This window comes from Bradyrhizobium sp. CCGUVB1N3 (assembly GCF_024199925.1).
GTDB lineage: Bacteria > Pseudomonadota > Alphaproteobacteria > Rhizobiales > Xanthobacteraceae > Bradyrhizobium.
Window position 1 is genome coordinate 2,150,367 of record NZ_JANADR010000001.1, and the last position, 57,311, is coordinate 2,207,677.

The 57,311-nt window shown below is 63.5% G+C and carries 50 protein-coding genes and 1 tRNA gene (1 of these 51 only partly in view); 12 read left to right on the forward strand and 39 right to left on the reverse strand.

The annotated features are described in order from the left end of the window. The 3 genes in view from fusA to rpsL are tightly spaced (at most 34 nt apart) and all read right to left on the reverse strand, a layout consistent with a single transcriptional unit that may run on beyond the window. Positions 1-89, reverse strand: partial view of an elongation factor G gene (fusA, locus tag NLM33_RS10305; protein ID WP_254095942.1) — the 5' end (the start) only. The gene continues 1,984 nt to the left of window position 1, outside the view; 89 of the gene's 2,073 nt are visible here — the first part of the coding sequence; it begins with the start codon at positions 87-89; its stop codon lies off the left edge, out of view. 34 nt (positions 90-123) lie between these two features. Further along, on the reverse strand, positions 124-594 hold the full coding sequence (gene rpsG, locus NLM33_RS10310; RefSeq protein WP_254095943.1) for a 30S ribosomal protein S7: 471 nt from the start codon (positions 592-594) through the stop codon (positions 124-126). A gap of 15 nt (positions 595-609) precedes the next feature. After that, positions 610-981, reverse strand: coding sequence for a 30S ribosomal protein S12 (gene rpsL, locus NLM33_RS10315; RefSeq protein WP_007603006.1), 372 nt, complete (start codon positions 979-981; stop codon positions 610-612). Between the two features lie 642 nt (positions 982-1,623). On the opposite strand from rpsL, the gene NLM33_RS10320 reads away from it, so the two are divergent. Continuing rightward, positions 1,624-2,868: an FAD-dependent monooxygenase gene (locus tag NLM33_RS10320; RefSeq protein ID WP_254095944.1), complete on the forward strand. Its 1,245-nt coding sequence runs from the start codon at positions 1,624-1,626 to the stop codon at positions 2,866-2,868. Here the strand turns inward: NLM33_RS10320 and NLM33_RS10325 are convergent. The 12 genes from NLM33_RS10325 to NLM33_RS10380 form a co-directional block, all read right to left on the reverse strand. Then, positions 2,790-4,808: an ABC transporter ATP-binding protein gene (locus NLM33_RS10325; RefSeq protein WP_254095945.1), complete on the reverse strand. Its 2,019-nt coding sequence runs from the start codon at positions 4,806-4,808 to the stop codon at positions 2,790-2,792. The two genes, NLM33_RS10320 and NLM33_RS10325, sit on opposite strands and share 79 nt — an antisense overlap. 124 nt (positions 4,809-4,932) lie before the next feature. Then, complete coding sequence (locus tag NLM33_RS10330; protein ID WP_254095946.1) at positions 4,933-6,993, reverse strand: FAD-dependent oxidoreductase; 2,061 nt, start codon at positions 6,991-6,993, stop codon at positions 4,933-4,935. Between the two features lie 191 nt (positions 6,994-7,184). Beyond that, a complete protein-coding gene (gene rpoC, locus NLM33_RS10335; protein ID WP_254095947.1) occupies positions 7,185-11,381 on the reverse strand; it encodes a DNA-directed RNA polymerase subunit beta' in 4,197 nt (1,398 codons plus the stop codon). 129 nt (positions 11,382-11,510) lie between these two features. Next, positions 11,511-15,629 carry a DNA-directed RNA polymerase subunit beta gene (rpoB, locus tag NLM33_RS10340; RefSeq protein ID WP_254095948.1) on the reverse strand — a complete coding sequence of 1,373 codons (4,119 nt, stop codon included), beginning with the start codon at positions 15,627-15,629 and terminating at the stop codon, positions 11,511-11,513. A gap of 504 nt (positions 15,630-16,133) precedes the next feature. Beyond that, on the reverse strand, positions 16,134-16,511 hold the full coding sequence (rplL, locus tag NLM33_RS10345; RefSeq protein WP_061876888.1) for a 50S ribosomal protein L7/L12: 378 nt from the start codon (positions 16,509-16,511) through the stop codon (positions 16,134-16,136). Between the two features lie 54 nt (positions 16,512-16,565). Further along, positions 16,566-17,084: a 50S ribosomal protein L10 gene (gene rplJ / locus NLM33_RS10350; protein WP_254095949.1), complete on the reverse strand. Its 519-nt coding sequence runs from the start codon at positions 17,082-17,084 to the stop codon at positions 16,566-16,568. 581 nt (positions 17,085-17,665) lie between these two features. Beyond that, a complete protein-coding gene (locus tag NLM33_RS10355) occupies positions 17,666-18,619 on the reverse strand; it encodes a 2-hydroxyacid dehydrogenase (RefSeq protein WP_254095950.1) in 954 nt (317 codons plus the stop codon). A 93-nt stretch (positions 18,620-18,712) separates the two neighbouring features. Next, entirely contained in the window at positions 18,713-19,405 is a 693-nt protein-coding gene (gene rplA, locus NLM33_RS10360; protein ID WP_254095951.1) for a 50S ribosomal protein L1, read from the reverse strand. Between the two features lie 6 nt (positions 19,406-19,411). After that, positions 19,412-19,840 (reverse strand): 50S ribosomal protein L11, encoded by a 429-nt coding sequence (gene rplK, locus NLM33_RS10365; RefSeq protein ID WP_011088164.1) that lies wholly within the window; start codon positions 19,838-19,840, stop codon positions 19,412-19,414. A 133-nt stretch (positions 19,841-19,973) separates the two neighbouring features. Then, a complete protein-coding gene (gene nusG / locus NLM33_RS10370; RefSeq protein WP_254095952.1) occupies positions 19,974-20,531 on the reverse strand; it encodes a transcription termination/antitermination protein NusG in 558 nt (185 codons plus the stop codon). Further along, on the reverse strand, positions 20,531-20,722 hold the full coding sequence (secE, locus tag NLM33_RS10375; protein ID WP_027520978.1) for a preprotein translocase subunit SecE: 192 nt from the start codon (positions 20,720-20,722) through the stop codon (positions 20,531-20,533). Before secE ends, nusG begins: the two co-directional genes overlap by 1 nt. Before the next feature lie 346 nt (positions 20,723-21,068). Next, a tRNA-Trp gene (locus NLM33_RS10380) sits at positions 21,069-21,144 on the reverse strand. Between the two features lie 148 nt (positions 21,145-21,292). Between NLM33_RS10380 and NLM33_RS10385 the strand changes: the two genes are divergently transcribed. Beyond that, on the forward strand, positions 21,293-22,516 hold the full coding sequence (locus NLM33_RS10385; RefSeq protein WP_254095953.1) for a serine hydrolase: 1,224 nt from the start codon (positions 21,293-21,295) through the stop codon (positions 22,514-22,516). A 143-nt stretch (positions 22,517-22,659) separates the two neighbouring features. On the opposite strand, the gene NLM33_RS10390 is transcribed toward NLM33_RS10385, so the two are convergent. Beyond that, a complete protein-coding gene (locus tag NLM33_RS10390; RefSeq protein ID WP_254095954.1) occupies positions 22,660-23,427 on the reverse strand; it encodes an SDR family NAD(P)-dependent oxidoreductase in 768 nt (255 codons plus the stop codon). A gap of 67 nt (positions 23,428-23,494) precedes the next feature. After that, on the reverse strand, positions 23,495-24,193 hold the full coding sequence (locus NLM33_RS10395) for a histidine phosphatase family protein (protein ID WP_254095955.1): 699 nt from the start codon (positions 24,191-24,193) through the stop codon (positions 23,495-23,497). 137 nt (positions 24,194-24,330) lie between these two features. Between NLM33_RS10395 and NLM33_RS10400 the strand changes: the two genes are divergently transcribed. From NLM33_RS10400 to NLM33_RS10410, 3 genes are all read left to right on the forward strand, one after another. Then, positions 24,331-25,116 (forward strand): SDR family NAD(P)-dependent oxidoreductase, encoded by a 786-nt coding sequence (locus NLM33_RS10400; RefSeq protein WP_254095956.1) that lies wholly within the window; start codon positions 24,331-24,333, stop codon positions 25,114-25,116. A gap of 312 nt (positions 25,117-25,428) precedes the next feature. After that, positions 25,429-26,607, forward strand: a complete 1,179-nt coding sequence (argE, locus tag NLM33_RS10405) for an acetylornithine deacetylase (RefSeq protein WP_254095957.1) — start codon at positions 25,429-25,431, stop codon at positions 26,605-26,607. A gap of 451 nt (positions 26,608-27,058) precedes the next feature. Beyond that, a complete protein-coding gene (locus NLM33_RS10410) occupies positions 27,059-27,355 on the forward strand; it encodes a GIY-YIG nuclease family protein (protein WP_254095958.1) in 297 nt (98 codons plus the stop codon). A 114-nt stretch (positions 27,356-27,469) separates the two neighbouring features. Here NLM33_RS10410 and NLM33_RS10415 read toward each other — a convergent pair whose 3' ends face one another. Together NLM33_RS10415 and NLM33_RS10420 are read right to left on the reverse strand one after the other, a co-directional pair. Then, positions 27,470-28,528 carry a phosphotransferase family protein gene (locus NLM33_RS10415; RefSeq protein WP_254095959.1) on the reverse strand — a complete coding sequence of 353 codons (1,059 nt, stop codon included), beginning with the start codon at positions 28,526-28,528 and terminating at the stop codon, positions 27,470-27,472. Between the two features lie 98 nt (positions 28,529-28,626). Continuing rightward, a complete protein-coding gene (locus tag NLM33_RS10420; RefSeq protein WP_254095960.1) occupies positions 28,627-29,865 on the reverse strand; it encodes an acyl-CoA dehydrogenase family protein in 1,239 nt (412 codons plus the stop codon). 323 nt (positions 29,866-30,188) lie between these two features. Between NLM33_RS10420 and NLM33_RS10425 the strand changes: the two genes are divergently transcribed. Further along, positions 30,189-30,851 (forward strand): TetR/AcrR family transcriptional regulator, encoded by a 663-nt coding sequence (locus NLM33_RS10425; RefSeq protein WP_254095961.1) that lies wholly within the window; start codon positions 30,189-30,191, stop codon positions 30,849-30,851. A 7-nt stretch (positions 30,852-30,858) separates the two neighbouring features. Here NLM33_RS10425 and NLM33_RS10430 read toward each other — a convergent pair whose 3' ends face one another. The 3 genes from NLM33_RS10430 to NLM33_RS10440 form a co-directional block, all read right to left on the reverse strand. Then, positions 30,859-31,251: a RidA family protein gene (locus NLM33_RS10430; RefSeq protein WP_254095962.1), complete on the reverse strand. Its 393-nt coding sequence runs from the start codon at positions 31,249-31,251 to the stop codon at positions 30,859-30,861. 103 nt (positions 31,252-31,354) lie between these two features. Further along, on the reverse strand, positions 31,355-31,570 hold the full coding sequence (locus NLM33_RS10435) for a hypothetical protein (protein ID WP_254095963.1): 216 nt from the start codon (positions 31,568-31,570) through the stop codon (positions 31,355-31,357). 176 nt (positions 31,571-31,746) lie between these two features. Continuing rightward, the gene (locus tag NLM33_RS10440) at positions 31,747-34,215 is read right to left on the reverse strand and encodes an autotransporter domain-containing protein (protein ID WP_254095964.1); all 2,469 of its coding nucleotides are present in this window, start codon (positions 34,213-34,215) and stop codon (positions 31,747-31,749) included. A gap of 58 nt (positions 34,216-34,273) precedes the next feature. On the opposite strand from NLM33_RS10440, the gene NLM33_RS10445 reads away from it, so the two are divergent. Next, a complete protein-coding gene (locus NLM33_RS10445) occupies positions 34,274-34,621 on the forward strand; it encodes a hypothetical protein (protein WP_254095965.1) in 348 nt (115 codons plus the stop codon). A gap of 9 nt (positions 34,622-34,630) precedes the next feature. Here the strand turns inward: NLM33_RS10445 and NLM33_RS10450 are convergent, their stop codons facing one another. The 3 genes from NLM33_RS10450 to NLM33_RS10460 all read right to left on the reverse strand — a co-directional run bounded on the left by NLM33_RS10450 (position 34,631) and on the right by NLM33_RS10460 (position 38,099). Beyond that, positions 34,631-35,509: a 3-keto-5-aminohexanoate cleavage protein gene (locus tag NLM33_RS10450; RefSeq protein ID WP_254095966.1), complete on the reverse strand. Its 879-nt coding sequence runs from the start codon at positions 35,507-35,509 to the stop codon at positions 34,631-34,633. A 13-nt stretch (positions 35,510-35,522) separates the two neighbouring features. Continuing rightward, complete coding sequence (locus tag NLM33_RS10455) at positions 35,523-36,752, reverse strand: CaiB/BaiF CoA-transferase family protein (protein WP_254095967.1); 1,230 nt, start codon at positions 36,750-36,752, stop codon at positions 35,523-35,525. A 141-nt stretch (positions 36,753-36,893) separates the two neighbouring features. Further along, positions 36,894-38,099, reverse strand: a complete 1,206-nt coding sequence (locus NLM33_RS10460) for an MFS transporter (protein ID WP_254095968.1) — start codon at positions 38,097-38,099, stop codon at positions 36,894-36,896. A 187-nt stretch (positions 38,100-38,286) separates the two neighbouring features. Here NLM33_RS10460 and NLM33_RS10465 point away from each other — a divergent pair, with 187 nt between their 5' ends. Further along, on the forward strand, positions 38,287-39,531 hold the full coding sequence (locus NLM33_RS10465) for a hypothetical protein (protein ID WP_254095969.1): 1,245 nt from the start codon (positions 38,287-38,289) through the stop codon (positions 39,529-39,531). Positions 39,532-39,537: 6 nt separating this feature from the next. Here NLM33_RS10465 and NLM33_RS10470 read toward each other — a convergent pair whose 3' ends face one another. After that, positions 39,538-40,272: an NUDIX domain-containing protein gene (locus NLM33_RS10470; protein ID WP_254095970.1), complete on the reverse strand. Its 735-nt coding sequence runs from the start codon at positions 40,270-40,272 to the stop codon at positions 39,538-39,540. Between the two features lie 93 nt (positions 40,273-40,365). Here NLM33_RS10470 and NLM33_RS10475 point away from each other — a divergent pair, with 93 nt between their 5' ends. Further along, a complete protein-coding gene (locus NLM33_RS10475) occupies positions 40,366-41,412 on the forward strand; it encodes an SPFH domain-containing protein (protein ID WP_254095971.1) in 1,047 nt (348 codons plus the stop codon). Beyond that, on the forward strand, positions 41,396-42,331 hold the full coding sequence (locus NLM33_RS10480; RefSeq protein ID WP_254095972.1) for a sugar kinase: 936 nt from the start codon (positions 41,396-41,398) through the stop codon (positions 42,329-42,331). Before NLM33_RS10475 ends, NLM33_RS10480 begins: the two co-directional genes overlap by 17 nt. Position 42,332: 1 nt before the next feature. Here the strand turns inward: NLM33_RS10480 and NLM33_RS10485 are convergent, their stop codons facing one another. From NLM33_RS10485 to NLM33_RS10520, 8 genes are all read right to left on the reverse strand, one after another. Further along, positions 42,333-43,160 carry a 3-keto-5-aminohexanoate cleavage protein gene (locus NLM33_RS10485; RefSeq protein ID WP_254095973.1) on the reverse strand — a complete coding sequence of 276 codons (828 nt, stop codon included), beginning with the start codon at positions 43,158-43,160 and terminating at the stop codon, positions 42,333-42,335. A gap of 163 nt (positions 43,161-43,323) precedes the next feature. Next, on the reverse strand, positions 43,324-44,721 hold the full coding sequence (locus NLM33_RS10490) for an MFS transporter (protein WP_254095974.1): 1,398 nt from the start codon (positions 44,719-44,721) through the stop codon (positions 43,324-43,326). A gap of 414 nt (positions 44,722-45,135) precedes the next feature. Then, positions 45,136-45,597 carry a hypothetical protein gene (locus NLM33_RS10495; RefSeq protein WP_254095975.1) on the reverse strand — a complete coding sequence of 154 codons (462 nt, stop codon included), beginning with the start codon at positions 45,595-45,597 and terminating at the stop codon, positions 45,136-45,138. Then, positions 45,581-46,495, reverse strand: coding sequence for a DUF2950 domain-containing protein (locus NLM33_RS10500; protein WP_254095976.1), 915 nt, complete (start codon positions 46,493-46,495; stop codon positions 45,581-45,583). Before NLM33_RS10500 ends, NLM33_RS10495 begins: the two co-directional genes overlap by 17 nt. Further along, positions 46,492-48,177, reverse strand: coding sequence for a DUF3300 domain-containing protein (locus NLM33_RS10505; RefSeq protein ID WP_254095977.1), 1,686 nt, complete (start codon positions 48,175-48,177; stop codon positions 46,492-46,494). Before NLM33_RS10505 ends, NLM33_RS10500 begins: the two co-directional genes overlap by 4 nt. Positions 48,178-48,308: 131 nt before the next feature. Continuing rightward, positions 48,309-50,201, reverse strand: a complete 1,893-nt coding sequence (locus NLM33_RS10510) for a HAMP domain-containing sensor histidine kinase (protein ID WP_254095978.1) — start codon at positions 50,199-50,201, stop codon at positions 48,309-48,311. A 91-nt stretch (positions 50,202-50,292) separates the two neighbouring features. After that, positions 50,293-51,525 (reverse strand): HlyD family secretion protein, encoded by a 1,233-nt coding sequence (locus NLM33_RS10515; protein WP_254095979.1) that lies wholly within the window; start codon positions 51,523-51,525, stop codon positions 50,293-50,295. Beyond that, positions 51,518-51,952: a hypothetical protein gene (locus NLM33_RS10520; protein WP_254105723.1), complete on the reverse strand. Its 435-nt coding sequence runs from the start codon at positions 51,950-51,952 to the stop codon at positions 51,518-51,520. The genes NLM33_RS10515 and NLM33_RS10520 overlap by 8 nt, the downstream gene beginning before the upstream one ends. A gap of 181 nt (positions 51,953-52,133) precedes the next feature. Between NLM33_RS10520 and NLM33_RS10525 the strand changes: the two genes are divergently transcribed. Both NLM33_RS10525 and ppk2 read left to right on the forward strand, forming a co-directional pair. Next, a complete protein-coding gene (locus NLM33_RS10525) occupies positions 52,134-52,589 on the forward strand; it encodes a hypothetical protein (protein WP_254095980.1) in 456 nt (151 codons plus the stop codon). Positions 52,590-52,632: 43 nt separating this feature from the next. Then, positions 52,633-53,433 carry a polyphosphate kinase 2 gene (gene ppk2, locus NLM33_RS10530; RefSeq protein ID WP_254095981.1) on the forward strand — a complete coding sequence of 267 codons (801 nt, stop codon included), beginning with the start codon at positions 52,633-52,635 and terminating at the stop codon, positions 53,431-53,433. 41 nt (positions 53,434-53,474) lie between these two features. Here ppk2 and NLM33_RS10535 read toward each other — a convergent pair whose 3' ends face one another. From NLM33_RS10535 to NLM33_RS10555, 5 genes are all read right to left on the reverse strand, one after another. Next, positions 53,475-53,918, reverse strand: coding sequence for a hypothetical protein (locus NLM33_RS10535; protein WP_254095982.1), 444 nt, complete (start codon positions 53,916-53,918; stop codon positions 53,475-53,477). A 189-nt stretch (positions 53,919-54,107) separates the two neighbouring features. After that, positions 54,108-54,542, reverse strand: a complete 435-nt coding sequence (locus NLM33_RS10540) for a hypothetical protein (protein ID WP_254095983.1) — start codon at positions 54,540-54,542, stop codon at positions 54,108-54,110. Between the two features lie 180 nt (positions 54,543-54,722). Further along, a complete protein-coding gene (locus tag NLM33_RS10545; RefSeq protein ID WP_254095984.1) occupies positions 54,723-56,432 on the reverse strand; it encodes a SulP family inorganic anion transporter in 1,710 nt (569 codons plus the stop codon). Next, positions 56,429-56,611 (reverse strand): hypothetical protein, encoded by a 183-nt coding sequence (locus NLM33_RS10550; RefSeq protein WP_254095985.1) that lies wholly within the window; start codon positions 56,609-56,611, stop codon positions 56,429-56,431. The genes NLM33_RS10545 and NLM33_RS10550 overlap by 4 nt, the downstream gene beginning before the upstream one ends. Before the next feature lie 199 nt (positions 56,612-56,810). Then, on the reverse strand, positions 56,811-57,185 hold the full coding sequence (locus NLM33_RS10555; protein WP_254095986.1) for a response regulator transcription factor: 375 nt from the start codon (positions 57,183-57,185) through the stop codon (positions 56,811-56,813). Between the last annotated feature and the right edge of the window lie 126 nt (positions 57,186-57,311).

Sequence of the window (57,311 nt, forward strand, 5' to 3'; positions counted from 1 at the left end):
ATGCGCTCGGTCGTCGTGGTCTTGCCGGCGTCGATATGCGCCATGATACCGAAGTTACGGTAGTCCTCGATGGCATGTTGGCGGGGCATGGGTCGTTCCTTGCAAGTCCGTTAGGTGTCGCCGTTACCAGCGATAATGCGAGAAGGCGCGGTTGGCTTCCGCCATCCGATGAACGTCTTCACGCTTCTTGACGGCGTTCCCCCGGTTGTTCGATGCGTCCAGGAGCTCCGCGGAGAGCCGCTCGGTCATCGTCTTCTCGTTGCGCTCGCGCGCGGCCGAGATCAGCCAGCGGATGCCCAGCGCCTGACGGCGCACCGAGCGAACCTCGACCGGAACCTGGTAGGTCGCGCCGCCGACGCGGCGGGAGCGCACTTCGATCGTCGGCATGACGTTCTCAAGTGCCTGCTCGAACACGCCGAGCGGGTTCTGCTTGGTCTTGGTTTCGATGAGGCCGAGCGCACCGTAGACGATGCCTTCGGCGACCGACTTCTTGCCGGCGTACATCACCGAGTTCATGAACTTCGTGATCACGATGTTCCCGAACTTGGGATCCGGCAGAACTTCGCGCTTTTCCGCTGAGTGGCGACGAGACATGGAAGAGGTTCCCGCTTATTTCGGACGCTTCGCGCCGTACTTCGAACGACGCTGCTTACGGTTCTTGACGCCCTGGGTATCCAGCACGCCGCGGAGGATGTGGTAGCGCACGCCGGGCAAGTCCTTGACGCGACCGCCGCGGATCATGACCACCGAGTGCTCCTGGAGGTTATGGCCCTCACCAGGGATGTAGCCGATCACCTCGAAGCCGTTGGTCAGACGCACCTTGGCGACCTTACGAAGCGCCGAGTTCGGCTTCTTCGGCGTCGTGGTGTAGACGCGCGTGCACACGCCGCGCTTCTGCGGCGACTGCTGCAGCGCCGGCACCTTCTTGCGCGACTTCTGCACTTCACGCGGTTGTGCGATCAGCTGGTTGATCGTCGGCATCCTGGCCTTCACCCTTTTTCTGCCGCGGTCCCTTTCGGGCCCGCAAATTCTTCTTCCGGACTACCCGCCCGATGGGGCCGCCTGGCGCGGAACGATCCGCGCAAAGCGAAATTGCGCCAACCGCTCCATCAACGAGCGGAAAGCGCTTCGACGCCACAGAGGACCGCAGTCTTGGAGCCAATCGGCGTAGAGCCGACGGCCGCGTACCGAGGTCATGCATCCGAGTTTGATCTCAAGAGAACGAGCTCTAGAGAACTAAAATCGCACTGGCATTGCCTAGCTATGATCGACAGCGTTTGAGCGGCATTCGTCGAGGTTGGTGCCCGCCTTACGACCCCAAAAGGATCAGGCGGGTGGCCCGTTCCGACGTTGGCGATGCTCACCGCCTGTCGTTAAGTGACGCGCTTTCTATAAGTGGGAATCACCTGAGTCAAGGCGAAACCACAGCAAGCGAAGGGCTTCTCGCGCTTAAAGAATTAGCTTGTTCGGCGCCCTCGCCGCCTCCCTGATCTAGGTTCCCACATTCCGTTCCGCCAGCCCCAAGACCTATTTACATCCGGGTAAAATATACTTTTATGGCGTCCGCTAAGGTTTTCTTTCCTGTTCGTGCGGCAGGGTGCCGCGCCGGGCGGAGAAATACCCATGCGGTATACTGACATTGCGATCATCGGCGGGGGTATGGCCGGCTCCGCCGCCGCCGCGATGCTGGGTCGAGCCGGTATCCAGGCCCTCCTCATCGACCCCCATACCGACTATCCGCCGGACTTCCGGGTCGAAAAAATCAGCGGTGATGCCCAGCTCGAGCGCTTCTGGCGGACCGGAATCGCAGAATCAGTGCTGCGCCGCACGACGTTTTGCGGTGAGAACTGGATCGCGCGATTCGGCCACCTGCTCGACAAGGCGCCAAGCCGGCAGTTCGGCTTCCGCTACGAGGCCTTCGTCAACGCGATCCGCGCTGAAATCCCCGACGCGGTCGGGCGGGTCTGCGCCAAGGCCTTGTCGATCGCGACGAGCCCCGACCGGCAGAAGATCACGCTCTCCAATGACGAGGTCGTCTCCGCCCGCCTCGTCGTGCTCGCCAATGGATTGAACGTCGGACTGCGCCACCAGCTCGGTATCGAACGCGAGATCGTCAGCGCCTGTCATTCGATCTCGGTCGGATTCGACGTCGTGCCGGTCGGGCGCGCCGCGTTCGATTTTCCGGCGATGACGTATTTCTCGGAGCGGCCGAGCGACCGCATCCCCTACATCACGCTGTTTCCGATCGGCACGCGGATGCGGGCAAACCTGTTCGTCTACCGCGCCTTCGACGATCCCTGGCTGCGCAACTTGCGGCAGGCGCCGGTCGCGACCCTGAACGCCGCCCTGCCGCGTCTGTCCTGCATCACCGGGGCCCTCGACGTCGCGAGCGAGATCAAGATCCGCCCCGTCGATCTCTATGTGCACCGGGCCTGCCGCCAGGCGGGCATCGTGCTGGTCGGCGATGCCTTCGCGACCTCATGCCCTGTCGCCGGCACCGGCACCGACAAGGTGTTCACCGACGTCGAACGGCTCTGCGGGGTGCACATCCCGGCCTGGCTTGCGACCGAGGGTATGGACGAGGACAAGATCGCCGCCTTCTACGATGACCCGGTCAAGCGGGCCTGCGATGCCTGGTCGGCGGCCAAGGCATTCGACTTCCGTGAAGTGTCGCTGGCAACGAGCCCCTACTGGACGGCGCAGCGCTGGGCGCGCTTCGTGGCCTGGTTTGCCCAAGGTGCGGTCCGGCGGGTGGCGCGACGGGTTCGCCTCGAGCCGAACTTCCTCGGTCACTCCTCGTCGCCATCCTCCTCGTCGTCCTCCTCCTCATCATCATCACCGTCGTCGCTGTCGTCGTCATCGACCTGAGCCGCGCTGCGATGCGGCTGGTGGATCTGGTCGTCCCACAGCTTGCGATAGGTGCCGTTCTTGGCGAGCAGCTCGGCATGCGAGCCGCGCTCGATGGCGCGGCCGCCTGAAATCACGATGATCTCGTCCATCTCGACGACAGAGGTCAGACGGTGGGTCGACCAGATCATGGTGCGGCCCTTGGCGACCTTGAGCAGCGTGCGGTTGATCGCCGCTTCCGTGGTCTGGTCGAGCGCCGAGGTCGCTTCATCCAGGAGCAGCACGGAGGGGTTACGAATGATCGCGCGCGCGATCGCGAGGCGCTGGCGCTGGCCGCCCGACAGCGTATCGCCGCGCTCGCCGACCGGAGTGTCGTATTTCTGCGGCAGGCTCATGATGTAGCGGTGGATTTCGGCCTTCTTCGCCGCCTCGGCCACCTCCTCGTCGGTGGCGCCCTCCTTGCCGAGCCGGATGTTGTCGCGGATCGACATATTGAACAGCATGTTCTCCTGGAACACCACGGCCATGCTCTGGCGCAGCGAATCCAGCGTCACTTTCCGCACATCAACGCCGTCGATGGTGACGCGACCTTCGTCGGGGACGTAGAGGCGCAGGATCAAATTGAGCAGTGTGCTCTTGCCCGAGCCGCTGGGGCCGACGATCGCGATGCTCTTGCCAACGTTGAGCTTGAGGCTGAGGTTGTCCAGCACCGGCGTCTCGCTGCCTTCGTACTGGAAGGTGACATGGTCGAAAGTGATGTCGTTGGTGATGCGCGGCAGATCCGGCGCGCCGGGGCGATCGGCGCCCCGCGTCGGCTCGTCCAGCAGCTCCTGGATATGGCGCACGGCCGCAGCCGAGGAGATCGACACCGGGATGAAGTGCATCACATGGGCGATGTTGTAGGAGACCTCCCAGAACGCGCTCTCGAAGGTGACGAAGGTGCCGATGGTGATCTGCCCCTTGGTCGCAAGATACGCGCCGATTGCGAGCACCACGAGATGCAGGAGCAGGACCGAGATCGTGACCGTCCGCTCCACCATGGTCGACAGGAACGCGGCTGACGCGATCCGGCTGCGGGTCTCGTCGTTGCGGAAGGCGAAGAAGCCGAACATCTTGCGCTGCAGGCTGAACGCCTTGATCACGGCCTGTGCCGCCACGTTCTCCTGCACCATGCCGAGCAGCGCGCTCTCGTTGAGCTTCTGCTCGTAATTCGCCTGCACCGCCTTCGGGGTGAGGATGCGCGGTCCGATCAGCGTGATCGGAAACACCAGCAGCGCGACCACCGCGAGCTGCCAGTTCAAGAACAGCATCAGGATGATGCCGGCGATCAGCTCAAAGAACGGAAGCGCCGCGCTGTTGGCGAAGGTCTTGACCGATCCTTCGAAGGCCGAAAGATCGACGGAGAAGCGCGACAGGATCTCGCCCCGCTTGGTGCGGCCGAAATAGGCCGCCGGCAGATCCTGCACGTGATCGAACAGCCGCTTGCGCACGTCGGAGATGATGCAGGCCGCGAGCCGCGCGTCCCAGCGCTCGTACCAGACCGCGACGATCGAGGTGAAGATGCCGGCGACCGCGAGCACGCCGAGAATCTTGTAGAGCGCCTGGAAATCTTCTTCGCCGAGCGCGTCGTCGATCAGGAACTTCAGGCTGAGCGGCATGATGACGTTGAACAGCGTCTCGATCAGGACGCCGAACGAGACGAAGGCCATGATCCGCTTGTAGTTGGCGAGGTAGGGCTTGACGAAGCCCCAGATGGTTGCGAGCGCGCCGGCGGCTTCGCGCGCGGTGAAGACGACGAGATCCTCGTCCTCATCGTCATCATCGAGCTCCAGCTCGTCGTCCTCGTCCTCGTCGTCCTCTTCCAGGTCCGCCTTGGTGCCGGATGCGAGCTTGTCCTCGAGCTCGGTCGCTTCTTCCGCGGCGAGCTTCTGTTTGTCGGGCGAGAGGGGCCTGGATGCCATGAAACCAACCGATGCTGACGGCCGGCATGACCGCAGAAAATCAGGAAAACAGCGGAGAACCGCTATTGCACCGATTCTATGCGATCAGGATCAATTCGGCAAAGCAATTGGCGAATTCGCGAGGCTATTCGTCGTCCTCGTCCTCGATCTTGTCGAAGAAGGAATAGCGCAAGCTGTCGGCGTCGGCGTACCACTGCCCCGGCCCCTTGTTGGCGGCGAGCGTCGCCGCCCACAGCGCATCGGTGCAGTCGTTGCGGTGCATCGACAGGTCGAACCCGTTGCCGAAGAACAATTCCGACCATTCCCACCAGGTGCCGAGCTTCTTGACCCCGCGCAGGAGATCGTAGCGATCGATCAGGCCAGGCGCCATGTCGGAGGTGATCGAGCCGAACACCAGGCCCGTCTTGACCACGCGGTTCAATTCCCTGATGGCGCGGACGACCTGCTTCTCGGAGACGTGGCAGAGGCTGGTCTCGAACACGAAATCGAACGCGCCGTCCTTGAACGGCATGTCCGCGATCGATCCGAGCTTGTTGTACTTCCTCAGCGCCTTCGGCGTCCTGGCGTGGATGGTGCGGTTGTTCTCGATGCCGAAGGCGTCGATCCCACGCTCGCGCAGCGCGCCGACGAGCTCGCCGCTGGCAGAGCCCGCCACCAGCAGCTTGGCGCTCTTCACCTTGCCCCAGACGATGCCGATGAGCTTCATCAGATAGTCTGGGTCGGTGAACTGGCGCCACGCTTCGCCATAGGGACCCTGGCCACGGTAATTGTCGAAATAATCGCGGTCGATCTTGTCGGACAGCGGCGTCTCGCTCTGGCTGCGCGCGCGGCGCAGGCGCATCATCTCGGTCAGGATGATGTCGGTCGCGGCGTCCGAGGAGTCGAGCAGACCGTTCAGCGTCGAATCGAACAGATAGTCGCCGACCACAACGATGCCGGGATGCTCCTTCGGCTCCGGCCGGTGATTGGTCATGACGTCGCGCACGGGCAAGCCGCCCGGCAACGCGTTCACCGAAGACAGCCAGCGGTGAATCTTGCCTTCCATGAAATGTGCACGCGCGTCACCGAGCGCGGCCGGCAGCGATTTCAGCGCGGCGTCGATCAGCTCCTGGTCGGAGAGATTGGCAAAGGCCAGCGCATCCGAGCCCGGAATGAGCCAGTTCAACACGCCGTGCTTGCCAACGTCGTGGCGGGCGCCCTCGTTGTAGACGCAGCAGCCGCCGAAGGCTTCCGACATGAACCAGGCGCCGGGGATCTTGTCGCCCCAGAACGGTGTGTCGAACAGGATCGAGACGCGCAGGTAATGCGCGGGACGGTCGAAATACGAGACGTGCTTGACCATCGACTTGCGGAGCTGCTCGCCTTCCCAGCCGAGCGTGGCGAGCCAGGAATGCGGCAGGCAGACCAGCACGAGGTCGAAGTCGCGCGTCTCCGGTCCCTTGCCGTTCATCATCTTGAGCTGGTAGCGCCCGGTCGGCGCCTTGCCGACGGCAAGCACGCGATGATTGAGCTGGATGTCGGCGTTGACCTCCGACTGGATGCACTCGACGAGCTGCTCGTTGCCGTTCTGGATGGAATAGAGGCCGATATAGCCGTCGACATCCATCAGATAGTTCTTGAGCGCGTTGAGCCCATTGGTGTTGTGGCTCTCGGTCGCGATGTCGGAGCGCGCCATCACCTTGAAGAATCGCCTGGCGGTCGCATCATCGACCTCCTCGTCAAGCACCTGCTCGGCGGTCTTGAAGGCCCAGGGATGTTCGTTGTCGTGCGCGCCGACGCCCTCGTAGTATTCGATCGGCGACATCAGGTCGGAGCAGCGCTTGCGGAAAGCTTCGATGGCGGCCGCAGTCTTGGCGCCGTATCTGCGGCGCATGCCGGGCACGTCGTTCAGGAGCTCGCCGCCGAACTGGACCTGCTCGGCATCCATCGGAATGGTCTGAAGCCCGAAATGCTGGATCAGTTCCCGCAATGGATCGGGACCAGTCATCGAGTAATCGTAGATCTCGGCAACGCCCGCCTCGTACATCGCCGGCGCAGAATCGAATTTCCGCGTGACGATCTTGCCGCCGAGCCGATCGGAGGCCTCATAGATGGTGATGCGGCAGAGATCACCGAGTTTGCGCTTCAGATACCAGGCGCTCATCAGCCCGCCGGGGCCGCCGCCTACGATTGCGAGGTCAAGCATGTCAGTTCCGTGGTCTCCGGCCGCCCCCCGCGTCGGGACCACCGGTCTAAGCTCTCCTAACAGAAGCGCTTTTCAGGCTGAAGGAAAGATGAACAAACGACGTCCCTGCACCGCAGCAAGGGAACAAAGCAGCAAAAAGGCCGGCAAAAGCCGGCCCTTTCATTGTCATCAGTATTCGTACGGATGAACCATCATTCCGCAGGCGGCAACGCCACCGGCTCCGCTTCCGGCGCTGGCGAGACGATCGAGGTCTGCTTCTCGCGCTCGTCGAGGATCAGCTTGTCGCGCTTCATGGCGACTTCGCGGATCTTGGCCATGGAGGCGCCGGTGCCCGCCGGGATCAGCCGGCCGACGATGACGTTCTCCTTGAGGCCCTCGAGCGGGTCGACCTTGCCGTTGACCGCCGCCTCCGTGAGGACGCGGGTGGTCTCCTGGAACGAGGCCGCCGAGAAGAACGAGCGGGTCTGGAGGCTCGCCTTGGTGATGCCGAGCAGAACCGGCGTTCCCGTGGCGGGCTTCTTGCCCTCTTCCTTGGCCTTCTCGTTAAGCGCGTCGAACTCGATCTTGTCGACCTGCTCGCCGGAGATCATGTCGGTCTCGCCCTGGTCGGTGATTTCCACCTTCTGGAGCATCTGACGGACAATCACCTCGATGTGCTTGTCGTTGATGAGCACGCCCTGAAGCCGGTAGACCTCCTGGATCTCGTTGACCAGATAGGCCGCGAGCTCCTCAATGCCCTTGATCGCCAGGATGTCGTGCGGCGCCGGGTTGCCTTCCACGATAAAGTCGCCCTTTTCGACGACGTCGCCGTCCTGAAGATGGATGTGCTTGCCCTTCGGGATCAGGTACTCGCGCGCCTCCTCGGTCTTGTCCATCGGCTCGATCGAGATGCGACGCTTGTTCTTGTAGTCGCGGCCGAAGCGGATGGTACCCGCGATCTCGGCGATGATCGCAGCATCCTTCGGACGCCGTGCCTCGAACAGTTCCGCCACGCGCGGCAGACCGCCCGTGATGTCACGCGTCTTGGCGCTCTCGGTCGAGACACGGGCGAGGATGTCGCCCGACTGGACCTTGGAGCCGATGTCCACCGAGAGGATCGCGTCGACCGACAGCATGTAGCGGGCATCGCCACCGCGGGCGAGCTTGAGCACCTTGCCGTCCTTGCCCTTGATCACGATGGCCGGACGCAGGTCCGAGCCGCCGCGGGTCGAGCGCCAGTCGATGACCACGCGCTTGGCGATACCGGTGGATTCGTCGAGCGTTTCCGAGATCGACTGCCCCTCGACCAGATCCTCGAAGCCGATGGTGCCTTCCACCTCGGTGAGAACCGGACGGGTATAGGGGTCCCACTCGGCGATGCGCTGGCCGCGCTTGACCATGTCGCCCTCGTCGATGTGCAGGCGCGAACCGTACTGGATACGGTGCGTCGCACGCTCGGTGCCGTCGGCATCGACGATCGCCACCACCATGTTGCGGACCATCGCGACGAGGTGACCCTCGCTGTTGCGGGCGATGGCCTTGTTCCTGATCACGATCTTGCCGTCGAAGTTGGATTCGACGAAAGACTGCTCGTTGAGCTGCGCCGCACCGCCGATGTGGAAGGTACGCATGGTGAGCTGGGTGCCGGGCTCGCCGATCGACTGAGCCGCGATGACGCCAACCGCTTCGCCGTGGTTGACCGGCGTGCCGCGGGCGAGGTCGCGGCCGTAGCACTTGCCGCAGATGCCGTTGACGAGCTCGCAGGTCAACGCCGAGCGGATCTTCACCTCCTGGACGCCACCCTGCTGGATGGCTTCCAAGTGGCTCTCTTCCATCAGCGTGCCGCGCTTGATGATCACCTTGCCCGAGTTGTCGCGCACGTCTTCGCAGGCCGTGCGTCCGAGGATGCGCGAGCCGAGCGAGGCGACCACGGTGCCGGCATCGACGATGGCGCGCATCTTGATGCCGAGCTTGGTGCCGCAGTCGTCCTGCGTGATGATGCAATCCTGCGCGACGTCGACCAGACGGCGGGTCAGGTAACCGGAGTTTGCGGTCTTCAACGCGGTGTCCGCGAGGCCCTTACGGGCGCCGTGGGTCGAGTTGAAGTACTCGAGCACCGAGAGGCCTTCCTTGAAGTTCGAGATGATCGGCGTCTCGATGATCTCGCCCGAGGGCTTGGCCATCAGGCCGCGCATGCCGGCGAGCTGGCGCATCTGCGCCGGCGAACCACGCGCGCCGGAGTGCGCCATCATGTAGATCGAGTTGATGTCCGCATCCGCTCCGCTCGCCGTCTTCTTGGTCGCGGAAATCTCCTTCATCATCGCCTTGGCGATTTCTTCCGTCGCCTTCGACCAGGCGTCGACGACCTTGTTGTACTTCTCGCCATGGGTGATCAGGCCGTCATTGTACTGCTGCTCGAAATCCTTCGCTAGCGTACGGGTGGTGTCGACGATCTTCCACTTGCCGTGCGGCACGACCATGTCGTCCTTGCCGAACGAAATGCCGGCCTTGAACGCGTTGTAGAAGCCGAGCGCCATGATGCGGTCGCAGAAGATCACCGTCTCCTTCTGGCCGCAGTGGCGGTAGACTTGGTCGATGACGCCGGAGATCTCGCGCTTGGTCATCAGCTTGTTGATGATCTCATACGAAATCCGCTGGTTCTTCGGCAGAAGATTGCCGAGCATGACGCGGCCAGCGGTGGTTTCGATCCAACGCTTTGAGACCTTGCCGGTCTCATCCATGCCTTCCCACCGGTACTTGATCTTGGTGTGGAGGTGGATGACCTTCGCATGCAGCGCGTGCTCGAGCTCGGCCATCTCGCCGAACACCTTGCCCTCGCCGGGCATGCCTTCGCGCATGATCGAGACGTAGTAGAGACCGAGCACGATGTCCTGCGACGGCACGATGATCGGCTGGCCGTTCGCCGGATGCAGGATGTTGTTGGTCGACATCATCAGGACGCGCGCTTCGAGCTGCGCTTCCAGCGACAGCGGAACGTGCACGGCCATCTGGTCGCCGTCGAAGTCGGCGTTGAACGCGGCGCAGACCAGCGGGTGGAGCTGGATCGCCTTGCCCTCGATCAGCACGGGCTCGAACGCCTGGATGCCGAGGCGGTGCAGCGTCGGCGCGCGGTTGAGCAACACCGGATGCTCGCGGATCACCTCGTCCAGGATGTCCCAGACCTCGGGCCGCTCCTTCTCGACCAGCTTCTTCGCCTGCTTGACGGTGGTGGACAGGCCCTTGGCGTCAAGCCTCGAATAGATGAACGGCTTGAACAGCTCGAGCGCCATCTTCTTCGGCAGGCCGCACTGATGCAGGCGCAGCTCGGGACCGACCACGATCACCGAACGGCCGGAATAGTCGACGCGCTTGCCGAGCAGGTTCTGGCGGAAGCGGCCCTGCTTGCCCTTGAGCATGTCGGCGAGCGACTTCAGCGGACGCTTGTTGGCGCCCGTGATGACGCGACCGCGGCGGCCGTTGTCGAACAGCGCGTCGACGGCCTCCTGAAGCATGCGCTTCTCGTTGCGGATGATGATGTCCGGCGCGCGCAGCTCCATCAGCCGCTTCAAGCGGTTGTTGCGGTTGATGACGCGGCGGTAGAGGTCGTTGAGATCCGAGGTCGCGAAGCGGCCGCCGTCGAGCGGCACCAGCGGACGCAGGTCCGGCGGGATCACCGGAACGACGGTGAGGATCATCCATTCCGGCTTGTTGCCGGAGTGGCGGAACGCCTCCACGATCTTCAAGCGCTTGGCGAGCTTCTTGTGCTTGATGTCGGAGTCGGTCTCGGCCATCTCGGCACGCAAGCTCACCTCGAGCTTCTCGAGCTCCATGCCCTTGAGCAGCTCGCGGATCGCCTCGGCGCCGATCATGGCGGTGAACGAATCCTGGCCGTACTCGTCCTGCGCCTTCAGGTACTCGTCTTCCGACAGCAGCTGACGGTCCTTCAGCGCGGTGAGGCCGGGCTCCAGCACGACGTAATATTCGAAGTAGAGGATCCGCTCGAGATCCTTCAGCGTCATGTCGAGCAAGAGGCCGATGCGCGAGGGCAGCGACTTCAGGAACCAGATGTGGGCGACGGGCGCGGCGAGCTCGATGTGGCCCATGCGCTCGCGCCGGACGCGCGACAGCGTGACCTCGACCGAGCACTTCTCGCAGATGATGCCCTTGTACTTCATGCGCTTGTACTTGCCGCACAAGCACTCGTAATCCTTGATCGGCCCGAAGATGCGCGCGCAGAACAGGCCGTCGCGCTCGGGCTTGAAGGTCCGGTAGTTGATGGTCTCCGGCTTCTTGATCTCGCCGTAGGACCAGGACAGAATCTTCTCTGGAGACGCGATCGAGATCCGGATCTGGTCGAAGACCTGAGCCGGCGTCGTCGGGTTAAAAAGATTCATAATCTCTTGGTTCATCGTCTTCTCCTCGCGTGCCGGTCGAGGCCGGCAGCAAATTCGAAAATCTTAACTCGCGGAGCGCCTGCCCTCACCGCGCGGGACGAGGCGCCGATGCCCGGCCTTTTCGGCCGGGCATGAAGAGTCGCGTTACTCGGCCGCCTCGGAGGTCGGCGCCGGTCCCACCTTGGAATTGTGCAGGTCGACGTTGAGGCCGAGCGAGCGCATTTCCTTGACCAGGACGTTGAAGGACTCCGGGATACCGGCTTCGAACGTGTCGTCGCCGCGCACGATCGCCTCGTACACCTTGGTACGGCCGGCGACGTCGTCCGACTTCACGGTCAGCATTTCCTGGAGCGTGTAGGCCGCGCCGTAAGCTTCGAGCGCCCACACCTCCATTTCGCCGAAACGCTGGCCGCCGAACTGCGCCTTGCCGCCCAGCGGCTGCTGGGTGACGAGCGAGTACGGACCGATCGAACGCGCGTGGATCTTGTCGTCGACGAGATGGTGCAGCTTGAGCATGTAGATGTAGCCCACCGTCACCTTGCGATCGAAGGGATCGCCGGTGCGGCCGTCATAGACGGTCGACTGGCCCGAAGCGTCGAGACCGGCGAGCTTCAGCATCTCCTCGATGTCGGCTTCCTTGGCGCCGTCGAACACCGGCGTCGCGATCGGCACGCCGTGGCTCAGGTTGCGACCGAGCTCGATCAGTTCGCCGTCGTTGAGCGTCTTGATCGTCTCGTCCTCGCCGTAGATCCGCTTCAACGTCTCCTTCAGCGGCTTGATGTCCTGCTTCGACAGATAGGCATCGACCGTCTGGCCGATGCGTTTGCCGAGGCCGGCGCAAGCCCAGCCGAGATGCGTCTCGAGGATCTGCCCGACGTTCATGCGCGAAGGCACGCCGAGCGGATTGAGCACGATGTCGGCATGGGTACCATCCTCGAGGAACGGCATGTCCTCGATCGGCACGATCTTCGACACCACACCCTTGTTACCGTGGCGGCCGGCCATCTTGTCGCCGGGCTGGATCTTGCGCTTCACCGCGACGAAGACCTTGACCATCTTCATCACGCCGGGCGGCAGCTCGTCGCCGCGCTGCAGCTTCTCGACCTTGTCGAGGAAGCGCTGTTCAAGCCCCTTCTTCGACTCGTCGTACTGCTTCCGCATGGCCTCGATCTCGGCCATCAGTTTGTCGTTGGGCGAGGCGAACAGCCACCACTGCGACTTCGGATACTCCTCGAGCACCGCACGGGTGATCTTGGTGTCCTTCTTGAAGCCCTTGGGGCCCGCGATGCCCTGCCGCCCTTCGAGAAGGTCGGCGAGACGGCTGTAGACGTTGCGGTCGAGGATCGCCTGCTCGTCGTCGCGGTCCTTGGCCAGACGCTCGATCTCCTCGCGCTCGATCGCCAGCGCACGCTCGTCCTTGTCGACGCCGTGGCGGTTGAACACGCGCACTTCCACGATCGTGCCCTGCACGCCCGGGGGCACGCGGAGCGAGGTATCGCGGACGTCGGAGGCCTTCTCGCCGAAGATGGCACGCAGCAGCTTTTCTTCCGGCGTCATCGGGCTCTCGCCCTTCGGCGTGATCTTGCCGACCAGGATGTCGCCGGCGCGCACTTCCGCACCGATGTAGACGATACCGGCTTCGTCGAGGTTCTTCAGCGCTTCTTCCGAGACGTTCGGAATATCGCGGGTGATTTCCTCAGGACCGAGCTTGGTGTCACGGGCCATCACCTCGAACTCCTCGATGTGGATCGAGGTGAAGACGTCGTCCTTCACGATCCGCTCGGAGAGCAGGATCGAGTCTTCGAAGTTGTAGCCGTTCCACGGCATGAACGCGACCAGCACGTTGCGCCCCAGAGCGAGCTCGCCGAGATCGGTCGACGGACCGTCGGCGATGATGTCGCCCTTCTTGACGATGTCGCCGACCTTCACCAGCGGACGCTGGTTGATGCAGGTCGACTGGTTGGAGCGCTGGTACTTCATCAGACGGTAGATATCGACGCCCGACTTGGTCGGATCGAGATCTTCCGTCGCGCGGATGACGACGCGGGTCGCGTCGATCTGGTCGATCACGCCCGAGCGGCGCGCCGCGATCGCAGCACCCGAGTCACGTGCAACCACGCCTTCCATGCCGGTGCCGACGAACGGCGCCTCGGCGCGAACCAGCGGCACCGCCTGGCGCTGCATGTTCGAGCCCATCAGCGCGCGGTTGGCGTCGTCGTTCTCGAGGAACGGGATCAGGGCCGCGGCGACCGAAACGAGCTGCTTCGGCGACACGTCCATGTAGTCGACCTTGTCCGGCGTCACCGGCAGAACTTCGCCGGCGTGACGGCAGACCACGAGGTCCTCGGTGAAGCGGCCCTTGGCGTCGAGCGGCACGTTGGCCTGCGCGACCGTGTAGCGGCCCTCCTCCATCGCCGAGAGATACACGACCTCGTCGGTGACACGGCCGTCCTTCACCTTGCGATAGGGCGTCTCGACGAAGCCGTACTTGTTCACGCGCGCGAAGGTCGCGAGCGAGTTGATCAGGCCGATGTTCGGACCTTCCGGCGTCTCGATCGGGCAGATGCGGCCGTAGTGCGTCGGATGCACGTCGCGCACCTCGAAGCCGGCGCGCTCGCGGGTCAGACCGCCCGGTCCAAGCGCCGACAGGCGGCGCTTGTGGGTGATCTCCGACAGCGGGTTGGTCTGGTCCATGAACTGCGAGAGCTGCGAGGAGCCGAAGAACTCGCGCACGGCGGCGGCCGCCGGCTTCGCGTTGATCAGGTCCTGCGGCATGACCGTGTCGATGTCGACCGAGGACATGCGCTCCTTGATCGCGCGCTCCATGCGGAGCAGGCCGATGCGGTACTGGTTCTCCATGAGCTCGCCGACCGAGCGCACGCGGCGGTTGCCGAGGTGGTCGATGTCGTCGATCTCGCCCTTGCCGTCGCGCAGGTCCACCAGCGTCTTGATGACGGAGAGGATGTCTTCCCTGCGCAGCGTGCGCTGGGTGTCGGGCGCATCGAGGTCGAGGCGCATGTTCATCTTGACGCGGCCGACCGCAGACAGGTCGTAACGCTCGGCGTCGAAGAACAGCGACTGGAACATCGCCTGCGCCGAATCCAGCGTCGGCGGCTCGCCCGGACGCATCACGCGGTAGATGTCGAACAGCGCGTCCTCGCGCGTCATGTTCTTGTCAGCCGAAAGCGTGTTGCGGATGTAGGCGCCGACATTGACGTGGTCGATGTCGAGCAGCGGCAGCTCCTTGTAGCCGTGCTCGTTGAGGGCCTTCATCAGCTTGTCGGTAATCTCCTCGCCGGCCTCCGCATGGATCTCGCCGGTCTTCGGATTGACGAGGTCCTCGGCAAGGTAGTTGCCGACCAGTTCCTCATCCGACATGCGGAGCGCCTTCAGCCCCTTCTCCTGGAGCTGGCGCGCGGCACGCACGGTGAGCTTCTTGCCGGCCTCGAGCACGACCTTGCCGGTGTCGGCGTCGATCAGGTCGGAGGTCGTGGAATAGCCGCGGAAACGGTTGGCGTCGAACGGAACGCGCCAGCCTTCCTTGGTCCGCTTGTAGAGGATGCGCTTGTAGAAGGTGTTGAGGACCTCCTCGCCATCAAGCCCGAGCGCGAACATCAGCGACGTCACCGGAATCTTGCGGCGACGATCGATACGCGCATAGACGATGTCCTTGGCGTCGAACTCGATGTCGAGCCAGGAGCCGCGATACGGGATCACGCGGGCGGCGAACAGCAGCTTGCCCGAGGAGTGGGTCTTGCCCTTGTCGTGGTCGAAGAACACGCCGGGCGAACGGTGCATCTGGGAGACGATGACGCGCTCGGTGCCGTTGACGATGAAGGTGCCGTTCATCGTCATGAGCGGGATGTCGCCCATGTAGACGTCCTGCTCCTTGATGTCCTTGACCGACTTCGCGCCGGTTTCCTCGTCGATATCGAACACGATGAGGCGCAGGGTCACCTTGAGGGGTGCAGCGAAGGTCATGCCGCGCTGGCGGCACTCGTCGACGTCGTACTTCGGCGGCTCGAACTCGTAGCGAACGAATTCCAGCATCGAGGTGCCGGAGAAGTCCGAGATCGGGAACACCGAGCGGAACACTGCCTGCAAGCCCTCATCCGGCCGCCCGCCCGTGGGTTCGTCGACCATCAGGAACTGGTCATAGGACGCCTTCTGAACCTCGATGAGGTTCGGCATCTCGGCGACTTCCTTGATGTGTCCGAAAAACTTGCGAACGCGTTTGCGACCGGTGAATGTCTGCTGCGCCATCGTGGCCTCTCATTTCGGCGCCCGCTCTGGGCGCGCCTTCCGGGACACGGCTGCCACCGTTCCCCGGGTTGAATTTTTCGAACCCGTTTTGAGGGGCGGAAACCCAGTCATCGGACCCGTCAAAGTCCTGAACTGTTCTTCAGACCTTCAAAACGCAAAACGACGCGCGGGGCGCAAAGGCGCGCCCGCCCGTCACAACGATTGTCTTCACGGACTGCAAAAGCCCGAAATAGCCTGCTCTCCCAACGGCTTGCGGGAAACTCCGCCTTCCACGCCTACCGTGCTTTCGTGCTGCCGCTCCGATATGGGGCGACAATAGTCGAGATTCGAGGGGTAAGCCCTCAAATCCCCACACTTTTTCGTGTTCGGCCTGCGTCGGAATGTCCCGTCGCACGCCTTTTGCATTCGACCCGCCCGCTCAAGGCCGGAACCCGGCCATCGACCTTGCGGACCAAGATCCCGGGTCTCAGCTCACGCTCGCCCGGGATCTCGCTCCAGTAACGCTTACTTGAGCTCGACCTTCGCGCCAGCCTTCTCGAGCTGGGCCTTGATCTTGTCGGCTTCGTCCTTGTTCACGCCTTCCTTCACCGGCTTCGGCGCGCCCTCGACGAGGTCCTTCGCTTCCTTCAGGCCCAGGCCGGTGATGGCGCGGACTTCCTTGATGACCTCGATCTTCTTGTCGCCGGCAGAGGCGAGAACGACCGTGAACTCGGTCTTCTCTTCCGCCGGAGCGGCGGCAGCGCCACCGGCAGCCGGGCCGGCCACTGCGACGGCGGCAGCGGCGGACACGCCCCACTTCTCTTCGAGGAGCTTGGCGAGTTCAGCGGCTTCGAGCACGGTGAGGCTCGAGAGGTCGTCAACGATCTTCTGCAAGTCAGCCATTGTTCTGTTTCCTTAAGTGTAAGTCTGGTTCGGGTTTGAGTTTTGCGAAGGGCGTCAGGCCGCTTCGCCCTTTGAGGCATGAGCCTGAATGACGCGTGCGAGCTTGCCCGCCGGCGCGTTCGCGAGCTGGGCGAGCTTGGTCGCCGGAGCCACGATGAGGCCGACGATCTTGCCGCGCAGTTCGTCAAGCGACGGCAGCGAGGCAAGAGCCTTCACGCCGTCGACATTCAGGACGGTCTTGCCCATCGAGCCGCCGATGATGACGAACTTCTCGTTCGCCTTGGCGAAATCGATGGCGACCTTCGGCGCCGCTACCGGATCGTTAGAAGTCGCGATCACGGTCGGCCCCTTCAGCATGGGGCCGATGGCAACGACGTCAGTGCCTTCAAGAGCAATTTTGGCGAGACGGTTCTTCGAGACCTTCACCGAGGCGCCAGCCTGCTTCATCTGCATGCGCAGCTTCTGCATCTGGGCGACAGTGAGGCCGGAATATTGAGCAACGACCGCGACGCCCGTGGTCTTGAAGACCTCATTGAGCTGTTCGACCGCTTCCTTTTTTGCCGCTCGTTCCACAGCAAGCTCTCTCCGGTTGGCGGTCGTCGCGCGAAAGGCGGGACCGCCGGGTTGCACCCATCGTCCCACCCAAACCTGAACCTCTGGGCCAAAACCCTTCGGACACGCCGGGCAAGACGACAATTCAAAGCCTGCCCTCCCGGAACCCTTGCGGGGGCCCACGGGGTGTCGAGGTCCGAACCAAACCCATTCCGAGCCGCCCGAGGGGTGGCTGCGAAGTGAAATCCGGTCTTCACCCGTCTATGCAGGCCATGCGATTAAGCCGTTGGGAAATCGAAACTTCCCGCGAGCGCCTGCAGTCTTGGACAGGACGAGGCCAGCCGGCACGCCGGTTGACCCCCGCCCACATTCCACCAACTTGATGAGGTCTCTCCTTTTCGGGCAAATCCTTGCGGACGTCCTAAGAAGGAATGATCTCCTATCGTGTCGGGTTTTCGGAATGCGTGCACGGACGCGCCAGCTACGGCCAGCACGTCCGGAGGCGGTTCTTTAACCGCTCTTGACGGCCTTGCCAAGAGCAAAATTCACACCAGTTCCAATCGATTGCCCGGGAACCTTGACGCGGCGGCGAAAGGGCCGATTCAAGCCGTTTTGACCGCGTAAGGCAGCGGCCGCCCCTCGAAGAACGCGGTCAGGTTCGCCAGCACGCAGTCCTGCATCGCGACGTGCGATTCCAGGGTATGTCCACCGATATGCGGTGCGAGCACCACGTTGGGCAGCGCCGTCAGCGCATCCGGCGCGTGCGGCTCCTTCGCATAGACGTCGAGGCCGGCGCCGGCGATCGTCTTGTCGGAGAGCGCCGAGACCAGGGCCTTCTCGTCGATCACCGAGCCGCGGGAGATGTTGACGATATAGCCATCCTCGCCCAGCCGCCTGAGGATGTCGGCGTTGACGGCGTGATGCGTCTCCGCGCCGGCGCGGACCGCGATCATGAGCACGCTGCACCAGTCGGCGAGCGCATCGAGCGACGGGAAATATTGATAGGGTACGTCGTGGCGGGTGCGGCTGAAATAGCCGACCTCGCTCTCGAACGCCGCGCAGCGCGCGGCGATCTTGCGGCCGATCTCGCCCATGCCGTAGACGCCGATGCGGCGGCCAGGCATGCCGGCCTGCGGCCGCATCATCGGCGAAGGTTTTGACGCGGCCCAATCGCCACTGCGGACGTATTGATCCGCAACCAGGATCCGGCGGGTGGCGGCGAGCATCAAGGTCACTGCGATATCGGCAACCGAAGCCGCATTGGCGCCGGGGCTGTGGCCGACCGCGACGTTGCGTGCAGCGGCAGTCTTCAGGTCGACGCCGTCATAGCCGGTGCCGTAGCAGACGATCGCACCCAGCTTCGGAAAGAGATCCATCGCGCCTGCGCCGAGCGGCGTGCCGCCGGCCGTGAGCAGCGCGCGGATGCCACCTAATGCGTCGCTTGAAAACACCTCCTGCGCCGGCTTGCCGGCGGTGTCGAGCAATTCAAACCGCTCGGCGAAGCGCGCCATCATCGTCTTCGGGAAGCGCGAGTAGATCAGGACCTTGTCAGCCATTGTTATTGTTTCCCGTGAACGACGCCTCAAAAATGGAAGGGGCGGAATCGGTTGCCCAATTCCGCCCCTGTCCGCATCTCTTGATCTATGGCCTTAGCCGAGGATCGTGCCCGGCTCGACCTTCACGCCCGGGCCCATGGTCGAGGACACCGCGACGCGCTGGATGTAGGTGCCCTTGGAGCCTGCCGGCTTCGCCTTGGAGACCGCATCCGCGAGCGCCTTGACGTTCTCGACCAGCTTCTCCTCGGTGAACGAAGCCTTGCCGATGCCGGCCTGGACGATGCCGGCCTTCTCGACGCGGAACTCGACCGAGCCGCCCTTGGCGCCCTTGACGGCGTTGGTGACGTCCATGGTCACGGTGCCGATCTTCGGGTTCGGCATCATGCCGCGCGGACCGAGCACCTTACCGAGACGGCCGACCAGCGGCATCATGTCGGGGGTCGCAATACAACGGTCGAAGTCGATGGTGCCGTTCTGCACCTTCTCGACCAGGTCCTCGGCGCCGACGACGTCGGCACCGGCGGCCTTGGCTTCGTCCGCCTTGGCGCCGCGCGCGAACACGCCGACGCGCAGGGTGCGGCCGGTGCCGTTCGGCAGGTTCACGACGCCACGGACCATCTGGTCGGCGTGGCGGGGATCGACGCCGAGATTGATCGCGATCTCGATCGTCTCGTCGAACTTCGACTTGGCGCGCTCCTTGACCATCTTGATGGCGTCCGCGAGCGGATAGAGCTTCTCGCGATCAACGCCCTCGCGGGCCTTCTTCAAACGCTTTCCGATTGCCATGGCCCGTTACCCCGCAACTTCCAGACCCATCGAACGGGCAGAGCCCTCGACCATCTTCATGGCCGATTCAATGGTGTCGCAATTCAGGTCCTTCATCTTCTTCTCGGCGATCTCGCGCACCTGCGCCTTGGTCACCTTGCCGGCCTTGTCACGGCCCGGCGCCTTCGAGCCGGACTGGATTTTTGCAGCCTGTTTGAGGAAGTAGGACATCGGCGGCGTCTTCATCTCGAAGGTGAAGGAACGGTCCGCATAGATGGTGATGATCACCGGGATCGGGGTGTTCTTCTCTTCCTTCTGGGTCTGGGCGTTGAACGCCTTGCAGAACTCCATGATGTTGAGACCGCGCTGACCAAGCGCGGGACCGATCGGGGGCGAAGGATTCGCCGCACCGGCCGGGACCTGAAGCTTCAGGTATCCGGTCACTTTCTTTGCCATGTATCACTCCTGTTGTGCCGGCCCGAAGGCTGGCGGTTTCAGGTTCGTGGTCGGGATCAGATGCGGCTGGCAACCGCCCCTCTCCTCCCACGGCCTCTCAAATGCGCAAGGCCCAAGCCTCACGCGTACCCGGTCAGACCTTCTCGACCTGACCGAATTCCAGTTCCACGGGCGTTGCGCGGCCGAAGATCGACACCGCGACCTTCAGGCGCGAACGCGCCTCGTCGATTTCCTCGACCACACCGGAGAACGAGGCGAACGGGCCATCGGCCACGCGCACGTTCTCGCCGATCTCGAACGACACCGACGCCTTCGGCCGCTCCACGCCCTCCTGCACCTGGTGCAGGATGCGCATCGCCTCGGCTTCCGAGATCGGCATCGGCTTGTTTTCCGCGCCAAGGAAGCCCGTAACCTTCGGGGTGTTCTTGATCAGATGGAACGCCTCGTCGGTCAGCTTCATCTTCACCAGCACGTAGCCCGGGAAGAACTTGCGCTCGGCGTCGATCTTGCGGCCGCGGCGCACCTCCGTGACCTTCTCGGTCGGCACCAGCACCTGCTCGAAGAGTTCCTCGAGATTGCGCTGCTTGGCCTGCTCGCGGATCGATTCGGCGACCTTCTTCTCGAAGTTCGAGTACGCGTGGACGATGTACCAGCGCTTGTCGGACGATTGAGTTGCTGCGGCTGTTGCCATCAGTGAATGCCCAAAAGAAGGGTGACGAGATAACGGATGATCTGGTCGGCGGCGAAGAAGAAGATCGACGCCAAGGCAACCATGACGAACACCATGATCGTGGTGATCGTCGTCTCGCGACGGGTCGGCCAGGTGACCTTCGCGGTCTCCGAGCGCACTTCCTGCAAGAACTTGAACGGGCTGACTGCCATCGTTGATGTCCAACGTCCGTCGTGAGACGAGAAAAGATTTAAAGGGATCCGAACAGCCGCCGTCTGCCCAACCCTCTTCGCTTGAAGGATGAGCCGGAAACCGGGCTCGATTGTTCGGGGATTTCAAGGCCGCGCCGGAGATCCGCGTCTAACGGGCCGGCTGCAGGTGGCCGGTATCTACTGCGGATGGGGGCAAAGGTCAAGGTATTGGCGCGCCGCACCTGACGGGATCGGCGTCTGACTCCCGTCCGCAGACCTGATCCGGATCAAGGGCTTATCGGACCGGCATGAAGCGCGATCCGAGCTTCGCCCTGCCTGTGGTCCTGTCCTGATTGTCGGGACTACCTGGCAGGAGTGGCAGGGCTCGAACCTGCGACCCCCGGTTTTGGAGACCGGTGCTCTACCAATTGAGCTACACTCCTACGAACCCGCGTCGCCGCGGGTCAGGGGCGCTTTCAAGCACAGGGGGCGGCCGGTTTGCAAGGGAGAAGCGCAAGCGAGGCGCTTGTTCACACCGCGACTTCCGGGCCACAGTTCATCCTGAACCAGAACAACAACCCGGGAGTGACAATGAGCGCTCAAACCGCCTCGAAGCCGAAAATCGCGACACCGACCCCGCCTTTGCCCGAGGCCAGGCCCGAAACGCTGGGTCTGTCGCGCCCCCGCCTCCAGGCGATGTCGGATGCCTTCAAGCGCGAGATCGACAAGGGAACCGTTCCCGGCGTGAGCGTGCTGGTGGCGCGCCGCGGCCAGATCGGCTGGTTCGAGGCACTGGGCCGGCAGAGTCCTGCGGCCTCAGTTCCGATGGCGCATGATTCGATCTTCCGCATCTTCTCGATGACCAAGCCGATCGTCTCGGTCGGCATCATGACGCTGGTCGAGGACGGCCATGTCCTGCTCAGCGATCCTCTCGCCAAGTACATCCCCGAATTCGCCAACCCCCAGGTCGGCGTCGTCAGCGGTGGCAAGCTCGAACTGGTTCCGGCCCACCGTCCGATCACGGTCCAGGACCTGCTCCGCCACACCTCCGGCATCACCTACGAGCATCAGGGCGACGGCCCCGTGCACAAGCTCTACCAGGAGTCCCGCGTCCGCAGCCGCAAGATCACCAACGCCGAGCACGCCGCCCTGGTCGCGAGCTTCCCGCTGGTCTGCCAGCCCGGCGCGGAGTTCAACTACGGCCGCTCGACCGACATTCTCGGTCGCATCATCGAGGTCGTCAGCGGCAAGTCACTCGGCGCTTTCCTGAGCGAGCGCGTCCTCGGCCCCCTTCAGATGACCGAGACCGGTTTCTCGACCAGCGAGGCCAACGCCGCCCGCCTCGCCGAGCCCTTCCCCGCCGATCCCTGGACCGGCGACAAGATCGCCCTCTTCAACATGCTGGAAGCACCCGTGATGGAGTCCGGCGGCGGCGGTCTGGTCTCGACCACCTTGGACTACGCCCGCTTCGCGCTGATGCTGCGCAACGGCGGTACGCTCGATGGTGCGCGCATCATCGGCCGCAAGATGCTGGAGCTGATGGCCTCCGACCATCTCGGCCCGAATGTGAAGACCAACGGCACGCTGCTCGCACCGGGCCACGGCTTCGGCCTCGGCTTTGCCGTCCGCAGAGAGCCCGGCATCGCGCCCTTCCCCGGCAGCGTCGGCCAGTTCTTCTGGAGCGGGATCGCCGGCACCTTCTTCTGGATCGATCCGAAGGAGGATCTGGTCGCGGTGTTCATGAGCCAAGGCCCAGGGCAGCGCGACTATACGCGGACCTTGGTGCGGGATCTGGTGTACGCGGCGGTGGATTGACGGGACGCTGCGTCCTCGGTCTCGTGCCCCGTCGCTGAGCCGGGGCCCATACTTCAGCGAACTCAAATTCTCGGCTCATGGGTCCCGGCTCTGCGGAGCAGCACTTCGTGCTGCACCGCGTCCGGGACACGAGAGTTATCACCTCAACTAATCGTCGCGCCGCCGTCGATGACCATGGTCTGGCCGGTCATGAAGTCGCCGGCCTTCGAGCCGAGGAACACCGCCGCGCCCGCGATCTCGTCGGGGATGCCGATGCGCAGGAGCGGCGAGCGCGAGGTCGAGGCCTTCAGGTTCTCCGGATTGTCCCACAGCGCCTTCGCGAAATCGGTCTTGATCAGGCCGGGCGCGATGCAGTTCACGCGGATGTTGTGCTTGCCGTATTCGCAGGCAAGGTTGCGCGCGAGCTGCATGTCGGCGGCCTTTGAGATCGCGTAGGCACCGAGAATGGTCGAGCCCTTGAGGCCGCCGATCGAGGAGACGATGATGACCGAGCCGTCCTTGCGCTCGATCATCTGCGGCACCACCATCGAGATCAGCCAGTTGTTGGCGACGATGTTGTTGTCGAGGATTTTTCTGAACTGATCGTCGGAGATGCCGGCGAGCGGACCGTAATACGGGTTCGAGGCGGCGTTGCAGACCAGCACGTCGATCTTGCCGAAGGCGCGGTTGCTCTCGTCGACGAGGTCTTGCAGATTTTCCTTCGAGGAGATGTTGGCGGCGATAGCGACCGCAGTCCCCTTGCCGTACTTGTCGTTGATCCCCTTCGCCACCTCCTCGCAGACGTCGGCCTTGCGCGAGGAGATCACGACCTTGGCGCCGTGCTCGGCCATGCGCTCTGCGATCGCGAGCCCGATGCCGCGCGTCGATCCCGTGATGACGGCGACTTTTCCCTTCATGTCGAACAAGGTCATGTTTCTCTCCCAGAATTGACGAGGTTGATTTGATGCTTGAGCTGCGGCCGCGCTCAGCGGCAATGGCTCACGCGAGTTTCTTGACTTCCGGCCCTGCGGGCTGATGCATCGCGTTGTGCCTTTCGTCCGCGATCCACGGCTGCTGGTTCACCATCGGCAAGCGCCAGACGACGCGCTCTGCTGTTGCGAAATGATCGAGCCGCGTCACCGAGACATTGTCGATATCGAAGGAGAGCCCCTTCTCAGGCTCGCCGCCGAGCGCGAGCCCCAGCGCCGCCTTGATCGTGCCGCCATGGGTAACCGCGATCACATCCTGCCCAGCATGCTCGCGATTGATCCGTTCGATGGTGCGGCAAGTGCGGTTGTAGAGGTCCATGAAGCTTTCACCACCGGGCGCGGGCTCATTGATGTCGGCGAACCAGCTACTGCCCGCGGGGCGGCTCGCGATGAAGGCGGCGCGATTCATGCCCTGCCACTGGCCGAGATTCTGCTCGGCGAAGTCCGCTTCCCAAATCATGGTCGCAGGCTTGGGAAAGCCGGCCGCCCAGATCGCTTCCGCCGTCTGATGGGTGCGCATCAGATTGCTCGAGTACCAGACCGCGTCGCGCGGCAGGATCTTCGCGACCGCCTCGAAGACCTCACTATCGCTGGTGTCGCAGGCGAGATCCTGCTGACCGTAGATGTTGCCACCGTCATTGCGCACCGGCGCGTGACGGACCCACCACCACCGCGTCGTGACGACTTTGGGCTTGTCGGAATCGGACATCATCGAAACCCTTTCATCCCGTTCGATGTCGCTGTACGTGAGTAACGAACGTGTCTCAAGACACTTTGCCGTTTGAAATTCTGTTTGAAATTCCGTCGCGCGGCAAGCGCCGCGCGTGAACATGAGGAGAGAAGCGCATGGGCCGACTGCAAGGCAAATCCGTCATCATCACCGGCGCGGGCAGCGGCATCGGCCGCGCCGCCTCGCTGCTGTTCACGAAAGAAGGCGCAAGACTGATCGCGGTCGATCGCACCGAAGCCGTGAAGGAGACGGTCGAGGAGATCAAGCGCGCCGGCGGCACTGCAGAGGCCATGATGGCTGACGCGGGCTCCGAGAAGGACGTCATGGCCGTCATCGACAAGGCGGTGAAGACGCATGGCCGGCTCGACGTGATCTGGGCCAATGCCGGCGTCTCCGGCGGGCTCGTGCCGCTCGCCGAGCAGACGGTCGAGCATTGGCAGGAGGTGTTGCGCGTCAACCTGATCGGCCCCTTCCTCGCGGTGAAGTACGCGATGCCGCACATGGTGCAGCAGCAATCGGGCGCGATCGTGCTGACGGCGTCGGTCGCGGGCCTCAAGGCCGGTGCCAGCGGTCATCCCTACGCCGCGAGCAAGGCCGGCGTGATCAGCCTGGTGCAGACCACGGCCTATTCGCTCTCCGGCACCGGCGTGCGCATCAACGCGGTCTGCCCCGGGCTGATCGAAACCGGCATGACGAAGCCGATCTTCGATCGCGCCAAGGAGCGCGGCACCGCCGACAAGATCGGCCAGCTCAATCCGCTCAAGCGCCCCGGCCAGCCGCACGAGCTCGCGGCGATGGGCTTGTTCCTGGCGAGCGACGAGGCGTCGTACGTCAATGGCCAGGCGTTTCCGGTCGACGGCGGCCTCACCGCCTCGATGCCGTACGCCGGCAAGCCGGTTTAGGTTCACGACGCTTCGCGTTCCCTTTCCGTCATGGCCGGGCTTGTCCCGGCCACACACTCCACTGTCGTCCTGGCGAACGCCAGGACGCCCCCGGGGCTGATATCGCGTTTCAAGATGCACGCGCCCTTCGATGGGACAAAAGCCCAAAAGTGATTTACCCGACGGCACAGGCGAGTTCTTTTTTCGAAGAACAACCCCATGCACAGTAGGATTGCGCCAGCTGGGGCGGGCTGATTTGCCCGACGGGCGCCGCTGTTGGTATGGTTCGTGCACGCGGCCGAGCCGCCACCCTCCCTTCCCAAGAACCCGACAATGCCAAGCCAAAGACCCGACCGTATTCTCAAACTGCTCGCCGACCTCGTTGCCTTCGATACCGTCAGCGATCGCTCCAACCTTGCCCTGATCGCCTATATCGAGAGCTATCTCGCCTCGCACGGCATCAGTGGACAGCGGATCGTCGACGAGACCAGGCAGAAGGCCTCGCTCTGGGTCACCATCGGCCCGAACGACCGTCCCGGCTTCGTGCTGTCGGGGCATACCGACGTCGTGCCAGTCGTGGGCCAGACATGGACCCACGATCCGTTCAAGCTGATCGAGCGCGACGGCCGCCTTTACGGACGCGGCACCACCGACATGAAGGGTTTTGTGGCGGTCTGCCTCGCCATGGTTCCGGAAATGACCGAGGCTGCCCTGAAGACCCCAATTCACCTTGCGATCTCCTATGATGAGGAGATCGGCTGCGTTGGCGTGCGGCCCATGCTGCGCGAGGTCGCCAAGAAGCAGGTCAAGCCACTCGGCTGCTTCGTCGGCGAGCCGACCGAGATGAAGGTCATCATCGGTCACAAGGGCAAGCATGGCGTGCGCGCGACCTTCAAGGGTCTCGCCCGCCACTCCTCGATCGCGCCCGATGGCGTCAACGCGATCGAATATGCAGCCGAGCTGATCACCGAGATCCGCCGCCGCGCCGTTCAGCTTGCGGCACAGAGATCACAGGACAGCCTCTACGATGTCCCGCACTCCACCCTGCTGACCAGCATCGTGCATGGCGGCGCCGCACTCAACATCGTGCCGGATACCTGCACCGTCGAGTTCGAATGCCGCGGCATCGGCATCACCGAGTCGAGAGAAGTGACGGATGCGATTGTCGCCTGGGCCAAGGCCGAGATCGAGCCCGCGATGAAGAAGCGCCACCCCGATTGCGGCATCGATTTCGAGGAGATCCTCGACTATCCCGCCCTCGATACTCAAGCCGACAACGCGATCGTCACGCTCGCCAAGAAGCTCGCCGGCCGCAACGACCACGCCAAGGTCGCCTTCGGCACAGAAGCGAGCCTGTTTGCCAGCATGGCCGATATCGCCTCGGTGGTGATCGGTCCCGGCGCGATCGCGCAGGCACACACGCCGGACGAGTTCGTGGAGATGTCGGAGCTTGAGAAGTGCGGGGATTTCGTCGAGAAGCTGATCGCGCATTGCGCGGCGACGACGACGTAATTTCGATTGCAGTCGTACGGTGGGCAGAGCGAAGCGTGCCCACCACTTGTGCGTCCGCAGAAAGCGGTGGGCACGGCGCTCACGCGCCTCTGCCCACCCTACGCGCCAGGCCGACTCGGGAAATGGGAATTTGAAGACTACAATTCCAAGCATTGAATTCCTTGGCCACATGACTGGGTCCCGGCTCTGCGGCGCACCACTTCGTGCTGCGCCGCGTCCGGGACACGAGAGTGCGGCCGACAGCGTCCGCGTCAGCCCAGCCGGCTACTTCCCTCGAGCACGGCGGATTAGGTTTCGCTAATCCGCCTACGAGGACGAATTGTAGAAGCCGCGTACCTAGTCTCGTGTCACGAAGTGACGCGCCGCAGAGCCGGGACCCGGAGGCGCTTGGCCACGCCGCCCAAATATGCAATTTTAAGTCGCAGCGCTATGAGGCGTCGATTGCACGAACATGTCCTTCTTCGTTTACATCCTGGCAAGCAAGAGAAACGGCACTCTCTACATTGGAGTGACGAACGACCTCGCTCGCCGGATCACCGAGCATAAGGCAAAGCTCGTACCCGGTTTCACGCGACGGTACGACGTAACGCTGCTGGTCTACTTCGAAACCTTCGAGTCCGTCCTCGAAGCCCGGACGCGCGAGCATTCGCTGAAGCGTTGGCGGCGCGCCTGGAAGCTCAAATTGATTGAGCAACTCAATCCGGATTGGCGTGATCTGACGGATGAGCTGAATTCGCTGGCGACGTGACTGGGTCCCGGCTCTGCGGAGCAGCACTTCGTGCTGCACCGCGTCCGGGACACGAGAGAATGGCAAAAAAAAGCGCGGCCTCTTCGGCCGCGCCTCGCATTCTCAAACGCAGTCCTACACCGCCCCCGCCTTCTGCGCGTACTCCCACGAGGCCTTCGACAAGGGGACGGTGCGCTTGGCGGATTCGAGCGCCTTGGCGTTGGCGGCGGTGCCGTCGCGGATCCGGCCGGCGATACCCTGCGTGATCCCTGCAAGGCGGAAGAGGTTGTAGGAGAAGTACCAGTTGAGATCCGGCACGCTCATCCCGGTCGCGTTGCAATAGATCTGCGCCGCCTCTTCCAGGCTCGGAATGTTCAGCGCCTTGATGTCCGCGCCTTCCAGGCCCGGCATGATCCACTGCATCAACAGATAGGTGAAGTCGGCCATGGGATCGCCGAGCGTCGACAGCTCCCAATCCAGCACGGCCTGCACGCGCGGTTCCGTCGCGTGGAAAATCATGTTGTCGAGCCGGTAGTCGCCATGGACGATCGAGACGCGCGCCTGTTCCGGCACGGTGCGCGGCAGCCATTCGGCGACCTTCTCGAACTCGGGAATGTGCTGGGTCTCGGATGCCCGGTACTGCTTGGTCCAGCGGTCGATCTGCCGCGCGAAATAATTGCCGGGCTTGCCGAAATCGCCAAGGCCGATCGCGGCGGGATCGAACATGTGCAGTTTCGCCAGCGTCTCGATCTTGCTGGTGAAGATTTGTCGGCGCGCCTCGCCCGTCTGGCTCGGCAGCGTCGGATCCCAGAACACCCGGCCCTCTTCCATCGACATGATGTAGAAGGCTGCCCCAATGATGCTGTCGTCCTGGCACAGCGCGTAGGCTTTCGCGACCGGAAAGCCCTGCTTTCCGAGCGCTGCGATCACGCGATATTCGCGATCGACCGCATGCGCCGACGGCAGCAATTTGCCGAACGGTTTTCGGCGCATCACGTAGGAACGGCCGGGCGTATCGAGCCGGTAAGTCGGGTTGGACTGGCCGCCCTTGAATTGCAGGACGACCAGCGGGCCTTGATAGCCTTCGACGTTCTCGCGCATCCAGTTCTCGAGCCGCAGCTCGTCGAAACGATGCCGCTCCTCGACGGGCTTGGTGCCCGAGAACTCCTCGTCTTTCCTGACGCCGTCAGCCACGATGACGCTCCCTCATCTTATTGTCCATCATTCCGGGGCTCGCACTGCGAGAACCCGGGATGACGGCGTAGAGAGCGCCACGTGCACTCTCCCCATTCTTAGTGCTTGGGAGAGTTTGCATACTTCCGGATTTCAAGTCTGGCAATGGCGCGGTTGTGCACCTCGTCCGGACCGTCGGCGAGGCGGAGCGTGCGGATGCCCGCATAGTCCTTGGCAAGACCGGCTTCATCCGAGACGCCGGCGCCGCCAAAGGCCTGGATCGCCTGGTCGATGATCTTCAGCGCCATGTTGGGGGCTGCGACCTTGATCATGGCGATCTCGAGCTGCGCGCTCTTGTTGCCGACCTTGTCCATCATGTCGGCGGCCTTGAGGCACAAGAGGCGGTTCATCTCGATATCGGTGCGAGCCTCGCCGATCCGCTGCTCCCACACCGAGTGCTCGATGATCTTCTTACCGAAGGCGGAACGCGACATCAGCCGCTTCACCATCTTCTCCAGCGCCTCCTCGGCCTTGCCGATGGTGCGCATGCAGTGATGGATGCGGCCGGGGCCGAGACGCCCCTGCGCGATCTCGAAGCCGCGGCCTTCGCCGAGCAGCAGATTCGAGGCGGGAACGCGGACGTTCTCCAGCAGAACCTGGGCATGACCATGCGGCGCATCGTCGAAGCCGAACACCGGCAGCATTTTCTCGACCTTGATGCCGGGGGTGTCGAGCGGCACCAGGATCTGCGACTGCTGCTGATGCTTGGCCGCGTTGATGTCGGTCTTTCCCATCAGGATGGCGATCTTGCAGCGGGGGTCGCCGACACCGGACGACCACCATTTGCGGCCGTTGATGACGTAATGATCACCGTCGCGCTCGATGCGGGTCTCGATGTTGGTGGCGTCGGACGAAGCCACCGCCGGCTCCGTCATCAGGAAGGCGGAGCGGATCTCGCCGTCCATCAGCGGGCGCAGCCATTTGCGCTTCTGCTCCTTGGTGCCGTAACGGAACAGCACTTCCATGTTGCCGGTGTCGGGCGCAGAGCAGTTGAACACTTCCGAGGCCCAGGAGATGTGGCCCATCTGCTCCGAGAGCAGCGCGTATTCGAGATTGGTCAATCCCGCGCCGTGGAATTCGTCGTCGTCATGCTCCTTGGACGGCGGCAGAAACATGTTCCAGAGGCCTTCGGCCTTGGCCTTCTTCTTCAGATCCTCCAGCACCGGAATGACCTTCCAGCGCTCGCCCGTGTGATCCTGCTGATTGTAGATGGGAACAGCGGGGCGCACGTGCTTGGTCATGAAGGACTGCACGCGTTCGAGCCATTCCTTCTGCTTGGGCGACATGTCGAAGTCCATGGGACGCTCCTCGTCTCTCTCTTTGAACAATCTTTTGTGCCGGACTGTCCTCCCGCCTCGCGCGGTCTGCAAGCCGCGACAGCGGGCTTGCGGGCCGCCTGTCGGAACCCGGCGTCGCAGTTGCGAACGGGTCCGGATTGCGGATTGACTTTTCCCGGCCTTCAAACGATAGTTTCATACAACTGTTTGAATTGCAACTGCCCACGCTCGGGTCACTCCGGGGCAGCCCGCAGGGTTGAACCCGGAATCTAGAAGTTGTGGCGTGAGATTTCCGGGTTCGACGCTCCGCGTCGCCCCGGAATGACGGAAAAAGGCTAGAAGCCATGGCCAGCGATCAGACCAGATCTGCCATTCTCGCCGCCGCCGAGCGGCTCTACGCGGACCGCGGCTTCGGCGACGTGACGCTGCGCGACATCGTCGCCGAGGCCAACGTCAACCTTGCAGCCGTGAACTACCATTTCGGCTCGAAGGACGAATTGATCGCCGAGTTGTTCGTGACGCGGAGCATCGCCCTCAATCGCGAGCGCCTTGCGGAACTCAAGGCGGCGGAAGAACAAGGCGGCGGCCGCGCCCCGATCGAAATGATCCTGCGCGCCCTGGTCGGCCCGACCCTGCACGGCTGCCTGGGGCCGGCAAACCAGCGCTCCACCGCGGCGCGCTTCATGATCCGCGCCTCCATTGAATCGGTGCCGCCGATCCGCCGCATCAAGAATCGCGAGATCGACCATTTGCGCAAGTTCGCCGCCGCGATGCGCCGCGCACTGCCCGACCGCGGCGATGAGGAGATCTATTGGGGCCTGCACTTCGCGCTGGCCATGGCGCACCACACCATCCGCGAGAGCGAGCGGCTGACCAAGCTGTCGGACGGCCGATGCGATCTCGACGACGTCGACGGCATCATCGAGCGCGTGGTCGGGATGGCGATGATGGGACTGACCGCCGGCAAGGCGGAGAGCAAGACCCCGGCGAAAGTCGCCGCGCGGTAGAGGCGCCCTACATCATTGCGATGCAATCGATCTCGACATCGAACGGGGCGAACCATTCGGGCGTGCAGACGAAGATCCGCGCCGGCGGATCGCTGGGGAAGTAGCGCGCATAGACCGCGTTAAAAGCGGCGAAGTGCTTGGTCGAGGTGCAATAGACGTTGCACTTCATGACATTGTCGAGGCCGGCGCCGGCGGTCTCCAGGCACAGCTTCATCTGCTCCATGATGATCTCGCTCTGCCGCTCGATCGGGACGGATGCGATCTCGCCGGTATCAGGGTCGAATGGCGGCAGGCCGGCGACGAAGATCATGTTGCCGGCGCGCGTCACCGGCGACGTCGGCGCCTTCCAGCGGTCGAGAAAGGTCGAGATCGGCTCGACGCGCAGCGCTTCGCGTTTCATGGGCAGACACCTTCGCTTGTAAACGTAACGGCAGCAGCCTACATCATCTCAAGGCCACGACGTTTCGCTTAAGATCGAAGTGTGTACGCGAGGGTTCCGTCGGCTACATCCGCTGCGGCATCTCCTCGGCCTCTTCCTTCGCCAGCAAGAGCAGCATCTCGATGCCCATCTCGCCTTCCTGCGGCGAGCGGATGAACTTGATTTCGTCGGCGGTCTTTTGCAGTTCCGCGACGATCGCCACGGCCTGGTTGGCCGTCGCCGCCTCGGTCGCCAGAACTGCCTTCTGGTTCTTCGCTTGATAACCGATCGTGTAGGACATTCGATTCCTCCCTGCCGAACACCAGTTCGTCAGATGAAGAGATCGAATACGAGTCCGGATTGCGACGAAAGCCGGGGCAACTACGGATCATCTGTGGACAAGGGAACGCTGGCCCTCTCCAACCCGCCGTCGCTCACCAGTTTCATCCGAAAGGTTCCCGTGAGTGCCAGGGCTCTTCAGGTTGGAGGCTGCACGGGCGACGAGTTCCGGTTTTCGCCTATGGCTCTTGTGCCAGCACAGGGCTCGCGCTCATCTTCTTTGAGGAGGCGCACGATCTCGGCGAGATAATATCTTCGCCAGCCCTTCTGGAGGTCTGTCAGCGCTTCAAGATCACGGTCTGTGAGGGCGAGCATGCAGACCCTTGCGCAAAAGCGTTCGTCCAGCACGTCTACAGATGCCGCAACCGGCCACCCCGCCGACGGCGCAATGCAAGGCCCCGTCGTCTTGACACAGGAGCTGGGGCGTTCGTGCACCCAGGCCACGTTTGCGAACGGCATCCACATCATGCCGTTGCCGACGTTGAAGCGGCCGTCGAACTTGGTGCCGAGGAAAACCGGCAGCGAGGACACGTTGTGCGACGCGTAGCTCAAGCCCAGCACGCCCGTTCCGGTCCCGGCCGTGCTGGTTTCGGTATAGGCCGCCTGCCACAACCGCGCGGCCTGCACGGCTGCGAACGGCGTCACCGACACCCGGCTGAAATCATAGATCCGGCCGATCTCGAGCCGTCCGCCGAGTTGGTCGCTACCGAACGATCCCTTGGCGATCTCGTCCGCGCCGATGCCGGTGATGGTGCGGGTCGTGGAGTTGTTGAAATGGCTATAGGCGAGCTGCGCTGAGACGTAGGTCGCGCCAAAACGCTGCATCGCGTAGGCGCCGACATGGGCACCGTCGAGCTTACCCGACGTGGCGCGATCGTCGACGTTGAACGTCGCGCTGGAGCCGCCGACGGCGATGCCGACCAGAAGGTCGGGACCGAAGAGATGATCGACGCCAGCCGCACCGCCCGTGATGCGATCGCTGAAGCCCGCGATACCAGCCGTTGCGTCGCCGGTGAGCGACTGGCCGGCGCCGAAGCCGGACGCCCAGACATTCCATTGCGGTTGCGCAAGCGGCGGTGCCTTCAGCGCGTTGAAGGCCGAGGTGACCGGCCGTTCCGCGGCGTAGCCGAGCGCGCCCGCGCCCGCGACGTCGCCGCGGTGGCCCGTGCGCCACGCGTCCATCTGGCCGTCCATGGACTGGCCGAACAGGGAGCCGGCGGCAAAGGCGGTGTTTTGCGTGCCGCTGGTGCCCTCGCCTGAGAGCTGGTCGAGCACGCGCAACGAGCCGGCCACCAGAAGCTGCGAATAGAACGTCGCAGCCGCGCCCGTGAGCGACGGCGAATAGCCGGCTTCGAGCGCGTTGCCGACCGCGCGCTGGTTCGCGGTCTCGCCCGCGATTGCGCCGAAGGCCTGGCGGGTCAGGGTCAGGTGGACGGAGGCGGCGCTATAGGTCGCGGCTGCGGTGAAGAAGACCGACGACGAGGTGACGCTGGCAAACTGGCCAGTGACCGAGGTAATGGTCTGGACCACGTCGGTGTAGGTGGTCGACGACTGATAGAGCCCCGGCTGGAGCACCGCCCGCAAGGTGCCGTCGAGCTTGACCTGGCCGTCGGTCAAGAGCCCGTCACGAAGGCCTGCACTGTCGACACGCAGCGCCAGCGTGCCCTGCGCGGTCTGGGTAAACGTGCCGCCGATGTAGAAGATGGCCGGTATGAGCGGCGTTGCCGGGTCGCTGATCGTGATCAACCCGGAATTGGTCAGGCTGACGCCACCACCACCCAAGAGAAAAATCTGTCCGTCCAGCGTGCCGTTATTGGTGACGGTGGTGCCGGTCGTGCCCAAGGAGAGCAGCGAAAAGCCGTTCCGACCGCCTATGATCGTACCGTTGTTGGTGATGATATCGTTGATGCCTTCAATATCCACCGCAGTTCCGTTCGTGCCGGGCGCATAGATCGTGCCATTGTTCGTCACCGTGGTGCCAATGTTCCAGACGGTGACGCCGAGTCCATCCTTGCCGAGGGCGGTGATGGTGCCCTTGTTGATAAGCGTGTCGTCGGTCTGCGTGGCGACGCCCGTCGCGTTGAAGCCGGTGTTGCTGCCTACCGTGATGACACCCGAATTCCGGATGATGTCACCGCCGTTCGTGACAATACCGTATGATCCCACTCCGGTGAGCGTGATGGTGCCGGAATTGGTGATCGTATTGCCACTACCGGCGTCCCCGACACCGGTGGCGCCTTGCGCCGTCGCATTGATCGTCCCCGTATTGGAGAGAGCGTTGTTATTTCCGAGCGCGAACATGGCGGTAGAACCGGCACCCACCGTGATCGTACCGGTGTTGGTAAAGTTGTTGTTGTCCAAACCCTGCATACCGAGACTGCTGTTGCCAACGGCGATCGTGCCATTGTTGATCGCAGTGTTGCCGCTGCCGAGATTGAGCGCGATCTGGCTCGCGCCGACGGTGATCGAGGCATTCGGCTGAACCGTGACCGTCAGATTGTTTTCGGCACCCGTGCCGAACCCGGTGCTGCTCGCGCCGTCACAGGTGACGGTGCTGCCGGACTGCACACAGGCGGCGACCGCCTGACTTGCGGGGATCGCGACCATTGCAGCTGCTGACAACAAGAACGAAGAGGCCAGCGTTAGGGCGCGCCCGGATCGCGCTTTGGCGGCGAATGCCGGCAGTTGCCCAGACTTAATCCGCGCCGCGCCACTTCTCGATTTCATCAATTTCCCCCAGTTCTCTGCCGCCGAAGCGATTGTCTCGATCGTCGCCCATACCGATCGTCATCAGAACCTCACCGCAAACGTGCCCTTGACGCTCGAATCTGGTGATTGGCGTTCTGCTGGAACGATAGTCGGAGGCTCGCGCGAGGGCTTGGACCCGCCTGACTTCGACTGGGCCTATATGCTACACATCGCCCGGTTCGCGGCGCGTGTTGCCGTCCGACAACACGGTGGGGGGCAGTCAGGGCACGAAGCCGTTGCGCTGTGGCGCGAGCAGCGGGGCTGACGGCGGGCGTCAGGCAAGCCCGAGCATGGCGCGCGCGTCATCCGAGCTCGCGACTGTGGCACCGAGGCTCTTCACGATCGCGGCGGCATGCGCGACCAGCTCGGCATTGGTCTTCGCCAGCACACCCTTGGACATATAGAGATTGTCCTCCATGCCGACGCGAACATGGCCGCCGAGCAGATAGGCCTGTGCGACCATCGGGAATTCGGCGCGGCCGATGCCGAAGCCGGACCAGATCGCACCCGGCGGCAAGAGGCTGCGCGCATAGAACATGGTCTCTGATGTCGCGGAGAAGCCGTATTTCACGCCGAGCACAAGGGAGAACAGGCCCGGCCCCTTCAGCGTACCGTCGGCAAGGAGATCGCGCGCGAGGTGGCAGTCGCCGGAATCGAACAGCTCGATCTCCGGCAGCACACCGGCCGCCTTCATGTGCTCCGCCATGATGCGGACGTTGCGCGGGGTGTTGATCACGACCTCGCCGCCGGAGTTCATGGTGTTGAGGTCGAGCGTGCAGATGTCGGGCTTGAGCAGCTCGATATGCTCGACGCGCTTCTCCGGCTGCAGCAGTGTCGTGCCGGGACCGGCGACGCGAGGGTCGTCATGCGAGGGTACGAAGCGTCCGCCCGGCCCGGTCGTGAGATTGATGACCAGGCTGTTGTTGCCGGCGCGGATGCGCTCGACGACGTCACGATAGAGATCGATCGACATCGACGGACGCCCGGTCGCGGGATCACGCACGTGGATGTGGACGATGGCCGCGCCGGCTTCGGCCGCTTCGAGCGCAGATGTCGCGATCTGCTCGGGCGTGATCGGCAGATACGGCGACTGCTCGGGTTTCGTCAGGTTGCCGGTGATCGCGCAGGTGATGATGGTCTTGCCGGTGGACATGAAAATATCGCCCCTAGATCACGCCCTGCTTCTTCAACGCCTCGATCTTCTCCGCATCATAGCCGAGCTGTCCGCCGAGCACCTCCTGCGTGTGCTCCCCTAACAGCGGCGGCGCGCGATAGTCCGTCACCGGGGTCTCCGAGAACGTCAGCGCATTGCGGATCAGCGACAGTTCGGGCTCGAACTTGTGGTTGACCTTCACCCGCATGCCGCGCGACTGGACGTGCGGATCGCTAAATACCTGCTCGAAATCGTTGATCGGACCTGACGGCACGCCGGCCTCCTCCAACTTGTCCAGCCAGTAGGCCACCGGCTTCTTCAGGAACAGACCAGCGAAGATCGCCATGATCTCCTTGCCGTGCACGACGCGGTCGTTGTTCTTGATGAAGCGCTTGTCGCTCGCGAGCTCGGGCTCGCCGAGCACGGCGCAGGTCCGCTGGAACTGACCGTCATTGCCGACCACCAGCATCAGTTCGCCGTCGGTACAGCGGAACACGCCGGCCGGCATGCCACCATTGCCCCAGGTGCCGCGGCGCGGCGGTGTCTTGCCGTTGACGAGGTAGATCTGCAGCCAGTGCGACAACGATGCGATGACGGTATCGAACAGGCAGACGTCGATGTGCTGCCCCTCCCCGCCATTGGCGTCGCGATGGTAGAGCGCCGAGAGAATCCCGATCGAGGTGTTCATGCCGGTCATGTAGTCGACGATCGACGGGCCGACCTTCATCGGGCCCTCGCCAGGCTCGCCGTCGATATGGCCGGTGACGCTCATCAGGCCGCCCATAGCCTGCAGGATCGCATCATAGCCGGCGCGCGGCGCGTAAGGGCCGGTCTGGCCGAAGCCGGTCACCGAGCAATAGATGATGCCGGGGTTGATCGCCTTGATCGTCTCGTAGTCGAGCCCATAGCGCTTGAGATCGCCGACCTTGTAGTTCTCCATGAAGACGTCGACATCCTTGGCAAGCTGCCGGATGATCGCCTGCCCTTCGGGCTTGGCGATGTTGACGGTGACAGACTTCTTGTTGCGGTTGGCGCAGAGGTAGAACGAGTTGTTGTTGTTCTGCTTGCCGTCGGGGTCAGCGAGGTAAGGCGGGCCGAAGGCGCGCGCGTCGTCGCCCGTGCCCGGCCGCTCGATCTTGATCACCTCCGCACCGAGATCGCCGAGCATCTGGGCCGATAAGGGCCCGGCGAGCACGCGCGTGAGGTCAAGGATCTTGATGCCTGAGAGCGGCAAGGCCGACATAAGGTTTCCTCCGGGAACTGGCGTTGGCGCGGCGGCCAAGGCCGGGCCGCGCTCCCTGCGGATACACTATTTTGGACCTGCGAGCCTTGCACTGGCGGCATGCCGCTATCCGCCAGCCGCCCGTAAGCTCGTCCTACGACATCACACTGCGGCAGCCGTCGCGGCCCGCGGCCGGCGGCGGCCAAGGGCAATCAGGATCAGCACCGTGGCGCATGAGCAGATCATGGTCAGGCCGAGCAGGCCGCGGCTGCCGAAATGGACCAGCAGGGCTGCGAGAACCGGCGGCGACACGGCTGCGGCGAGATTGACCGGCAGGGCGATCACCGACATCGCCTTGGCGAATTCGGTCTGATCGTAGAACACGAGCGGAATCGTCGCCCGCGCCACCGCCATCGCGCCGCTGCCGAGGCCATAGAGCAGGATGAAAAGCGCAACGACCCAATATGCGCCGTTGCCCGCCATCAGGAGCAGCATGGCAAGCGGCAGCGCGGTGCCCGCGACCAGCCCGGTCGTGATCCCGTCCCAGCGTCCGCCGCCGAGGAAATCGATGCCGCGCGCGCTGACCTGGATCACGCCCAGCATTGAGCCGAAGCCGACGGCCTCCGCCGGCGACAACCCCTCGGCCCTCAGGAGCTCGATGAAGACGGCGCCCAAGCCGAAGTTCACGAAGGCATTGAGCGCAACCGCTGATACCACGAGGTGGAAGGTGCTCCTGGGAACTGGAGAAGCCGGCACGTCCCGTACCTTGGTGGGGGCCTCCTCACTCGCCTTGCGCCGGCGCGGTGCACCGAAGGCCAGGAGCGGCAGGCTGACGACGATCATCATGGCCGCATAGATCAGACACGTTCCGCGCCAGCCGGCGAGGCCGCTCAGGAACGACGTCGTCGGCCAGAAGATGCTGCCCGAAAGACCCGTCACCAACATCAATGCGCCGATCGCGTTCTTGGCGCGTGGGCCGGCAACCTCGTTCAGCATGATGTAGGCGCCGGTCGAGAGCGTGGCGCTGCCGGCCACACCGAGGACGATCCAGGCCGCGAAATAATGGATCGGTTCGTGCGCATAGGACAGGAACACAAAGCCCGGCGCGGTCACGACCGTGCCCACCATCATCACACGACGCGCGCCATGCCGCGTGAAGGATTTTGCGAGCCAGGGCGCGCACAGCCCCATGGCGACGTACAGAACCGACGTTCCCGCGAAGACCGCCGGAAGGCTCATATTGAGATCGGCTGCAAGATCGCGGCCGACGATGGCGGGAAGCCCGATCGTCCCCCATCCGACGAGTTGGGTGACGGCGAGCACCGCCATGACGCCAATCAGCTTCGTATCAAATTTCAAGCGACGCATTCCGCCCCAGGGCCGGATCCGACCGATCCGGTCATTTCCGGATACACTATCTCCGACCCGCGCTGCACTGCGAACGCGGCATGACACTCCCCGCCACAATGGCGTTGACATGGCGACAACGGCCAATGAGCGCGATTTGACAGTCCCGCGCGTCGCGGGCAACTCTTGCTCGTTTCGAGAATCAGTGATGTCTCACGCCGAGTACGCTCCCAAACAGCTCCCAGTCCTCACGAGACTGGCGATAGCGCTGCGCCGCATACCGGCAGTTGAATTTGCCTTCGCGAAATTCAAATCGCTGCTGCGTGGTCGAACGAACGACGAATCAGCTGTCGTCAGCGAGTTTCAGGCACCGGCCGCGGACGCCGCGAAGGACGATGTTGCGCGCGGCGCGGCCGAGGCGGAAACGGTTGAACCCGACACCGTGCAGGCGGGGCCCGACGGAACCGAGACCGCTGCGGCCGAACTGGTCGCTACCGACACAGTCGAAGCCGAGGAAATCGAGGCTCCTGCGACTGAGGCTCCTGCGACTGATGTCGCGGAGACCGCAACCGCGGAGACTGGCGCTGCCGAGATCGATGCAGATGAGCCGGTCACAACAAGCGTATGCGATAATGTCTCCCCTGCAATGGCGTCAGACGATTTCCCCCGGCGCGAGATTGAGACCGTTGAAGGCGATGATCTCCCCGTTGAGGTCGAGATAGCTGAAATCGAATCTGCCCAGACGCCTCTTGTCGCAATCGAAAGCGCCGAGGCCGACTCGGCTGAGGCCGAGACAATCGAACCCGTCGCGCTCAGCACCGAAGACGTTACAGCTCATGTCGCACCATCAGAGGACTCATCCGAGGCTGTTGTTGCCGAGACCGATGTTCTCCCGCTCGATTCCGCCGAGGCTGACATTGTCGGGGTCGAGGCAATTGAGACAGCGCCTTTTGAGATCAAGACCGAGAGCGAGGCCGCTCAGCCCGATGTGATTGAGCCCGAGGCAGTCGAGGCTGCCCCCTCTCTCGTCGAAACCTTCGAGCGAGGTGCGGCTGATCCCGATGCCGCGAAAACTGTCGCAGCCATCTCTGTCGAGACCGACGTGGTTCAACTCGACCTGGTCGACACCGATTCCGTCGAAGCGGCCCCCGTCGAGGCGGTCATCGCCAAAGCCGATATCGTCGCCTCAGCCGCCGTCACGAAATCCGACGATCTCTGTGATCGCGAGACGCTTATTCGCCGGCGCTGGAAGGAGACCGGAATCAGGATGTGGCGTGGCACCGGGCAGTCCGTGCTGTGCATTCAAGGCCGCATCGCCCTGATGCCGCCGAAGCCCGGCGAGACGATGCCGGGCTACGACAGGCTAGAGTTCAGGCTGATCAACGGCCTCATCATCTGCGAAGGGTTCGTCGTCGATCCACCAGAGCCGCCGCGAACTAGCCAGTTCACGTAAGGTCGCTCATTCCGGCGGATTGAACGTGCGGACGAAATACACCGGCTCCCTGCCCTTCTTCAGGCGATAGAGCTGCGCCGGCCGGTTCGGGCCGCGACGCATCTTGGCGATCGGCTCGATCATGTCGGCTGAGAGGATCCGCGTGCGGAAGGCGCTCTTTTCCAAGGGACGGTCGAGCACGATCTCGTAGACCCGCTGAAGATCGGGCAGCGTGAATTCCGCCGACATCAGGTAGGCCGGCAGCGAGGTGTATTCGACCTTGTTGCGCAGGCGCTCGACGGCAGCAGTGAGTATCTCGCCGTGGTCGAAGGCGAGCTTCGGCTTGATCTTGCCCGCGACGATCGGAAACCATTGCGCGTCGGGTGCGAGCGCGGCCCGGCCCGCCACCTCCGGCATCAGCGCGAAATAGGCGTGCGTCGTCGACCAGCCGCGCGGGTCGCGTCCAGCGCTGCCCCAGCTTCCGAGTTGCTCGAGATAGGGGCTGGTCACGCCGGTCTTCTCCTTGAGCTTGCGCACCGCGCACGCTTCGAGATCGCGGTCCTTGGCGACATCGACGAAGCCGCCCGGCAGCGCGAAGGCCAGCGGGAACGGCTCGCCCGCGCCGGCCGGCCGCTGCACCAGGAGAACGTGAAGGCCCTCGTTCCGAATCGCAAAGATCACCACGTCGACCGTGGCCAGCGGCCGCGGGAAATCCAATTGCCCTGACTTTTCAGTGCGTTGTGCCTGATCTTTCGGCGCCATTGCGGCCTCCTCGACTTGTCGCTTGACAGTAACCGACTTAGTTGTACAGTGCAACTTACTTAGTTGTTCAGAACAACTTATTAGGAGAAAGCAATGTTCGGCGTCAGGTTCATCAAGGCCCAGCCCACCACCTATCTCATGAAGTACCGTGCCGGCGCCGTGGTTGCCGAGGGCGCGGGACTATCCGCGTTCTACTACGCGCCGGCCACCTCGCTCGTCGCCGTCCCCATCGGCAGCCGCGACGCCTCCTTCATCTTCCAGCAGATCGCACGCGACTTTCAGACCCTCACCGTTCAGGGCCACGTCACCTATCGCGTCAGCGAGCCGAAGAAGGCGGCCTCGATGCTCGACTTCACGCTGAAGTCCGACGGCAAGACCTATGAGAGCGACGACCCGGAGAAGCTGCCGCAGCGCATTCTCGGCACCGTCGAGGTATTGGCCCAGCAAGCGGTGAAGGAGCTGACCTTGAGGGAAGCCCTGCAGGCTTCGGACCGCATCGCCGACATCATTGCGACCGGCTTGCGGGCTCGCGCCGACGTCGCTTCCCTCGGCCTCGAAATCCTCGGCGTCTCCATCCGCGGCATCAAGCCGACGCCAGACACCGCCAAGGCGCTGGAGGCGGAAGCGCGCGAGGCGATCCTGAAGAACGCGGACGAAGCGATCTTCGCCCGCCGCAACTTTGCGGTCGAGCAGGAGCGCGCCATTCGCGAGAGCGAGCTCGACACCGAGATCGCGGTCGAGCAGAAGAAGCGCTCGATCCGCGAGACCCAGATGGACGCGGAGGCGAGTGTCGCCGCCAAGAAGAACGAGCTGCGCCAGGCCGGCATGGTCGCGGACATCGCGCTCGAGGGCAAGCGCAAGGATTTTGTCGGCCTCAACGCCGAGAACACCCGCACGCTCGCGGATGCCGAGGCCTATCGCGTCGGCGCGCTGATGAAGATTTTCGAGGGCGTCGACACCCGCGTGATCCAGGCGCTTGCCTCTGCCGGCATGCAGCCGGGCCAGCTCATCGCGCAGGCCTTCACCGGCATTGCCGAGAAGGCCGAGAAGATCGGACAGCTCAACGTCTCGCCGGACTTGCTCAGCCAGTTGATGGAAAAGCCCAAGATGACGGAGGCCGCCAGTGCCCGCCGGCAATGACCGCAAGATCGTGCTGGTGACGCGCAAGACCAGGCTGGAGGACCTGGTCGCGCGTTACCTGACCGCGGCGCAGGCGCGCTTCTATGTCGAGCATCTCGGCGCCGACTTCTCCGACTATGAGCGCGAGCACGAGGTCTATCGCGCGCAGCAGCACCTCGCTTTGCAAGTGCTGGAGCAATGGGGCCGCTACCAGGTGATCGAGCGCAGCTTCCTGCCGAACTTCATCTTCGCGCCCTCCGACATCGTGGTCGCGCTCGGCCAGGACGGCGTCGTCGCCAACACCATGAAGTATCTCGACGGCCATCCGCTGATCGGGCTCAACCCGGACCCGGCGCGCCACGACGGCATCCTCCTGCCCTTCGCGCCGCGCGACCTCGCCAAGCTCCTGCCGGAGGTCGCTACTGAGAAGCGCGACAGCCAGGCGGTGACGATGGCAGAGGCGCGGCTCTCCGATGGTCAGGTGCTCCATGCCGTGAACGATCTCTTCGTCGGCGCCCGCACGCACACCTCCGCGATCTACGAGATTGCGACCGGCGAGACGAAGGAGCGGCAATCCTCGAGCGGGCTGATCGTCTCGACGGGGCTCGGCTCGACCGCCTGGTTCAAGAGCATCGTCACCGGCTCGCTTGCGATCGCAGGGCGATTCGGCCAGCCTTCTGAACCGGCGGCTTACGACGCCCTGCCCTGGGACGCGCAGGAGCTGCGTTTCGCGGTGCGCGAGCCCTTTCCCAGCCGCAACTCGCAAGTGGGTCTCGTCTGCGGCCGCCTCGCCTCCTCAGAGCAACTGCACATCCGTTCGCTGATGCCGGAAAACGGCGTCATCTTCAGCGACGGCATCGAAGCCGATCGCCTCGAATTCAACGCCGGCGCCGAAGTCGCGATCGGAATCGCGGCGCGGCGGGGACGGTTGATCGTGTGATCTACCTCGCGATCCTGAGCGCTGCTCTTGCCTCCGCTGGCGTGGCGACGCGTCGGCCGTGGCGCGTCACCGCCTCACAGGCGAGGGTCACGAGCTCCGCGTTGCTTTTGGCCAGACGGTTTTTGTCAACCCTGATGTTATCCTCGAGCCCGGTGCGGACGGCATCGGCGCTCCGCGACAGCGCCCAACCCATGACCTCGGCTTGATGGCGCCCGATCCCGGCCGCGGTCCACGTCGCTTTCGGCATCAGCCGCTTGAGTTCCGCCAGAAGAATGTCGAGCACATGCTCGTCTGCCGGCATTGCGTTCTTGACGCCCATGACGAACTGCACGTGAGGATGCTCGTCGATCAGTCCCGCCTCGATCAGGCGGCGCGCGCCATGCAGGTGCGACAGATCGAATATCTCGATTTCGGGGCGGATGCCGCCCGCCTTCATGCCGGTGGCGAGATGCTCGACCAGGGCAGCGCTGTTCTCATAGACGATCGTCGGAAAGTTCACCGATCCGGTCGAGAGCGACGCCATCTCGGGCTTCAGATAGAGCGCCGACCCGCGCGCCGACGGATCGCGGCCGCGCCCTCCGGTCGAGAACTGAATGATCATCCCCGGACAATGCCTCTTGATGCCCTCCTGCACCTCTGCAAAACGCTGGGGATCGGAGGACGGCGTTTCGTCGTCGTTTCGAACGTGAATATGCGCAAGCGTCGCGCCGGCCTCGAAGGCCGCGTGCGTCGACTCGATCTGCTCGGCCGGCACGATCGGCACCGCGGGATTGTCCTTCTTGCGCGGAACGGAACCGGTGATCGCGACAGCAACAACAACGGGATTCATCTCTCAACTCCTTGGGTGCCGACATCACACGTCATGCGATTGCCGAAAACTCTGCCGCTGCGGGCCGGCTTGGCCGCAGCGGCAGTTCTTTCCTTCATTTATAGGACGGCGGCAACATCCGAGATCATGCCGCAGCTACGTTGACCTCCGTCTCCCGCGGCCGTCAGGTCAGTGCCGCGGCAGTCCCGCCTGTCGTCTCCGCACGCCTCCGCTCATAGTCTGCCCTTGGCATCGGCACGGCATCGGGATTGCCGAGATCGTCGAGGCTGATCCGGTATGTCTCCCTGGCAGTCACCGCTGCGAGGGCGGCAATCACCGTGATGCCGAAGGCGATGGCTCCCACCGTGAGCGGGATGTTGGCCGATCCGGGAGGCGCCACGGTCGCAAACAAAGCGGGAAGCAGCGCGGTGATGGTCGTGCCTATGTTTTGCGAGATCGCCATCGCCGAAACCCGGGTGCGCGTCGGAAACAGCTCGGGATAGAAGCTGGGGAAGATCGCGTTGTAGCCCTGATAGACCACACCCCACATCAGGAGCGACAACAGGATCGCCAAGGGCACATTCTTGATGCTGATTGCATAGAGATAGCCGAAGGCGAGCAGGCCGGAGCAGAGTGCGCCGACGATGATCGGAGGCTTGCGGCCGACCTTGTCGGAAAGGTTGCCGACGAAGGGAATGACGAACACCGCCAGCATGTTTCCGAGGACCGGAATCCAGAGGTAGACGTCCTTCGCAAAACCGATTCCGTAGGCGGACTGGACGGCGTAGGCTGCGCCGAAAATGGTCGTGACCACCGGAATGACATTCATCAGCGCCATGCAGATGACCCTGAGCATGTCCTTCCAGTTCAGCTTGATGGCCTGAATGATCGGAGCCCGCGGGGTTTCTCCGCGCTCATCTTCCCTGGCGAAGGCAGGTGTCTCGTCAACCTCACGGCGGATGATGTAGCCGGCGACGATGACGAAGAAGCTGAGCAGGAAGGGTATCCGCCACCCCCAGCTGTTGAAGGCCTCGGTGGGCATGTAGGCCGCGAGCGGCAGAAAGACCGCCGCCGCAAGGATCTGTCCGGCCTGCACGCCCTGGAGCGTGAAGCTCGCATAGAATCCGCGCCGCCCGAATGGCGCGTGCTCAAGGATCATCGAGCTTGCGCCGGAGATCTCGCCGGCAACGGCAAAACCCTGCACGAGACGCAAGGTGACGAGCAGGATCGGCGCCCAGATGCCGACCTGCTGGTATGTCGGCAGGATACCGACGGCCATCGTCGAGACGCCCATCAGGAACATGCAGATGATGAGAACCGTTTTCCGGCCATGGGTATCGCCCCAGTGCCCGAGAACGAAGGCACCGATCGGCCGGGCCACATATCCGACACCGTACGTTGCCAGCGATGCGACGATGGCAACCGTGGGATTCTCTGACGGGAAGAAGATCTGCGGGAAGATCAGCGACGCTGCGGTCGCGTAGATAAAGAAATCATAATATTCAAGCGCCGATCCAATCCAGCCGCTCGCGGCAGCCTTCTTGGACTGACCCATGTCGTGGATCGCTCGAGCCGTGGTCATGTGCAAGTTTCCTCCGACCTGTTTGCTGGCGTCCCGTGAGCGGGCTTCATGGATATGTTGGGCAGCAATGTCCGATCGCGCGGCGGGCTTTCCGCTTGCGTTTATCGACTGCCGGGACGTGTCTGGTTCGCTGCAACAATAGGCTTTCGGCGGGCTAACACAATTACCCAGTTATGCGATAAACCTAACATCATGTTATTCGTGGCCGAGGCGCGGTCCTGGCGGCGAACACGCAACAGCGGCCGGTGTGATCGACGTCGATCACGCGCTCGCAATCGGCGCGGATGGACAGCTTGCGCCCAAGTACGATCCGGAAAGATGTGCGGCGGTGTATCGCCAGCAGATTCTCCGTCAATTTGGAGGCCTGCTTCGCCCGCTCAATGGAATCCGGATGGGTGAGTCTTCAGGCCGGACTCATTTCATGGAGATCGTGATCGCGCTGAGGTTGGCGGCGACTTCCATGCCTGCCTTCGGCCCTTGCAGCACGATCGTTACGCCCCTCTCGTTGCGCAAATGGACACCGTTGACGCCGCCGACCAGGGCGAAGCCGCCGCCGACCGAGCTATAAGTGCCGGTGAAATCACTGACCTCGCGGATGCCCGAGGCCCAGCCATCCAGGCGGCTGATCGTGGCGCCTGCCGTGATGCCAAGGCTCAGGCCTGACACGCTGAACGGATAGTTGCGGCCACGCCAGGTCAGCACGCCGCTGCCGGCGCCGCCGCCGACCAAGAGGCCCGCTTTCACGATCTTGACGCTAACGTGGCCGGCGGCCTGTGCGAACGACGGCGTCACCGGAACAACGAAGGCAAGCAATGCCATCGCCGCCAGGCAGCCCAGAAAAAAGCGCCGCGCTACTCTCTTATTGTTTTGCGGCATCGACCTTCTTCCAGGTCTGGTCCGGATTGAACAAGATCATGCGGCTCGCAATGCTATCGGTGCGAGGACCGAGATCCTTCTGGTAGACCGTCCCGCCGTGATTGACCACGAAGGTCATCACGCCGGAATTGCCGTACTCGGCGGGATAGGCGACCAGCGCATAACCGCCGATCATCTTGCCCTTGACGACGTAGTCGAGGGTGCCGCCCGGCGCGTTAGGCCCCTGTCCCTTGAGGATCCTGAAATAGTAGCCGTGATAGGGCGCGCCCTGCCCTTCCATCTTGTAACCCTCGCGCGAGGCTTCCGCAGCGAATTCGCCGAGCGGGCTTGGGTCACTATCGTCGCGCCAGAACAGCCCATCCTTCTTGCCGGGCGTCGAGACGATGCGCTGCGCATAGACGCCGACGCCTTCGCCGCGGTCTTTCTCGGCATAGTCATTCTGGGCATCGACATAGGCGAGCGCAGCCTGGATCGCATCGAGCTCATTGCGGCCGATGCGGCGATAGAGCACCTCGATCCGCCCCTGATCCACGTCGAATTCCCAGCCCGTCTCGGAGTTGACCAAAGGAATCGGGAACGGAAAATCGTCCTGGCCGAGCACCAGCGTGGCCTTCTTGTTTCCCTCCGCCTTGATCGCATGCTTGGCATCGTACATCGACGTGAAGCGTCGACGAATGTCGGCGTCGGCAACCTCGTCACCGGAGGAGACAATGTCGTCGGCGTTCCTGCCGAGCACTTTCAGGATATCGCCCGGCCCGCTCTTCACAGCCGCGGCGAGCGCTGCGGCTGCATCCTCCGGAGTCGGATACGATTGCTGCGCTTGCGATGGCAAGCTGAACAACGCGAGCGCCATGACGGCCGGCAAGGCCGCGCGTTGAAGCGACTTCAGACCGATCATGGCATCACCTCCGCAGGGATTTTTGCACCGCCGGCGAGCCAATCGCTGTACGTGCGGAATTTCAGTCCGAGCTTTTCGTAGTAGACGCGCAGATACCCGTCGCTGCCGCGGGTCACCGCGTCAGGCATCACGCGCTCGACCTCCTGCGCCATGACGCCGACATAGGCCTTGTGGCTGCCGATATAGCTGAAGCGGTAGTAGCCGAGGCCATTGGCGAGATGACCGAGCAGGATGATGTCGTGCTTCAACGCGATATCCGAACGCCGGCCACCGCCGCCGCCGCGCCCGCCTCCACCAAAGCCACCTCCTCCACCGCCGCGCATTGCCATTCCGCCACCACCGCCGCGCCCGGCGAAGCTCGCGCCACCGCCGCCACGGGGCATGCTCGCCATGCTCGAGCGGCCACGTGCTGAAGCTGCGGCAGCCGCCCGGCCGGACGAGACGTTCATGGCGCCGCCGCGATTGCCACCGCCGCCGCGGTTCGCGGTGCCGGCACCGCCGCGATTGGCCGCCTTGGCGCGGTCGCCACCGCCCTTCGCGCCAGCTCGATCGCCGCCACCTTTGGCACGGTCGCCGCCGCCCTTGGCGCGATCGCCAGCGCCGGCGCGATCTCCGCCACGATTACCTGCACGATCTCCTGCTCGATCGCCTGCGCGGTCCCCTGCACGATCTCCCGCGCGATCTCCTGCACGATCTCCGGCGCCTGGCCGATCCTGTCCGGGCTTCAGGACCTGCTGGCCATCGCGGCCGCGAAAATCCATCCGGTCTGCCGCGCCGGCCTTGATGTTGGTGTTGCCGAAGCGCTGCTGCACGTTCACGTTGTTGTAGCGCACGCCCTGGCGATGCGCCGGATTGTGCTGCCAGCCGCTTGCGATGTTCGTCGTCCGGCGATTGACGTAGACGTTGCGGTTGCCCCAATTGCAGCCACCGCCCCAGTAGTTGCCCCAACGCCCGATCGCCCAGGCCGTGCCGAAAGCGAGACCTGCCGCCACCACGCCTGCGCCGATATAGGACGGGTAGCCGAAGTAGTATGGCGGATACTCCGCATAAGGCCAGCTTCCGTAGACCGTGGCGGGATCGTAGTACGGGACGTACATCGTCTCGGGATCGGCCTGCTGGATGACCACCACCTGCTTGTCGTCCTGCGTTTGCACACTGACCTTCTGCTGCTTGGTCGTGACCAGCTTCTTGTTGTCATAGGCCTTGTTGCGCAGGCGCTGGATCGCATCCATCACGTCCGGCTGCTGTGCGAGGAAGGCGTCGCCGAGGTTCTTGGTCCATTCGAGCTTGTCGCTCATCATGGTCAGGACATCGGCCGTGCTGGCGAGCGCCTTGATGCTGTCGTCCCAGGATTGCTTCTCGACCTCTGCCTTCAACGCATCGCCCTTCAGGTTCTTGCGCTCCTTCAGCCAGCGATCGGCCTGCACGACCTCCAGCGGATAGGTCGAGGCAGCCAGCACGTTGGCGAGCAGCTCGTCCGGATAGAGCGCGATCGGCGCGACCAGCGCCTCGAGCTGCTCCGGCTTCAACAGCTCCGCGGCCGGCTGTGCTTGACTTGCTGGCGGCGCCTGGCTTGCCGGCGGTGCCGACGTACTCGGGGCGGCCGGGGTCTGCGCCGATGCGGCGACGGGCATCGCGATCATCAGCGCAAGCGCGATCAGGGTCTTGCCGCAACGAAACATTGCACGCTCTCCCTTGGCATTTCGGCAGGGAGCATCGGGCCGGGACGAATGCGTTCTTTGATGAAGATCAAAGAAAGCGGATGCCGGATTTGTTGCGGCGCGACAATTCTCTGCGGCTGAACCGTTTCGGCCTAGCGCGTGAGCGGCAGTTTGATCGTAAGCAGCGCGCCACCCGACAGCCTGTTCTCCGCGATGATCTGTCCGCGATGGGCCTCGATGATGGTCCTGGCGATGGCGAGCCCCATGCCCATGCCTTGCGGCTTGGTGGTGAAGAACGGATTGAAGACGTTCTTGAGATCGCCGGCGGCTATGCCGGGTCCGCTGTCGCCGATCCTGATTTCTGCGAAGGAGCCTGACAGCGCCGTCGTAACAGTCACCTCCCGTACCTTCGCCTCCGCCTCGGAGATCGCGTCGATCGCATTGATGATCAGGTTGAGAATGACCTGCTGAAGCTGGACCGGATCGCCCCTGACGCGCACCACGCTGGCGGCGGGTGTGAACTTCAAAGCGATCTTGTGCCGGTCGGTCACGGCGGTCAGAAATCCGATCGCCTCACCGACGGTTTCATTCAGATCGATATCGGCGATCTCGAACGGCGTCTTCTTCAGGACGCTGCGCAGCCTGCGGATCACCTCGCTCGCACGCTGATCGTCGCGCCTGATGTCGGCAAGGATCTCCCTGATCTCGTCGAGATTGGGGGACGCCCCCTTCAGCATGAGCTCGGCCGTCTCGGCGTTGGTGAGGATCGAGCCGAGCGGCTGATTCAATTCGTGCGCGATCGACGTCGTCAGCTCGCCGGCCGCCGCGTAGCGATTGACATGCGCGAGCTCCGCCAGGCGCTGCCGGGATTCGACCTCCGCGACGCGGCGCCGCCACCGCTCATGAAGCAGGCCGCTGATCAGGCCAGTCTGCAACAGGATCACCGCTGCGATCAGCGCCATCTGCCAGCGGTAGACCTCCCAGACGCTCGGCTCGCGAAACAGGACCTCACTGCCGGGAGGCAGATTGCTTTCGCTGATGCCCCAGCGCTGCATCTCACGCCAGTTATATCGCGGTGGCGCAAATTGGAGCGTTTCGATCTTGATGTTGCCCGGCTTCTCGCCACCGAGGATACGGATAGCAACGTCGACGGTCTTCCGGCTGGTTGCAGCCGTTGAATGCATGGGGCCGCCGACGGTCTGGCCATCGAAGAAGGCATCCTGATAGGAAAAGATCGGCGCGTTGGCGACAGTCCGCAATCGGCGCAAGGCGACGTCGCCTTCATGCGTGACACCTGCACCGTCGACCGACATCAGGCCCCAGAACAAGACCGTATGCGGCGCAAGCGATGACGCGCGCTTGAGGATGTCCTGGAACGAAAGCCCCGAATACCAATCAAACGACACCCTGTTTTCGAACGGCTTCGCATCCTTCTTGATCTCCTCAAGCCAGAACTTCTCAACGGGAGAGGCCCCCAGCACGACGGCGATCGTCTGCGTGGCGGGCAGGACATGAAGGATGCTGGCAAAAATTGCCTGGAAGTCGTTATGAATCGAGATGACCGTGTCGTTGTCGGTCAGTCCCGTGCGATCGACCAGGCGCTGCTCGACTGCGGTCAGGACCATCGGTGTGTCGGGGAAAAGCTGCTTGCGATATTTCTGGGCGAATCTCGCCGCAGGCGCCCCGACGCTGACGACGATATCGGGCGGGCAGCTCTCATAGAGCGAGCGCAGATAATCGACGAAGGGTTCTTCCGGACCGGGATTGTTGAACCGCGCCGTCAGCAGCGTGTGCTCCTGAATGTCCAGCGGCCACGGCGCTTGGCGCTCGAGATCGGCCTTGATGGCCCGCGCGAATTCACTCCACGGACGAAATTCCCGTCCGAAAGAATGAAGCAGCAGCACCCGCTTGGGCTGGCCCTGATCGGCAGCGCTCGCCGGCCCGAGCCCGGTAAGGGCCAAGACCAATACGCACAGACAGAGCCGTGCGGCCGCAGCCGGCCAGCCTCGTCTGACCACAGCAATGATCGGGATGCGCCCGCTCATCCTCTTCCTCAGCAGCTTCGATCGGCTGCACCTTGAGCCTATGTTACCGCAAAACGGGTAACGGCCAACAGCCTCGCCCAAAGCTCCCGCTTCAGTGCCCGCTCAACACCAGCGTCTTGATCGGCATCAAGAGCGCCTGGATGCGGAGCAGCAGCGCGTGCACGAGGCCGACCCCGTCGACCACGTGCAGCGCGATGGCGCGGCCGGTGCTGGTATGCTCGGCGGAAATCTCCTCGTGATTGCTGGTGTAGGCGTTGACGATGCAGCTACTCCCGGGCGTTACGCCTTCGAGCCCGCCCTTGTAGAGCGGCTCCAGGAAGACGAGGATCGTGCCGGGCTTTGCGGCGTTTTGCGCTTCGAGCAGTTGCTCGCCGGCACGGAACTGTCCTGCAGCAATGTAGTCCTGCACCGTCGTGACCACCATCGGGATAATGACCCATGGCCTGGATATGCAGGTCGCTTCCGCCACCATGCCTTCCTTCATCACCCCCGCCTCGATCTGGCCGAAGCCGGCCTGAAGGACCTTCCTGCCGGCGCCCTCCGGAATGAGCACGCCCGCCGGCCGCATCAGCTGGTTGACGACATCACCTACGCGGATCAGGAACTGCTCGACCCGGCCGTCAACGCCGGCGCGGACGATGGTCTTGTCGAGATCGACCTGGGCCTGGTCGAGAGCAGCCTGGGCGCTCGCCTTCTGGGCCGGCAGAAGCGTCGACACCTGCAAGGCGGCCGATTCCTTCACGGCGGTCGCCGCATCGATGCCGGCCTGCCGTTGATCGACCAACACCTGGAGCTTTTCGATGTCCCGCTGCGGCACGATACCGGGGTTGCGGCGCTGCAATTCGGACTTGGTGTCGAGCTCGTCCTTGGCCTGCTGCCAATTGGCCTTGGCTTCCTGGATCTGGGCTTCGGCCTTGACGACATCCGACTGCGCCGAGATCATTGCCGCATCGACCTCGGCGACCTTCCGCCTGGAGGTCTCATAGGCGGCCTGTTGCTTGGAACTGTCCAGCGTGAACAGCACGTCGCCCTTCTTCACCTCCTGGCTGAAGCCGACCTTGACCTCTGCAACCCGCCCCGAGCCTTCGGGCAGGATCGGCACGGTCCGGAAATAGAGCGTCGCCGAGTCGGTCGCTGGGTGGAAATAGAAGATCATGGTAATCAGCGACACCGTGAGCATCAGGCAACCCGTGATGCCCCATCGCAGCTCATACCAGACAGAGAAAAATGTGATCTCCTTGCCGAAGCGCTTGCCCTGGACATAGCGGCGGTAGAGATAGTCCGGCACGATGGTGAGGAGCGAGCAGAACATAAGCTCAAACATGGCTGTGCTCCTTCTCCTTCGCGACACTGGACTTGTCTGCCGGTGGCGGGCTGACCGCATCGCCGGTTTGTGAGCTTGCTGTGGCCTCGCCGGCTCCTCCCGGCGACGCATCGGCGATCTTCTCGACGGAATCGGCGATGCTGCGCAACGGCGTGCCGAAGTCGGGGATGTCGATCAACGCGAGCAACAGGCCGGCCACCCAAAAGATATGCATATGCGTGAACAGCGAGATCAGGCCGAGCACCGCGACAAATTCGAATTGCAGCTTCTGCGATTTGTGCGCCATCCGCTCGGGCAGGCTGTGCAGCTTCCAATACAGCGTGCCGACCCAGAGTAGGGTGCCAATCAGGAATATCCCCATCACCACCATCAGCGGGTCCACCCCGCTTCCAGGCGCGAGATAGAACGGCAGATGGTGCGGAGCCATCGGATGAAGCTGGTCGTTCAATGGTCTCTCCCCAATCCGGAACGGAGTTGCACATCGCGTTGCGATCACTCTGACTACCCCAGTGTGGATTTTGCTTGATTTGAATCAAGGGAAGGCTAGCCGCCGGGCCTAGCTTTCCGCGAACACCGAACTGCCAACGCCCAATCAGGAGCCGTCAGCCATGCCCGGCCTCGATGATCTTATTCCCAATGCCACGCAGATCCGGAAAGAAGCAGCCCTCAAGGAAGCCCAGAAGGCAGAAGAATATGCCCGCCTTGCCGCCGCCGCCGAGGCTGAAAAGCACGCCTTGATCGAGCGGCTGACCAAACCGTCCGGCAAGACCGAGGAGGAGAAGATCAAGCTCGCCTCGACTATCATCCAGCGTGCAGTGCGAAACGGCCTGACCGAGGTCCAGGTCTATCGCTTCCCCAACACGCTGTGCACCGACAAGGGCCGCGCCATCAACCAGCAGGAAAAGGGCTGGGAGAACACGCTGACCGGCATCCCCAAGGAAATCTTCCAGCTCTGGACCGACCACCTTAAACCGCGCGGCTATCGCATCGCCTACCAGATCATCGATTTTCCGGGCGGTGTCCCCGGCGATATCGGCGTCACCATCTCCTGGGGAGACGATTGACGGCTCCCAAGCCGCATTCGAGGTGAGCAGCGAAAGGACAGGCATGGCCAAGGACGAGTCCGACAAGCGAATGAAGCGCAAGGAGTACGAGAAGGAGCTCGAAAAGCTCCAGGTCGACCTTTGCCATCTCCAGGATTATGTGAGGGAGAAGAAGCTCCGGGTGATCGTCCTGTTTGAGGGCCGAGATGCCGCCGGGAAAGGCGGCACCATCAAGGCGATCACCGAGAAAGTCAGTCCGCGCGTGTTTCGCGTCGTCGCCCTTCCCGCGCCGTCGGACCGTCAAAAGACGCAGCTCTTCTTCCAACGCTACATGGAGCAGTTCCCCGCCGGCGGCGAGATCGTGATCTTCGACCGAAGCTGGTACAACCGCGCCGGCGTCGAATATGTGATGGGCTTCTGTACGCCCGCCGAGCACGATCGCTTTCTCGATCTCTGCCCGCAGATGGAAAAATACGTCATCGAAGGCGGCATCATCCTCGTCAAGATCTGGCTCGAAGTCGGGATGGACGAGCAGGAGCGCCGCTTCCACGCCCGCATCGATGATCCGGTGCGGCAATGGAAGCTGAGCCCGATGGATCTGGAGTCCTACCGGCGCTGGTATGACTACTCGCGAGCTCGCGATCTGATGCTCAGAAAGACCAGCACGAAGCACGCGCCCTGGCACATCATCCGCTCCGACGACAAGCGGCGGGCGCGGCTGAACTGCATCGCGCACCTGCTCAAGGCGATCCCTTACAAGCGCGTCAAGAAAGACAAGATCACGCTGCCGCCACGCTCGGACAAGGGTCGTTACAACGACCAGGCGAGCCTGCGCGGGCTGAAGTTCGTCGAAGAGCGTTATTGAGCGCATCAGGCCGCATGGTGCGGCCTGATGCGACCTCTGCCTCAATAATGATAGGGATATTGCCGCGGGCAAACCCAGCTGCCGTCGGAGTCCTGATAGCAGCCGCTGTTGTAGTTGTTGTTGTAGTAGCCGTACGCACCGTACGCTGCGGCTCCGGCCGCTGCGGCTCCAACCGCGGCGGCGCCATAAGCGGGTCCGCGCCAGCCATAGCCATAGCCCGGACGATAACCGGGATAGCCGGCGATCGGACGGCCCGGACGCGCGCCTCCCGCGACGCGATAGCCGCCACCACCCTGGATGCGCCCGGCATGAACGGCGCCGCCCCGGTACCCGCCGCCTGCGCGCATACCACCACCGTGGAAACCACCGCCGCCGCCGCGGACGCCGCCACCACCGCCGCCCCGGCGAGCGAAGGCATCGTCTGGAACGAGGCAAGCCGTAAGAAGAACGAACGCCGCAATAGCGGCGAGAAGATAACGAAGCATGGCGTGTCCTCCATTGATTGGGGTGCCGTCGTTCGCTCTTCGATGATGCCGCGCGACAAGCGACCAGCACCTGACGATAGCGTCGGGTGCTGGTCGTGCTAGAACTTGACCTAGATCAACGGAACCGGAGCATTTGAACAAAACACAGTGTTCCGTCCGGCCGCGTCGGCGCGGCCCGATCACCGAGGCCTATTTCAGCTTGATCGTGACTCCACCGACCGCAGCCGACACTTCGGCGCCGACTTTCGGCCCGCTGAGTTGCAGGATCACGCCGTTGGCGTTTTGCAACTGAACGGCGCCGGCGCCCGCCGCAACCGCGCCACCCGCTCCACCCGCCGCATATGAGCCCTCGATGGATGCTGGCCCCTTGAGATTGAGAGCTCGTCCGACAAATTTTGTCGTCGAGGCGCCAATCGTGAAACCGACACTCATACCCGACACCGTGAACGGATAGTGCTTGCCGCGCAAGGTCAGCACACCCTCGCCGCCGCCGACGCCGACGATCAGCCCGCCTTTGGTGAAGACGACTGCAACCTGTCCCGTCTCGGCGCGCGACGGCGTGCTGAAACCGGCAACGCCTGCGAGCAAGGCGACCAGAGCGGCGCGGATGGCAGTTTTTCTCATGACTTTCTTTCCCCTTTGGTTTGGACGACGAGTTATTGGGCGAGGTGATGCGGGATCGTGGGTGCGGCGCGCGGTGCTCCATTGATCCAAGTCAACGGTCGCGCGCGATGTCGTGACGCCTTTGACTGCGCAGCGCCATCCCGTTGCAATGCAACACAACACAACGACGCAATCTGGAGATCAGAGCGCTCTTTGGGCAGCGTCGGGCTGCCCTTCGCCGAGAACGCTGTCGAGCGAGCGCAGCCACTGGCCGCTGTCGGTCTTCTCCGCCAGCCCTTCGGCCCGCAACAGGTCGCGCAGCTGCGCATGCGCGCCGACGATGCAAAAGGCGACGCGGCGCGTCGCGAGTTCATCATAGAGATCGCGCAGCATGCGCGCGCCGGCGAGATCGATATAGGGCGATGCCGAGAGATCGCAGGCGACGAGCCGGATGTCCGGCGACCTCTTGAGCGCGATCAGGACCGTATCAAGGATCGTCTCGGCATTGATGTAGAGCAGCGAGGCTTCGGGCCGGAACGCGATGACTCCAACGAGGGGCTCGACGCCTTGGTGTCTGGCACTGTCGGAGTAACGGCCGCTGCCGGGCAGCCGGCCGAGGAACGCCACGTTCGGCTGCGAGGCGCGCGCCAGCAACAGGAAGATCGACGCAATCGACGCTAGCAGGACGCCTTGCAGGATGCCAAGCAGGAGCACCGACACGAGCGCAATCGATGCGGCATAGAAGTCGATCCGGCTGACCTGCCACATCCGCAGCAGCGCGCGGACGTCCACCAGCTTGTAGACGGCGGCAAAGACGATGGCCGCGAGCACGGCCTTGGGCAGGTTGGTCAACAGCCCCGTGAAGAACAGGAGACACAGGCCAAGCGTCACCGAGCAGATGATCAACGCCAGCGGCGTCCGCGCGCCCGCGCTATCATTGACGGCGGATTGCGACAGGCCCCCGGCGACGGGATAGCCGTGGCCGAAGGCGGCGGCAAGGTTTGCCGCGCCCAGTCCCAGAAATTCCTGCCGCGCGTCGAGGCCATAGCCATGCTTGGCGGCAAAGCTGCGCGCCGCCGAGACGCCTTCGATGTAGGCCAGCAGCACGCATCCTGCCGCGAGCGGAAACAGATCGTCGAATTCCAGAAGACCAAATGTCGGCACCCCAATCGCGGGCAGTCCCTCGGGAATCTTGCCGGTCACGGGGACGCCATGGGACGCAAAGCCGAGGAGTGTCGCCACCACGATCGACAGCGCCACGATGGTGATACCGACCGGCCGTCCCGGCAGAAAGCGTTCGCCAAGCAGGAGGAGCATGAGCGCGACCGCGCCAATCGCCAGAATGAGGAGATTGATCTCGCCGAGCTGGCCGGCAAGCTTGATGGCGCGGTCGAAAAAATTGTGGCCGCCGCCGGGAACGCCGAACAGGCTCGGCAACTGGCTCATGATGATGGTGAGCCCGGCTCCGGCCTTGAAGCCGACCAGGATGCTGTCGCTGACCAGGCGGACGAGAACGCTGAGCTTGAACAGCCAGGCGATGAAGCACAAGACCGCCACCGCGAAGGCTGCGAGGCTTGCAATCTGCGCGTATCGCACCGCGTCGCCGCCAGCGAGCGCACCCACGGTGCTGGCGATCATCAGCGAGATCGCCGAGGTCGGGCCGACCGCGAGCTGCCGCGATGAGCCGAGCAACGCATAGCCGATGCCACCCAGCAGATAGCCGTAGACGCCGACCTGCGGCGGCAGGCCGGCCAGCGCGGCATAGGCGAGCGAGACCGGAATGGCGTAGGCGGCGAGCGTGACGCCGGCGATCGCGTCCGAAGCCAGCCACTCGCCTCGATAGGCGGCGAGCCAGCCCGACGGCGGGAACAACCGCATCCAGCTCACGCGCGGCTCGAGCGGTCCGATCATGCGTGCACCTCGGACAAACCAGCTTCGCGGCGCAGCAGCACGACCTCGACCAGCTCATCGCGGAGGATCGACGAACCGGCGGCGATGTTCACTGAGCTCATGTCCGAGATATCGGCTGTCGCAGGACGCACATATTTCGATAGGCAGCGTCCCCGCCCGCCAGGCTTGATCTGGATCAAGCAATCCCTGGATTTCGCGCATGAGATCGCGGCACACCTGCCGGGGGCAAATGCGACCATGGACACTCTCGGGTGTATCACCGCGATGCGGCTACTTCACGACCTCGATGCCGCTCGCACAATTCGCCTCCGTTCATAAGGGCGCGCCGGCGAAGACGCTGGAGCAGGACATCGAGGAATGAACCGGCGCGAAAGCGGTCTAGCGCCTGTCTTCGCGGGCGCGTTCGATCAGGTCCACGAGTGATTGCGCGGTAAAGGGCTTGGTCAGGTAGGCCACGCATCCCGATGCGACCGCGGCCGAGCGATTCCTCTCGCAGTCGTTTCCGGTAATATAGATCACGGGCGCCGAGACGCCCTTGTCGGCAATCCGCTCACGCAGGTTGATGCCTGATTGATCGTTCAGATTAATGTCGATGATGATGCATATGGCGCTGTCGAACTCGGCATGATCGAGCAGCGCGGCTGCGGAATCGAACAGCAGCGTCGTGAAGCCGTGCTCGCGCAGAAGCCGCTTGATGCTGATGCGCACCGACGCATCATCGTCGACAACGAACACCGATCTGCGGGTCGACACGAGATTCGGCCTTTTTGGCTGCGAGAAACCGTCGCTTGCAACGCTTGCTTGCAAGGCTAGCGGGCCCCACAGAGCACGCTGTCACCCGTCCTTCATATTGTCCCTAGGTATAGTTACGGCGGGGAA

What these genes read in the sequence shown, in the direction of transcription:
- rpsG (WP_254095943.1), bottom strand. Translation starts at nt 594, where the DNA reads ATGTCTCGTCGCCACTCAGCGGAAAAGCGCGAAGTTCTGCCGGATCCC.
- rpsL (WP_007603006.1), bottom strand. Translation starts at nt 981, where the DNA reads ATGCCGACGATCAACCAGCTGATCGCACAACCGCGTGAAGTGCAGAAG.
- NLM33_RS10320 (WP_254095944.1), top strand. Translation starts at nt 1,624, where the DNA reads ATGCGGTATACTGACATTGCGATCATCGGCGGGGGTATGGCCGGCTCC.
- NLM33_RS10325 (WP_254095945.1), bottom strand. Translation starts at nt 4,808, where the DNA reads ATGGCATCCAGGCCCCTCTCGCCCGACAAACAGAAGCTCGCCGCGGAA.
- NLM33_RS10330 (WP_254095946.1), bottom strand. Translation starts at nt 6,993, where the DNA reads ATGCTTGACCTCGCAATCGTAGGCGGCGGCCCCGGCGGGCTGATGAGC.
- rpoC (WP_254095947.1), bottom strand. Translation starts at nt 11,381, where the DNA reads ATGAACCAAGAGATTATGAATCTTTTTAACCCGACGACGCCGGCTCAG.
- rpoB (WP_254095948.1), bottom strand. Translation starts at nt 15,629, where the DNA reads ATGGCGCAGCAGACATTCACCGGTCGCAAACGCGTTCGCAAGTTTTTC.
- rplL (WP_061876888.1), bottom strand. Translation starts at nt 16,511, where the DNA reads ATGGCTGACTTGCAGAAGATCGTTGACGACCTCTCGAGCCTCACCGTG.
- NLM33_RS10355 (WP_254095950.1), bottom strand. Translation starts at nt 18,619, where the DNA reads ATGGCTGACAAGGTCCTGATCTACTCGCGCTTCCCGAAGACGATGATG.
- rplA (WP_254095951.1), bottom strand. Translation starts at nt 19,405, where the DNA reads ATGGCAATCGGAAAGCGTTTGAAGAAGGCCCGCGAGGGCGTTGATCGC.
- rplK (WP_011088164.1), bottom strand. Translation starts at nt 19,840, where the DNA reads ATGGCAAAGAAAGTGACCGGATACCTGAAGCTTCAGGTCCCGGCCGGT.
- nusG (WP_254095952.1), bottom strand. Translation starts at nt 20,531, where the DNA reads ATGGCAACAGCCGCAGCAACTCAATCGTCCGACAAGCGCTGGTACATC.
- secE (WP_027520978.1), bottom strand. Translation starts at nt 20,722, where the DNA reads ATGGCAGTCAGCCCGTTCAAGTTCTTGCAGGAAGTGCGCTCGGAGACC.
- NLM33_RS10385 (WP_254095953.1), top strand. Translation starts at nt 21,293, where the DNA reads ATGAGCGCTCAAACCGCCTCGAAGCCGAAAATCGCGACACCGACCCCG.
- NLM33_RS10390 (WP_254095954.1), bottom strand. Translation starts at nt 23,427, where the DNA reads ATGACCTTGTTCGACATGAAGGGAAAAGTCGCCGTCATCACGGGATCG.
- NLM33_RS10395 (WP_254095955.1), bottom strand. Translation starts at nt 24,193, where the DNA reads ATGTCCGATTCCGACAAGCCCAAAGTCGTCACGACGCGGTGGTGGTGG.
- NLM33_RS10400 (WP_254095956.1), top strand. Translation starts at nt 24,331, where the DNA reads ATGGGCCGACTGCAAGGCAAATCCGTCATCATCACCGGCGCGGGCAGC.
- argE (WP_254095957.1), top strand. Translation starts at nt 25,429, where the DNA reads ATGCCAAGCCAAAGACCCGACCGTATTCTCAAACTGCTCGCCGACCTC.
- NLM33_RS10410 (WP_254095958.1), top strand. Translation starts at nt 27,059, where the DNA reads ATGTCCTTCTTCGTTTACATCCTGGCAAGCAAGAGAAACGGCACTCTC.
- NLM33_RS10420 (WP_254095960.1), bottom strand. Translation starts at nt 29,865, where the DNA reads ATGGACTTCGACATGTCGCCCAAGCAGAAGGAATGGCTCGAACGCGTG.
- NLM33_RS10425 (WP_254095961.1), top strand. Translation starts at nt 30,189, where the DNA reads ATGGCCAGCGATCAGACCAGATCTGCCATTCTCGCCGCCGCCGAGCGG.
- NLM33_RS10430 (WP_254095962.1), bottom strand. Translation starts at nt 31,251, where the DNA reads ATGAAACGCGAAGCGCTGCGCGTCGAGCCGATCTCGACCTTTCTCGAC.
- NLM33_RS10435 (WP_254095963.1), bottom strand. Translation starts at nt 31,570, where the DNA reads ATGTCCTACACGATCGGTTATCAAGCGAAGAACCAGAAGGCAGTTCTG.
- NLM33_RS10440 (WP_254095964.1), bottom strand. Translation starts at nt 34,215, where the DNA reads ATGGTCGCGATCCCCGCAAGTCAGGCGGTCGCCGCCTGTGTGCAGTCC.
- NLM33_RS10450 (WP_254095966.1), bottom strand. Translation starts at nt 35,509, where the DNA reads ATGTCCACCGGCAAGACCATCATCACCTGCGCGATCACCGGCAACCTG.
- NLM33_RS10455 (WP_254095967.1), bottom strand. Translation starts at nt 36,752, where the DNA reads ATGTCGGCCTTGCCGCTCTCAGGCATCAAGATCCTTGACCTCACGCGC.
- NLM33_RS10460 (WP_254095968.1), bottom strand. Translation starts at nt 38,099, where the DNA reads ATGCGTCGCTTGAAATTTGATACGAAGCTGATTGGCGTCATGGCGGTG.
- NLM33_RS10465 (WP_254095969.1), top strand. Translation starts at nt 38,287, where the DNA reads ATGTCTCACGCCGAGTACGCTCCCAAACAGCTCCCAGTCCTCACGAGA.
- NLM33_RS10470 (WP_254095970.1), bottom strand. Translation starts at nt 40,272, where the DNA reads ATGGCGCCGAAAGATCAGGCACAACGCACTGAAAAGTCAGGGCAATTG.
- NLM33_RS10475 (WP_254095971.1), top strand. Translation starts at nt 40,366, where the DNA reads ATGTTCGGCGTCAGGTTCATCAAGGCCCAGCCCACCACCTATCTCATG.
- NLM33_RS10485 (WP_254095973.1), bottom strand. Translation starts at nt 43,160, where the DNA reads ATGAATCCCGTTGTTGTTGCTGTCGCGATCACCGGTTCCGTTCCGCGC.
- NLM33_RS10490 (WP_254095974.1), bottom strand. Translation starts at nt 44,721, where the DNA reads ATGACCACGGCTCGAGCGATCCACGACATGGGTCAGTCCAAGAAGGCT.
- NLM33_RS10495 (WP_254095975.1), bottom strand. Translation starts at nt 45,597, where the DNA reads ATGCCGCAAAACAATAAGAGAGTAGCGCGGCGCTTTTTTCTGGGCTGC.
- NLM33_RS10500 (WP_254095976.1), bottom strand. Translation starts at nt 46,495, where the DNA reads ATGATCGGTCTGAAGTCGCTTCAACGCGCGGCCTTGCCGGCCGTCATG.
- NLM33_RS10505 (WP_254095977.1), bottom strand. Translation starts at nt 48,177, where the DNA reads ATGTTTCGTTGCGGCAAGACCCTGATCGCGCTTGCGCTGATGATCGCG.
- NLM33_RS10510 (WP_254095978.1), bottom strand. Translation starts at nt 50,201, where the DNA reads ATGAGCGGGCGCATCCCGATCATTGCTGTGGTCAGACGAGGCTGGCCG.
- NLM33_RS10515 (WP_254095979.1), bottom strand. Translation starts at nt 51,525, where the DNA reads ATGTTTGAGCTTATGTTCTGCTCGCTCCTCACCATCGTGCCGGACTAT.
- NLM33_RS10520 (WP_254105723.1), bottom strand. Translation starts at nt 51,952, where the DNA reads ATGGCTCCGCACCATCTGCCGTTCTATCTCGCGCCTGGAAGCGGGGTG.
- NLM33_RS10525 (WP_254095980.1), top strand. Translation starts at nt 52,134, where the DNA reads ATGCCCGGCCTCGATGATCTTATTCCCAATGCCACGCAGATCCGGAAA.
- ppk2 (WP_254095981.1), top strand. Translation starts at nt 52,633, where the DNA reads ATGGCCAAGGACGAGTCCGACAAGCGAATGAAGCGCAAGGAGTACGAG.
- NLM33_RS10535 (WP_254095982.1), bottom strand. Translation starts at nt 53,918, where the DNA reads ATGCTTCGTTATCTTCTCGCCGCTATTGCGGCGTTCGTTCTTCTTACG.
- NLM33_RS10540 (WP_254095983.1), bottom strand. Translation starts at nt 54,542, where the DNA reads ATGAGAAAAACTGCCATCCGCGCCGCTCTGGTCGCCTTGCTCGCAGGC.
- NLM33_RS10545 (WP_254095984.1), bottom strand. Translation starts at nt 56,432, where the DNA reads ATGATCGGACCGCTCGAGCCGCGCGTGAGCTGGATGCGGTTGTTCCCG.